The following is a 57,671-nucleotide window of genomic DNA, read 5'->3' as shown; positions in this document are numbered from 1 at the left end:
ATGATGGATTCGAGCTCGCCCAGATCGATCTCCAACAGCGAAGGGAGGGTGATGTCCTCGGTTCGCTGCAGTCCGGCGGCAAGACGTCACTGCACTTCCTGTCGCTGCTCGACGATGCCGAGATCATCGCCGACGCGCGGGATCTCGCGCAGGACATCGTCGCTGCGGACCGGACACTGGCCGACCACCCTGCGATGGGTGCTCTGGTGGACGCGATCCTGGTACCGGACAAGATCGCATACCTGGAGAAGTCGTAGCGGCCGAGCCGTTCTCGGTCGGCTCGTCGCGCCCGCGGGGATCACCTGGCCGCTGCGGCGGTGGGTGCTTCTTCTCGCGGTGGTGGCCACGGCGGTAGCCGTCGCGGTGACCGTCCATCTCGACCGACAGGCGCCCGATGCGGCCCTGCACGCCGATGCCCGCCGCGCGCTGCAGTCGCTGAGCCGGATGACTGTGGTACCCCACCGACCCGATCGTGACGACTATCAACGGTCGGCGTTCGGTGTGGCATGGACCGACGCGGTCTCGGTCACCGGCGGACACAATGGTTGCGACACCCGAAACGACATCCTGATGCGTGACCTGTCGGATGTCACCGTCGGGTCGGTACGCAGTTGCCCGACGGCCGTGTTGACCGGAGAGTTCCGCAGCCCGTACACCGGTGCGACCGTCGTCTTCCGCCGGGACCGGTCCGCGATCGGCGTGCAGATCGATCACATTGTGCCGCTGTCACTGTCATGGGATCTGGGTGCGTGGTCGTGGCCGGCGCAGCGTCGCGTCGAGTTCGCCAATGACCCCGCCAATCTGGTTGCGGTCGATGCCGCGTCGAATCAGGCCAAGAGTGACGGCGAGCCGGCCGTGTGGATGCCGCCGCTGCGTGCGTTCCACTGCCGGTATTCAATTCAGTTTGTTGCGGTCGCCGACACCTACCGGCTGGCCATCGATGCGGCCAGCCGGCAGGTGCTCACCGACGTACTCGATTCCTGTTGAGAACCGATCCTGTTGGGAGTCAGCGGTTTCGATGCCGGGGCGGGGTCAGCTCGGGGGCATCAGCACCGAATCGACCAGGTAGACCGTCGCATTGGCGGTCTTGATGCCACCGCAGACGACCGAAGTGTTGTCGTTGACCTTGATGTCGTTGCCGGACCCGGTGACCGTCACCGTGGCACCCTCCAGCGACTTGTGCTGGCCATCGATGTCGGCGGGCGGAATCTGGCCGGACACCACGTGATAGGTGAGGATCTTGGTCAGCATCGCCGAGTCGGTCTTGAGCTGGTCCACGGTCGCCGCGGGGAGCTTGGCGAAGGCGGCGTCGGTCGGCGCGAAGACGGTGTACTGCCCGTTGTTCAGCGTGTCCACCAGGTTGACCTGTGGATTGAGCTTGCCGGAGATGGCCTGCGTCAGTGTCTTGAGTTCGGGGTTGGCTGCCGCTGCGGTGGCCACCGGTGCCATGGCCATCCCGTTCACCGAGGCCGGACCACTGGGGTTGGCCTGTGCGTATGCGGCGCAACCGCTTCCGACGAGATCCGCCGCCGGGGCGGCGCTTTCGCTCATGCTGGTCATGCCGCTCATCCCGGACATGCTGCTCGTCGCGGTCGACGTCGACGAGCCGGAGTCGTCACTACTGGAACATCCGGTCACCAGGCCGGCTGCGAGTACGAAACCCGATGCGGCCAGGGTGATTCGGGTTGCTGCGGTGGTTCGCATGTTCTTCCTCACTGTGGACGGAATGAGCCAGCCCGAGTGGGCGTGCTCACACAGTCATTCGCTTCCCCCGGCGCCGCGGATGGGTCGCGCACCGAGAAACTTTCCGGTACGTCCCGCGGTGCGTGCGGCCCGGAGGGGTTGGAGATCCGTTGAGGCACGGACCCATCCGGTGGGTGACACCGTGCGAACCCTTGACGAGGCAGCCGGCTGATCGGTCGGCATGTCACCACGGCGAGAGGTCGGTCAATGCATCGAACCGCAGGACGCTACCTTCGGGCGATGACGGTGGGGGTGCTGTCGGTGGGGGTGGGTCTCGTCGCGGGAGAACTCATCGCGGCCCTGGCCGTTGCACCCGCATCGCCGGTGGGTGTGGTCGGTGCGCAACTGATCGACCACACGCCGTCGGCGATCCGTGAGTGGGCCATCGACACCTTCGGTACCTCCGACAAGACCGCGTTGCTGAGCGGTATCGCGGCGGCCGTCGTCGTACTCGCTGCGATCGCCGGAGTCCTGCAGGTCGCCAGACCCCCGATGGGAGCGGCGGTGATCGGCGCCTTCGGTGTCGTGGGCGTCGTGTGTGCGGTGACCCGACCGACCGGCACCGCGCTCTACGCGGTGCCGTCGTTGTGCGCAGGCGTGATCGGCATTGTCGTTCTCGTCGTCCTGAGTCGGCGTGCGATCGGCAGCCGTCACCGGCCCGAACCCGAGCCCCCCGAACCCGAGGACGCTCAGCCTGTCGCCACCGTCGGGTGGTCGCGCCGTCGTTTCGTCGCGGTCTCCGGCGGGATCGCCGTGCTGATCGCGGCATCGGGGTATGCCGCCCGCCGGATCGCCGCGACCGGCGGCGCCGTCGCCGAACGTATAGGACTTCGCCTGCCCGCGGTTCGTGACGCCGCCGCACCGATAACGCCGTCGATGGGCGTGCAGCTCCCCGGCGCCACCCCGTTCCTGACGTCCGCGGCCGACTTCTACCGCATCGACACCGCACTCGCGGTTCCGCAACTCACCACCCGACAGTGGCGATTGCGCATCCACGGCATGGTGGCCCGTGAGCTCACCCTCGACTGGGACGATCTGATGGCGATGCCCGCGCGGGAACGCGTGGTGACGCTGACGTGCGTGTCCAACGAGGTGGGCGGCGACCTCGCGGGCAACGCCCGATGGCTCGGCTACCCGATGGCCGAGATCCTCGCCCGGGTCGGTGCCGAGGCCGACGCGGACATGTTGTTGTCGACGAGCGTCGACGGGTGGACCTCGGGTACCCCGTTGTCGGCGATCACCGATGGCCGCGACGCGATGCTGGTGATCGGGATGAACGGGGCGCCCCTACCACTCGAGCACGGCTACCCGGTCCGCCAGGTGATCCCCGGACTGTACGGCTTCGTCTCGGCCTGCAAATGGGTGATCGACTGGGAGATCACGCGATTCGACCGCGCACAGTCGTACTGGACCAAGCGTGGTTGGGCCGAGAAGGCGCCGATCAAGACGGCGTCGCGCATCGACCGGCCCGCACCCTTCGCCTCGCTGCCGGTCGGACCGGTGGTGGTCGCGGGAACCGCCTGGGCCCAACATCGCGGCGTGCGGTCGGTGCAGGTCCGCGTCGACGACGGGCCGTGGCAGGAGGCGACACTCACGTCGGAGTACTCCATCGACACCTGGCGGCAATGGACCTGGACGTGGGACGCCCAACCAGGCCAGCACACGCTCTACTGCCGGGCCACCGACGCCACCGGTGCCACCCAGCCCGACACACGCGTGCCACCCATTCCCGACGGCGCGACGGGCTGGCACAGCCGGGTGATGACCGTGCAGCGCTGAGGCATCGTCGGCGGGTGGGCCCGACGTGGGGAGCCGTCGGTGGCCGCACGTACTCTGGTGGTCGGCCTCTGCTGGTCGTCATAGCCCACCAGGAGGCGTGCCGACCAGGAGACATCACCGAACACGCACCGCCGCACAGCACCGGGAGAATCCATGAGCGCACCCGCCGTCAGCCCCACCGACAGCGGTGTCGAGCAGACCGTCACCGATCTGGCCACGGCCGCCAAGAGCGCATCCCGCGCTCTGGGCCGGCTGACCACCGCCGCCAAGAACGAGGTGCTCATCGCAGCCGCCGAGCAGATCGAGGCCGCGACCGAGTCGATCATCGCCGCCAACGCCGAGGATCTCGCCCGCGCCGAGGAATCGGGGATCGAGGGCAGCCTGCTCGACCGGCTGAGGCTGACACCCGAGCGGGTGGCCGGAATCGCCGCAGGTCTGCGCCAGGTCGCCGCACTGCCCGATCCGATCGGGGAGATCGTCGCGGGCAAGACACTGCCCAATGGACTGCGACTGCGTCAGGAACGTGTCCCGCTCGGGGTGGTCGGCATCGTCTACGAGGCGCGGCCCAACGTCACCGTCGATGCCTTCGGAATCGCCTTCAAATCCGGCAACGCCGTGCTGTTGCGCGGCTCGTCGTCGGCGGCGGCGTCGAACGCCGAATTGGTACGGGTCCTGCGGGACACCCTGCGCGCCAACGGGGTCACCGCGGATGCGGTCGCGTTGCTGCCCAGTGAGGACCGCGCCAGCGTGACGGCCCTCATCCGGGCGCGGGGACTGGTCGACGTGGTCATCCCGCGCGGCGGAGCGGGGTTGATCAACGCCGTCGTCGCCAACGCCACCGTGCCGACCATCGAGACCGGCACCGGCAACTGCCATGTCTACGTGCACGCACTCGCCGACGTCGACGTCGCCACCCGCATCGTCCTCAACGCCAAGACGCGGCGGCCCAGCGTGTGCAACGCCGCCGAGACGGTGCTCATCGACAAGGCGATCGCCGCCGAGGCGATGCCGAAGATCAGCCAGGCCCTCCGGTCGCAGGGAGTCGTCATCCACGGCGACGAGGCCGATATGGAACCCGCCAGTGACGCCGACTGGGCCGACGAGTACCTCTCACTCGACATCGCGATGAAGATCGTCGACGATCTCGACGCCGCCGTCGCCCACATCGACACCTACGGCACCGGACACACCGAGGCCATCATCACCACCGATCTGGCCGCGGCCCAGGAGTTCACCGACCGCGTCGACGCCGCCGCGGTGATGGTCAACGCCTCCACCGCATTCACCGACGGTGAGCAGTTCGGATTCGGTGCCGAGATCGGCATCTCGACGCAGAAATTGCATGCGCGCGGTCCGATGGGTCTGCCCGAGCTGACCTCCACCAAGTGGGTCGTCTGGGGCGACGGCCACATCCGCCAGGCGTGAGAGGGGTCCCTGTGAGCACAACACCCACCGACACCAACTCGACGGTGCACCCGTCCTTCACCGACGTTCCCGACGTGGCCGCCCGTCTGCGCGGCACCGGCTACCTCCCCGACGACGCCACCGCGACCGCCACCTTCCTGGCCGACCGGCTCGGCAAACCGCTGCTCGTCGAGGGTCCCGCCGGGGTCGGCAAGACCGAATTGGCCCGGGCCATCGCCGCCGCCACCGACGCCGAACTCGTGCGGCTGCAATGCTACGAAGGCATCGACGAGGCGCGGGCGCTCTACGAGTGGAACCACGCCAAGCAGATCCTGCACATCCAGGCGACCGGAACCCGGGACTGGGCGGAGGCCAAGACCGACATCTTCTCCGAGGAGTTCCTGCTGCCGCGGCCACTGTTGACCGCGATCTCGCGGCCCGGTGCCACCGTGCTGCTCATCGACGAGATCGACAAGGCCGACGTCGACATGGAGGGTCTCCTGCTGGAGGTGCTCAGCGACTTCGCCGTCACCATCCCCGAGATGGGCACCGTCGTCGCCGCCCGGCGCCCGATCGTGCTGTTGACCTCCAACGCCACCCGCGAACTGTCCGAGGCACTCAAGCGGCGGTGCCTGTACCTGTACATCGATTTTCCGGACGCCAAGCGGGAGAAGGACATCCTCGCCTCCCGGGTGCCCGCGCTCACCGAGTCGCTGGCCGCCGAACTCGTCCGGGTGGTCGGCGTCCTGCGTACCCTCGACATCCGCAAGAAGCCGTCGGTGGCCGAGACCATCGACTGGGCGAACACCCTGCTCGCGCTCGGCGCCGGAGAACCCACCTCCGGGTCGTCGGCAAGTGGGCTCGACAACGGACTGATCGCGCGCACCCTCGGCGTCGTGCTCAAACATCGGCCGGATCTCACCACAGCCATCAAAGAACTCAAACTCGGCTGATGTCGGCCGTGCCGGAAACCACGCCGCTCGTCGCACACCTCACCGACTTCGTCGACGAGTTGCGCCGACGCGGAGTGGTGGTCGGGCCGTCGAACCTGATCGACGCCGCACGTGCCGTCGAGGTCCTCGACCTGCTCGACCGCAGCAGTCTGCGGGAGGGACTCGCGGCGACACTGCTCGACGACCACCTGCACCGGCCGGCCTTCGATCGACTCTTCGACCTGTGGTTCCCGGCCGCACCCGGAGCGCGCACCAGCACCGAGGAACTGCCGCGCACCGCCGACGGCGAGGTGGACATCGCCGCCACCCGCGACGCGCTGGCCACCCTGCTGGCCGACCCCGACTCGGAGTCCGACGGCCGTCTCGACGCGATGGTCGCCGAGATCGTCGAAATGCTCGGGCGGTACGAATCCGCCCGCGGCGAGGCGTATTCGGCGTATCAGGCGCTGTCCTCGATCGACCCGCAGACCCTGATCGCCCGGATCGCGGCGGCGATGGCCGGCGGATCGCCGTCGGATCTCGATCTGGGTACCGAACCGATGTTCCGCCGCGCCGCCGGTGATCGGGCCGCAGCGGTCCGTGCGGCGATCGAACGCGAAACCCAACGCCGGATGTCGGCGCGCAACGGCCGCGAACGCGTCGGCGAGTACGCGGTGCCCAACCTGCCGGAGAACATCAACTTCCTCACCGCGGGCGCCAGGGAACAGGCCGAACTGCGCCGCACCATCGACCCGCTGGCCCGATTGTTGGCCTCGCGGTTGGAGATCCGCCGCCGACGCGCCCACCGCGGGCCGGTCGACGTGCGGACCACCCTACGCGCATCGATGTCGACCGGCGGGGTGCCCATCGAACTCCGCCATCGCAAACCCCGGCCCGGACGGCCCGAACTGATCGTCATCTGTGACGTCTCCGGCTCGGTCGCCGGGTTCTCCCAATTCACCCTCAACCTCGTCTACGCACTGCGCCAGCAGTTCTCGAAGGTCCGGGTGTTCGCGTTCATCGACACCGTCGACGAGGTGACCGATCTGTTCGACCCGCGCAACGACGCCGACGCCGGCTTCGGCGGTGACGCCCGGGCGGCGATGCACCGGATGATCTCGACCGCCCGGCTCATCACCCGCGACGGGCACTCCGACTACGGCAACATGTTGCGCGGCTTCGTCGACGAGTACGCCGAGACGCTCACCCACCGCGGCGCCCTGCTGATCCTCGGCGACGCCCGGACCAACTTCGGCTTCCCCCGCACCGAACTGCTCGCCCAACTCGTCGAACGCGCGCGCCACGCCTACTGGCTCAACCCCGAGGCCGGCGCCGAATGGGGTACCGGTGACTCCGCCGCCGACGACTACGCGGAGGTCATCGACATGTTCGAGTGCCGCAACGCCCGTCAGCTCGCCACCGTCATCGCCGACCTGCTACCGGTGTGACGATGCGCCCGCCCGCCGTCGCGACCGGCTCGCCGGGTCCCACCGCGTAGACTCACCCTTCATGTCCACCGACCGCCCGCAGGCGCGCCGCCGCATCGGCGTGATGGGTGGCACGTTCGACCCGATCCACAACGGTCACCTGGTGGCGGCCAGTGAGGTCGCACACCGGTTCTCGCTACACGAGGTCATCTTCGTACCCACCGGCCGGCCCTGGCAGAAACTCGGCGAGGACGAAGGATCGGGGACCGACGGCGTTGATGAGCTCCACAGTGTCGATCAGCGCCGCAAGAACGACCAGCGCAGCAAAGAGGTCTCACCCGCCGAGGACCGCTATCTGATGACGGTGATCGCGACCGCATCCAACCCGCGCTTCTCGGTGAGCCGCGTCGACATCGACCGCGAGGGAAACACCTACACCGTCGACACGTTGCGTGATCTGCACGCGATCCTGCCCGACGCCGAACTGTTCTTCATCACCGGTGCCGACGCGCTCGAATCGATCCTGTCCTGGCAGAACTGGGAAGAGCTGTTCGAGCTGGCCAACTTCATCGGCGTCAGCCGGCCCGGTTACGAACTCAATGCGAGTCACCTCGCCCAGCATCTGCAGGATCTGCCGCCGGAAACACTGCAGATGCTCGAGATCCCGGCCCTGGCGATCTCCTCGACCGAATGCCGGGCGCGCGCCGCGCAGGGACGTCCGGTCTGGTACCTCGTTCCCGACGGCGTCGTGCAGTACATCGCCAAGCGGCGGCTCTATCGACCGCTGCGCAACAACTCCGCCCGGGTGTCGGCGCCGTGACCGACCCCGCCGTTCGACATCGCGCCCCGCTCGGGGCGGCCGCTGTAATGAAAGGACTTGTGTGACTGCATCAGCCGAGGCATTGGCGATGGCGCGGGTGGCTGCGCTGGCGGCCGAGGACAAACTCGGTCACGACGTCGCCGTCATCGACGTCTCCGAACAATTGGTGATCACCGACCTGTTCGTCATCGCATCCGCCGACAACGAGCGTCAGGTCAATGCGATCACCGACGAGGTCGAGGACAAGATGCGCGAGGCCGGATACAAGCCGGTGCGCCGAGAAGGTACTCGCGAAGGCCGTTGGGCGCTCCTGGATTACATCGACATCGTGATCCACATCCAGCATGCCGACGAGCGCGCCTTCTATGCGCTGGAGAGCTTGTGGAAGGACTGCCCGACCGTCGACGTCACCAGCGATCAGGAGTCCGAGTGAGCGGCGGTCCCGACAGCGGCGACACCTCCGTCGAACGCCTCACGCCGATCGTGCGCCGGTTGATCCTGTTGCGGCACGGACAGACCGGTTACAACGCGACCAGCCGGATGCAGGGACAGCTCGATACCGATCTCTCCGAACTCGGTGTGCAACAGGCGAAGTCGGCTGCAGCATCGCTGGCGGACAAGAATCCCATGATGATCCGGTCGTCGGATCTGCGTCGCGCCCGCGACACCGCGGAGGCGTTGGCGTTGGCGACCGGACTGTCGGTCGAGACCGATGAGCGGCTGCGCGAAACACACCTGGGGCAGTGGCAGGGCTTGACCCATCTGGAGGTCGACGCGCAGGCACCCGGTGCCCGGGTGATCTGGCGCGACGACGCCACCTGGGCGCCGCCGGGTGGCGAGAGCCGCACCGACGTGGCCGCTCGGGCGGTGCCGGTCGTCACCGAACTCGTTGCCACACTGGAGGACTGGGGGACAGGCGCATCCCCGGAGTCGCCGGTGGTGATGGTCGCGCACGGCGGGGTCATCGCCGCGATGACCGCCGCCCTGCTGGATCTGCCGGTGGCGCGGTGGCCGATTCTCGGTGGCCTGGCCAACACCAGCTGGGTGCAGTTGTCCGGGCATGCGGCTCCCGGTGAGAATCCGCGATGGCGCCTGGACGTGTGGAACGCCTCGGCCGAGGTGGCCGACGCGGCAATCCAGTGAGGGTGCCCGATCCCACGGGGCCTGATCCGACGGGCCCTGATCCCACACCGGCCGCGAGTCCCGACGGGTGCCTGCTCGTACTGTCGGATTCGCTCGCGTACTACGGTCCCGGCGGCGGACTGCCCGCCGACGATCCGCGGATCTGGCCGAACCTCCTCGGCGCACATGTGTCTCTGCCGACCCGGCTGTTCGGCCGGGTGGGGTGGACCAGCCGTGACGTCTGGTGGGCGCTGACCCAGGACCCCAACATCTGGTCGGCAGTCCCGTCGGCGCGCGCAGTCGTCCTCGCGATCGGCGGGATGGACAGCCTCCCTTCGCCCCTGCCGACGGCGCTGCGCGAACAGATCCGGTACCTGCGTCCGCCGCGGCTGCGACAGGCGGTGCGCACGGGATATCAGTGGTGGCAACCCCGCGCGTCGCGCCTCGGCTGGCCGGTGGCGCTCCCGCCGAAGGTGACCGTCGAGCATCTGGACAAGGTGGCTGACGCGCTCACCCGGCTACGTCCCGATCTACCGATCGTGGTGTGTCTGCCACCGACACACCGCAGTCCCTACTACGGGAACGTGCATTCCGGTCGTATCCCGACGACGGCGGCCATGCAACAGTGGGCGTCGTCGACGGGTCTGCCGACCGTCGAGTTCTACTCGATCACCCGGGCGCACTTCGCCGACCCCGCCGCCGAGATGAATCCGGACGGGATTCACTGGGGGTTCGACTGTCACCGGCAGATCGCCGATGCGGTCGCCGGGGTCCTTGACCCGATCCTGACCGACTGAGCGCGTGGCCGACACCACCCCGGAGTGACCCGCACCGGCGTGGGACACCCGGATGCAACGGCTAACGTAGAGCCGTGCCTGTCGTCGTCGTCACCGATTCCTCGGCCCGCCTCCCACCGGCGATCGCCGAGCACTATCGGATCTCGGTGGTCCCGTTGCACCTGGCCCTCGACGGTGTCGATTACCGCGAGGGCATCGACGACATCCCCGACGATCTGATCACCCGATCGGGTGTGACGACCTCGGGCGCCAATCCGCAGGAACTCGCCGCGGCATTCGATACCGCAGTCGCGGCCAGCGACGGTGCCGGCGTGGTCGCGGTGATGATGTCGAGGCGACTGTCCGGGACGTGGGGTGCGGCGCGACTGGCCGCCGAGAATCATCCCGGCCTGATCCGGGTCGTCGACAGCCGCTCGGTGGGGCTGGGCCTGGGCTTCGCGGCGATCGCCGCCGCGCAGGCCGCGGCCGCCGGAGCCGACCGCGACCGGGTCTACGAGTCGGCGATCCGGCAGGCCTCCACCGCCGAATCGCTGATCTGCGTGCAGAGTCTGGACAACCTGCGCAACAGCGGACGCATCAGTGCGGCGGGCAAACTGCTCGGGTCGGCGTTGTCGATCAAACCCATCCTCGCCATCGACGACGGCATCCTGACCCTGCGCGAGCGACAACGGACGTTCTCGCGGGCCGTGGCGAAGATGACCGACACCGCGGTCGACTTCGCCGACGGCCGGGCGGTGACCCTGGGCGTGCAGCACTGCCAGATCCCGGACGCCGCACACGATCTCGCCATCACGGTCCGCGAACGGCTGCGTGTGGTGACCTCAGCGCTGACCGTCGATCTCGGTCCCATCCTCGGCAGTCACATCGGACCGGGCGCACTCGGCCTGACCGTGACCACCCATCTGGATCCGATCGAGGGCGCCGACCAGATCGACTGACCCGCCGGCATTTCCCGATCCGCAGTCCACAGAACCGCGATACTGCACAGATCGCCGGTGACGACGGCGCAGGCGGCCGCACGGGTCTGTGCGTCGCCTTAGGCTCGCCGCCATGAGTGACACCTCACGAACACCGCGTCGGGCCGGCGCCGAGGACTCTCACGCCCGCTCCCGGCGCCGCTCGGCACTCGACCGACTCTCCGGGCTCGAGCGCGTCACCGACGGTGCGCTCGCACCCGTCGAACTCGATGATCCGGCGCCGCAGGACAATTCCGACGCACACCCCGGCGGCGACCCGTCGCCGATGCGGACCGCGGTCGACGACGGGTGGGGTGCGGTGGCACTGCCGGGTTGGCTCGATCCGGTCGCCACCGATCCCGCCCCGGTCCGCTCCAAGCCCGCCGGGACCGTTTCCGCCCGTGTGGGCAACCCTGGGGTGGGCGGCGACCCGCACTCCGACGATGACCCAGGTGCCCATCCCGACGACCCCCATCTCGACGACCACCATCTCGAAGACGACGTCGAGGACGGACTCGACGACCGGCCGCGCCGCCGTTTCGCCGTCGCCCCGCCGGCCGCGATCGTCATCATTCTCGTCGGCGTCGTGGCATGTGTGATCGCCGGATTCGGCCTGTTCGGCGATTCCGGAGAGGCACCCGCGGTGGACTTCGGCGCACCGGGCGGGCCGGCCACGTCGTCGAACCCCTCGGATGTCACGTCCGCACCGTCGCGCGCATCCGCCGCGGGTGCGGGGCAGCCACCTGCCGCCAATGCACAGGTGGTGGTCAGTGTCGTCGGACTGGTGCACCGGCCAGGTCTGGTCCGACTCCACAGCGACGCCCGGATCGCCGACGCACTCGCCGCCGCCGGCGGCACGCGTGAGGGCGCCGACACGGTCTCGTTGAACCTGGCGCAGCCCGTTCGCGACGGTGACCAGATCCTCGTGGGTTACGCGGCGCAGGAGGGCAGGCTCGCATTGCGCAGCGCGGTCGTGGCCTCGGGCGGCGCATCCGCCGCCGGAACCCCGGTCCCGTCGGGGACCGGTGCCCCCGGAGGGTCGGCCTCGGCAGGTGGGGGCTCGCCGGCCCCGGCCGCCGGCGCCGCCGGGAATCCGGGCGGTCTGGTCAATCTGAACACCGCATCGGAGTCCGAACTCGACGCGCTACCCGGCGTCGGTCCGGTCACCGCGCAGGCGATCATCGACTACCGCACGCGCAACGGCACTTTCAGCTCCGTCGATCAGCTCGGCGAGGTCGACGGGATCGGTCCGTCCCGGTTGGCCAAGCTGCGCGGCCTGGTGACGGTGTGAATGCGTGATCAGGATCTGCGCCTGCTGTCGCCGGCGGTGGTGGTGTGGATCATCACGGCGGTATGCCTCGGCGCCACGGTGCGCGTGGCGGTGATGATCGCGGTGTCCTCGACGGTGGTCGCGGTCGTCGTCGTGCTGATGTGGCGGACGCGTCGCCTGGGATGGAAGATCGCCGGCCCGGCAGTGGTGTGTGCGGTGCTCGCTGCCACGTGTGCGACGGCGATGGCGTTGCGGCTGGAAATCCGTGACCGTCATCCGGTGCACGAGATGCACGGCAAGGCGACGATGTGGCTGACGCTGCGTGAGGACCCGGTGGCGTTCGGTCCCGCCGCGGCGGGGATGGTGCGGGCCCGGGTCGAGATCGACGCCGTCGCACGGCGATCGGTGTCCACGGCAGGGGCCGAACTCGTTGGTCGGGCACAGTCATGGGCGGGTGTGCTTCCGGGGCAACGTGTGCGGGTCCTGGTGACCGTACGTCCGCCGCCGCCGGGAGAACTCGTCGTCGCGCGGGTGACGGAGTCGGGGGCACCGACGTTGCTGGGACGGCCCCCGCCGCACCAGCGGGTCGCCGGTCACATCCGGGAACGGTTGCAGCGCAGCGCCGTACGGGCGTTGTCGCCGGAGGCGTCGGGATTGTTCCCGGGTCTGGTCCTCGGCGACGAGAGCGCGCTGTCGTCGGAGGTTCGCGACGACTTCCGGGCTGCCGGTCTGCTCCATCTGACCGCGGTCTCCGGCGCCAACTTCGCGGTGGTGTGCGGCGCGGTGATCTTCGCGTTCCGGTTGGCCGGCGCGTCACCGAAGGTCGTGGCCGTCGCCGGTGCCCTGACGATCGTCGGCTTCGTCATCCTCGTGCGTCCGTCACCGAGCGTGCTGCGCGCGGCGATGATGGGTGGGGTGGGCCTGCTGGCATTGCTGAGTTCGCGGCGTTCGCAGGCGTTGCCCGCGCTCGGCGCGGCCGTCATCGGGGGCGTGTTGTGGTGGCCGGAGCTGGCCCGAGAACCGGGATTCGTGCTGTCGGTCGTTGCCACGGCGGGCCTCGTGATGGTCGCCCCGGGTATCCGGGATGCGCTGCGCGCGGTCCGGGTGCCCGCCGGGATCGCCGAGGTGACGGCGATGGCCGTTGCCGCCGCGGTGACCACCTCCCCGATGATCGCGTACCTGTCCGGCACCCTCAGTCTGGTCACCGTGCTGGCGAACGTGGCGGTTGCGCCCGTGGTGGCCGTCGTCGGGATCGTCGGCACCGCGGCAGCGCTGATCGGGGCGTTCGGAAGGGTGGACGGAATCCCGATGATGGTGTCGGAGTTGCTGATCCGCGCCATGGCACCGGAGGTGTGGTGGATGATCACGTGTGCCGATCGCCTCGGGTCGTGGCGGTGGGCGGTGATCGGGATACCGGAGGGCTGGCCCGGGGTGATGGTGTCGCTGATGTGCTCGGCCGTGATCGTCGCCGTCGCTGCGGCGGTCCGCCACATCGACGCCGACTCGGTGCGGATCGCGGTGCTGCGGTGTCGGCGGGGTCTGGCACGATGGGGCCCGTGACCGAACGTCTGCATCTGCTCCTCGGGGACGACGACTTCCTCACCGGCCGTGTCATCGACGATGTGGTGGCGCAGCGGTCGGCGGCAGCCGGGACCGACGTCCCGGTGACCAGGGTGCGTGCCGGTGACGTCACCGGCCCGGAACTCGCGGAATTGCTGAGCCCGTCGTTGTTCGCCGACGAGCGGGTGGTGGTCGTCGAGTCGGCTGCCGATGCCGGTAAGCAGCCGGCGGCGCTGATCTCCGAGACGGCACGGGCGCTGCCCGAGGGCATCACCCTGCTGGTGATCCACACGGGGGGAGGCCGCGCGAAGTCGCTTGCCACGGATCTTCGCAAGGCCGACGCCACGGTGCACGAGTGTGTGGCGCCGCGGTGGCCGTCGGAGCGTATGACGTTTGTCCGCAACGAGTTCCGGACCCTGGGAGTGCGGGTCTCCAACGATGTGGTGGAGGTGATCGTCGAATCCGTCGGCGCCCAGTTGCGTGAACTGGCGGCCGCGTGCAGCCAGCTCGTCGCCGATACCGGCGGCAAGGTCGACGAGGAGTCGGTGCGGCTGTACTACCAGGGCCGCCCGGAAGTGAGTGGCTTCGAGGTCGCCGACAAGGCGGTTGCCGGAGACCGCGCGGGTGCGCTCGAGTCACTGGCGTGGGCGTTGCACCACGGTGTCCCGCGGGTGCTGCTGGCCGATGCCTTGGCCGAGGCGGTGCATGCGATCGCGCGTGTGCGTGCCCTCGGGAACGTTGATGCCTCCGCGGCAGCCGAATTGGGCATGTCGCCGCGCCGGGTGAAGAACGCCCAGGCCCAGGGGCGGGCGTGGGATTCGGAGTCGATTGCCGCGGCGGTGGTGGTCGTCGCCGCACTCAACGGGGATGTCAAGGGACAGGCCGCGGACGCGGATTTCGCGTTGACCGATGCGGTGGTCCGGGTCGCGGGACTGCGACCCGCGGGTCGCCGACGCGCGGGGTAGGGGATGGGTGACGACCCACGCACTTCACCCCGGTGACCGCGTGGGGATCACCGGGGTGAAGTGCAGGAGAAGAAACGCCTCGAATCCCTCCGGGCCGCAGCAGCCGTTTCAGGCGCTCGCAGTCGGGAAGGCGTGCCGGCGAATCAGATCGCGCTGACCAGTCAGGGTTGCAGACGGTTCAGGGCTTGCTGACGGTTCAGAGCTTGTTGAGGGCGAGTGCCATTGCCGACTTCTTGTTGGCGGCCTGGTTGGCGTGGATGACGCCCTTGCTGGCGGCCTTGTCGAGCTTGCGGCTGGTGGTCACCAGCAGCTCGCCGGCCTTGTCCTTGTCGCCGGCGTCCACGGCCTCACGGAAACCGCGGATCGCGGTGCGCAGGGACGACTTGACCGACTGGTTGCGCTGCCGACGGATCTCGTTGGTGCGGTTGCGCTTGACCTGGGACTTGATGTTTGCCACGCGTATGTACCTCGTCTGTGTAGTTCGTGTGTCTGGTGTTCGTGCTTTTCGGTCGTGTCTCGTCGGGTTGCGATGAACCCGACGAACCCCGATCGGTGATCGACGGGCTCGGGCCGGATCTCCAGACGCTCCCGAGCAGGCCGGACCCGATTCCGATGGTCGGGGTCGGGCGACACTGCGACAGCGATCGAGTTTACCAGCCGGACACCTGCCCCCAAAATCGCGGCGGGCGATCGGTTGGCGTGGCCTCGTGGACAGCTCACCGGCGAGCCGAACCGGCAGCCGATACCCAGCATCGCTTCAGCGGCATCGGAGATATCGGGCACTATCCTGACGGTCATCATGTCCGTCGTCTACATCCACATCGGGTTGCCCAAGACCGGTACCACGCACCTACAGGATCGGCTCTGGCACAACCGTGACCTCGCCCTGCAGGAGTCGGGGCTGCTGTACCCGGGCAACGAGATCTCCGACCACTTCCACGCCGCCGCACATCTGCAGCCCGACCGCTACCTCGACTGGGTCGATCCGGCCCATGCGCGGACGTGGGCGTCGATGGTCGGGCAGATGCGACCGTGGCCCCAGACCTCGTTGGTCTCCCACGAACTGTTCGCCACCGCCACCGTCGATCAGGCGCGGCGCCTCGTCGCGGATCTGTCTTTCGCCGACGAGGTCCATGTCATCGCGACCGTCCGAGATCTGGCGCGTCAGTTGCCGTCGGTCTGGCAGGAGAACGTCAAGAACCAGCGTCGTGCCTCGTTCGACGAGTTCGTGACCTCGGTGCGGGCACATGCGGCGCCGCCGGACGGTCGGGGCGGGGGGCCCGGTGACGTGCCGGAGGAGGAGCCGTTCTGGGAGTTCCAGGATCATGTGCGCGTCCTGGCCCGCTGGTCGGAGGTGGTCGGCGCCGAGCGGGTGCACGTGGTGACCGTGCCACGCATCCGTGGTGACGGCGACGGTCTGTGGGAGCGATTCCTGTCGGTGCTCGGTGTCGACCCGGCACCGTTGACGGTTCCGGTCCCGAACCTCAACACGTCTCTGTCGGCGGCCCAGACCGAGATGCTGCGCCTGCTCAACACCCGGTTGCAGCCCGACGTCGTGGAGTGGCAGCGATACGAGCGGGTCCTCAAGGAGCAGGTCGTCGCCCACATCATGTCGGGCCGGTCCGACGGTGCTCCGCACGGCTTGTCAGCCGAACAGCGGGCATGGGCTGCGGATCGGTCCGCCGAGATGATCACCGGGCTGCGATCTGCGGGCTATCCGGTGGTCGGCTCGCTCGACGACCTGCAGGTGCCGCGCGAGCGCGACGACGCCGCGGCGGCACCGCAGGCCGAGGAGGTCCTCACCGCGGCACTCGACACATTGGCCGAGATGATCATCCGGGCGCCGATGCCGGTGACACGCCCGGCCGCGCAAACGCGTGCGATGAATCTGGTGCGGCGAGCGCGCCGACGGGTCCTGGCCCTACGGCGCACGATCGGCGGCTGAGTCGCGCGTCGGCCGATTGCTCGGGTCGGCGGGGGTGTCGGGGTCAGCGGACCACCATGCCGAATCGTTGAATCTGAGGCAACATGTCAGGTTATGAGCCCTGCACCGACGGACACGCCCGCGAAGAAGGCGCGTAAGACCTCTTCGGCGAAGACGGCCGCGAATCGGACGTCGACCGCGAAACCGGACGGCAAGCCGGCGTCGAATGGGCGGACGGGCCGGGCGAAGACCGCCACCACCTCCGTAAAGCCGACGGAAACAGGGATTTTCGCGGATTACGAGGCGGCGAAGTCCTTCGGTGTGGCCTACGACGAGATGTTCGATCACCAGGGTGAGGTCCGATCGGCCTACCGGGGGATCTTCAAGGTGATGGCCGAATCCGAGCGCGCCGACATCGAGGGCCGTATCGACGCGCTCGGTCGCGCCTTCATCGACCAGGGCATCACCTTCTCCCTCTCGGGCAAGGAGCGACCGTTCCCGTTGGACGTTGTGCCGCGGGTGATTTCGGCATCGGAGTGGTCCAAACTCGAGGCCGGTATCACCCAGCGCGTGCAGGCGCTCGAGTTGTTTCTCGACGACGTCTACGGCGAGCAGGAGATCCTGCGCGACGGGGTTCTACCCAAGCGGCTCGTGCATTCCTGTGAGCACTTCCACCGGCAGGCCGCAAACATCCGGCCGCCCAACGGCGTCCGGATCCACGTCGCCGGAATCGACCTGGTCCGTGACGCCAACGGCGATTTCCGGGTGCTCGAGGACAATCTGCGCTCACCGTCGGGTGTGTCCTATGTGATGGAGAACCGGCGCACCATGGCCCGGGTGTTCCCGGACCTGTTCTCCTCGCACAAGGTCCGCGCGGTCGCCGATTATCCGAGCCATCTGCTGCGCGCGCTACGGGCCTCGGCGGCCTTCAACGAGGCCGACCCGAACATCGTGGTCCTCACGCCGGGCGTGGCCAACTCGGCCTACTTCGAGCACTCACTGCTCGCTCGACTGATGGGCGTCGAACTCGTCGAGGGACGTGACCTGTTCTGCCGCGACAACGTCGTCTACATGCGCACCACCGAGGGCGAGCAGCGTGTCGACGTCATCTACCGGCGCATCGACGACGACTTCCTCGATCCGATGCAGTTCCGGCCGGATTCGATGCTCGGGGTCGCCGGCCTGCTCAATGCGGCGCGCGCGGGCAACGTGGTGATCTCCTCGGCGGTGGGCAACGGCGTCGGCGACGACAAGTTGATCTACACCTACGTGCCGGAGATCATCGACTACTACCTCGGCGAGAAACCGATCATCGCCAATGTCGACACGCTGCGGTGCTGGCTTCCCGAGGAATGCGAGGAGGTCCTCGATCGCATCGACGAGCTGGTGGTGAAACCCGTTGAGGGATCAGGCGGTTACGGGATCGTCTTCGGTCCCGACGCTACCCGGGCCGAACTCGACACGTTGGCCCGAAAGGTGCGTAACGATCCGCGCGGATGGATCGCACAGCCCGTGGTGCAACTGTCGACCGTGCCGACCAAGGCGGGCGACAACCTGAGCCCGCGTCACGTCGACCTGCGCCCGTTCGCGGTCAACGACGGTGAGTCGGTGTGGGTCCTGCCCGGCGGGCTGACCCGGGTGGCGTTGCCGGAGGGATCGCTGGTCGTCAACTCCAGTCAGGGCGGCGGGTCGAAGGACACCTGGGTGCTCGCGACCCGCAGCTCCGAGGGCGAACGAGAACTCGCCGGCGCCAAGGTCGTCACCAAGAGCGGTGTCGCCGCGGCCCGGCCCGCCGAGAGCGCGCCGGACCCGTTGGTGGCGCAAACCCAACAACAGCAACAACAGCAAGGTGCCGGCATGTGCTCGGCCACACAGACACAAACTCTGGGTTCGATGACCCAGACCCAGATGACCCAGACCCAGATGACCCAGACCCAGCCGTCACCAGTGGTGCCGACCCAGGACGGTGATGCCCGATGATGTTGGCCCGCAACGCCGAATCGCTCTACTGGATCGGGCGATACGTCGAGCGTGCCGACGACATGGCACGCCTGCTCGATGTCGCGATCCACCAATTGCTCGAGGACGCCACCGCCGACGTAGACTCGTCGGTGCGGCTGGTCATTCAGGTCCTGGGACTCGACGCGCCCGCCAGTGAAACCGATCTCGATGTCTGGTCGCTGACCGAGCGTGTCGCCTACGCCAAGGAGTCGACCGGATCGATCGTCGACCTGATCCGCTCGGCCCGCGAGAATGCCAGGGGCGCACGCGAAGTCACCTCGAGCGAGATGTGGGAGTGTCTCAACACCACCTATAACGGTCTGGCCGACGCCGAGCGCCGATCCCGCCGCCTGGGTCCCCATGAATTCTTGTCGTATGTGAAGAATCGCGCCGCGATGTTCGCCGGACTCGCCGACGCCACGCTCAGCCACGACGACGGCTACCGCTATCTGCTGCTGGGTCGGTCGGTGGAGCGGGTCGACATGACCATCCGCATGCTGCTCGCGCGCGCCGGGGATCGCGCCGGTTCGCCCGCGTGGGTCAACGTGCTGGTGTCCGCAGGTGCGCACGACACCTTCCTGCGCACCTACCGTGGCGTCATCAACGCCGAGAACATCGTCGAATTCATGTTGCTGGACCGGCTTTTCCCGCGGTCGGTGTTCCATGCACTCAGCGTCGCCGAACACAATCTGGCCGATCTGGAAAAGGGCCCGAGCCGCACCGGCGCCCAGGCCGAGGCGCTGCTCCTGCTCGGGCGGGCGCGCAGCTCGCTGGAGTTTCTGGAGCCGGGTGATCTGCTCGACGGATTGCAGGAGCGGCTGCTCGATCTGCAGGACACCTGTCGTGCGGTCAACGAGGCGGTCACCGCCCAGTACTTCCATGTGTCGCCGTACGTGTCGTGGGCCGATGCCCGCGTCAGCGACGGTGAGGAACATGTCATCGAGGAGAGTGAACTGTGAGCTGGCGACTGAGGGTCGTGCATTCGACGGGCTTCGCCTACCAGAGCCCGGTCACCTCGTCCTACAACGAGGCCCGGCTGACACCGCGCAGCGACAGCAGGCAGAACGTCATCGTCAACCGTGTGGAGACCGTCCCGGCGACCCGCTCGTACCGCTATACCGACTATTGGGGAACCGCGGTCACCGCCTTCGATCTGCATGCGCCGCACGAGGAACTCGAGGTTTCGGGGATGTCGGTGGTGGAGACCGAACCCGGCGAACGCCCGGAGGACGACCGCAAACGTGAGTGGGACGGTATCCGCAACGAGGAGGTCGAGGACCGCTATGACGAGGCGCTTTCGAACACGCCGTATGTGCCCCGCAACCGCAGTCTGGTGGCGACCGCCAAGCGGCTGACCAAGGGCCTCGATCCCGAGGAGGCCGTCGAGGCGGTGTGCCGCTACGTCTACGACGAGATGCAGTATGTCCCGGGTACCACCGGTGTGCACACCACCGCGGTCGACGCGTGGAACGAGCGCAAGGGCGTGTGCCAGGACTACGCCCACCTGACCCTGCTGATGTTGCGCGGTCTGGGTATTCCGTCCCGCTATGTCTCGGGGTACTTGCATCCGAAACCCAATGCGGCCGTGGACAAGACGGTCGAAGGTCAGAGCCATGCATGGATCGAGGCCTGGACCGGTGGGTGGTGGGGATTCGACCCGACCAACTTCACCGAGATCACCGAACAGCACGTGTCGGTGGGCGTGGGTCGCGACTACTCCGACGTCTCGCCGCTCAAGGGCATCTACACCGGGGGCCAGGCCACCGACCTCGACGTCGTCGTGGAGATCACACGACTGGCGTGATCACCGCCAGCCGAACCGATCGCGCAGTTGCGTTGCGACCCTGTCGAATCGGGCTCGGTCCAGGATCGCGCCCTCGCGTCGGATGCCATCGGCGTCGACGACGAGCACGCGGTCGAGGCGGATGAAGCTCTCGCGATGGTCGGAGTCCCAGCCGCCCGCGCCGATCGAGAGCCAGTTGTCGTCGTCGCGGTGATGATCCTTGCTGGACAGCATGAGCGCGAGGACGTGCTCCGCCGTGCCGCTGCCGGCGGGGCCGGCATCGGCTGTAGGGTTCTCGGCCGGGTCGCGGCCGACGACCAGTACCGGCCGATCCTTGCCCTGTGACGGATCTTCCTCGAATTCGACCCAGGTCCAGACGATCTCGCCGGGATCGGCATCTCCGTCGAGGTCGGGGGAGTAGCTGATGGAGCGGGCCACCTCGGCGGTGGGACGCACGGCGCGGCGGCTCATGCGCGGATCTCCCATCATGCGCTGATCTCCCGGAGCAGGAAGTGCTCGACCGCGTCGGCGGCGAGGGGAGCCGTCGGTTTCTTCGTCGGGTCGAGGCTGTGGCCCGCCTTGGCGATCTCCACCAGCCGGGTCGGGGCGGGGATCAGGTCGATCGCCGCACCGATCTCGTCGGTCGTGGCGAACGGATCGGTGCTGCCGTGCACGACGAGCGTCGGGACGGTGATCGACGGCAGATGCTCGGTGCGGGCCTTCTCGGGTTTTCCCGGCGGGTGCAACGGGTAGGAGCTCAACAACAGGCCGTCGGCCACCTGGGCGCCGTCCTCGGCGAGCACCATCGAGGCCTGCCGACCGCCGTAGGAATGGCCGCCGACGACCAGCGGGCCCGCCGACAACGACCGAAAGGCCGCGCAGGCGGCACGTATACCGTCGCGGTCGGCGGCCGCGGTCGAGGGGCTCGGCGGTCCCTTGGGGCGGCGCTGGCGGTAGGGCAGGTCGATCCGGGCCACCGCGAATCCGCGGCCGGCGAGTTCATTCGCGTAGGCCAGCAGTATCGCGGTGTCCCGGTTGCCCCCGGCGCCGTGTGCCAGGACGACGCTCGCCCGCGGCGTCTGCTCGGGATGATGGATGGTCGCCACGACCGAGCCCTCGTCGTAGGGTTCGATTCCGGTGTTCGCCGCCACAGCGACACGGTATCGCGCGGCACGCGCCGGGCGCTGTCGACGGTCAGAAGAGCGCTGTCGAGGGTGGAGCGGGCGCTGTCGGGGGTTCCGGGGTGATCGGGTCGGGTCCGCACCGAGGTCGTGTGGAACCGAGGTCATGAGAAACTGGTACGACGCAGCACCGTGTTACCACCGAGGAGTAGTCCGATTCCCACCTTCGCCGACACCACGTTCACCGATCCCGCGCAGATCAGGAACTTCTGCATCATCGCGCACATCGACCACGGGAAGTCCACCCTCGCCGATCGGATGTTGCAGCTCACCGGGGTGGTCTCGGATCGGGACATGCGGGCGCAGTACCTCGACCGGATGGACATCGAGCGCGAACGCGGCATCACCATCAAGGCACAGAACGTCCGGCTGCCGTGGACGGTGACCGGTGCCGACGGCACCGACGAGAACTTCGTGCTGCACCTCATCGACACCCCCGGCCACGTCGACTTCACCTACGAGGTGTCGCGCGCGCTCGAGGCCTGCGAGGGTGCTGTGTTGCTGGTCGATGCCGCACAGGGAATCGAGGCGCAGACCCTGGCCAATCTCTACCTCGCGATGGACAACGACCTGACCATCATCCCGGTGCTCAACAAGATCGACCTGCCCGCGGCCGATCCCGATCGCTACGCCGCCGAGATCGCCCACATCATCGGGTGCGAGGCCGACGAGGTGCTGCGGGTCTCGGGTAAGACCGGCGCGGGTGTGCCTGCGCTGCTCGACGAGGTGATCCGCCAGGTCCCGGCGCCGCAGGGCGACCCGGACGCACCGGCGCGCGCGATGATCTTCGACTCCGTCTACGACACCTATCGGGGCGTCGTCACCTATGTGCGTGTGGTCGACGGCGCGATCGTGCCGCGCGAGAAGATCGCGATGATGTCCACCGGCGCCACCCACGAACTGCTCGAGGTCGGCATCGTCTCCCCCGAGCCCAAGCCGTCCAAGGGGCTCGGCGTCGGTGAGGTCGGTTACCTGATCACCGGTGTGAAAGATGTGCGGCAGTCCAAGGTCGGCGACACCGTGACCACGGCCCGGCACGGTGCCGAAGAGCCGCTCACCGGATATCGCGAGCCTCGACCGATGGTCTACTCCGGCCTGTATCCGGTGGACGGATCCGACTACCCGGTGCTCCGCGATGCGCTGGACAAACTGCAGCTCAACGACGCTGCGCTCACCTATGACCCGGAGACCTCGGTCGCCCTCGGGTTCGGGTTCCGCTGCGGGTTCCTCGGCCTGCTGCACATGGAGATCACCCGTGAGCGACTCGAGCGCGAATTCGATCTCGACCTCATCTCGACGGCACCCAACGTGGTGTACCGGGTGGTCATGGAAGACGGCGCCGAGCACATCGTCACCAACCCGTCGGATTGGCCGGAAGGTAAGGCGCGCAACATCTTCGAGCCCATCGTCAAGACCACGATCATCGCGCCGAGTGAGTTCATCGGCGCCATCATGGAGTTGTGCCAGTCGCGGCGCGGCGAACTCGGCGGCATGGACTATCTCTCGGAGACCCGGGTGGAGATGCGCTACACCATGCCGATGGCCGAAATCATCTTCGACTTCTTCGATTCATTGAAATCCCGGACCCGCGGATACGCGAGTCTCGACTACGAGGAGGCCGGTGAGCAGGAGGCCGATCTGGTCAAGGTGGACATCTTGTTGCAGGGCGAGGCGGTCGACGCCTTCAGTGCGATCGTGCACCGCGATGCCGCCTACACCTACGGCAACAAGATGGCGATCAAACTCAAGGAGCTCATCCCGCGCCAGCAGTACGAGGTGCCGATCCAGGCCGCCATCGGGTCGAAGATCATTGCGCGCGAGAACATCCGAGCGATCCGCAAGGACGTGCTGGCCAAATGCTACGGCGGCGACATCAGCCGTAAACGCAAACTGCTCGAGAAGCAGAAGGAAGGCAAGAAGCGCATGAAGACCATCGGGCGGGTCGACGTGCCGCAGGAGGCTTTCGTGGCGGCGTTGTCCACCGATTCGCAGGGCGACAAGCCGAAGGGGAAATGATGACCGCCGGTGGACCGAGTATGAATCCCGTTCTCGCGGAAAGCGATTTACCGCACGGACTGCCAGACTTCGCATCGATCTCCGACGAGGACTTCCTGCCCGCCTTCACCGAGGCCATGGGCACCCACCTCGACGAGGTCGCCGCGATCGCCGACAACCAGCAACCGCCGACCTTCGCCAACACCGTTGAGGCGCTCGAGTTGTCGGGCCGCGATCTGGCCCGCGCCGCGGGTGTCTTCTTCAACCTCGTCGGCCCCGACACCAATCCGCGGCGCAACGAGATCTCCCAGGAGTTGTCCACGCGGCTGACCGATCACGCGAACACCATCGCGATGAACCCGGCGCTGTTCGCCCGGATCTCGGACCTGCACGGGCGCGCCGAGGAACTCGGACTGACCGAGCCGCAGCGCCGTCTCCTCGACAAGAGTTACCGCGATGCCGTACGCGCGGGTGCGGGTCTCGATGCGTCCGGGCAGACCCAGATGCGTGAGATCTCTTCGCGCCTGGCGTATCTGACGACCAAGTTCTCACAGAAGATCCTCGACGACACCAATGCCTCGGCGGTGCTCGTCGACGACGTCTCCCAGCTCGACGGGCTCGGCGCCGGCCAGATCGCCTCGGCGCGGCGTGCCGCGGCCGAGGCCGGTCACGGGTCCGGCTACCTGATCAGCCTGGAACTGCCCACGAGTCAGTCCGTGCTGACCGAACTGTCCGATCCGCGGACCCGGCAGCGGGTCTTCGACGCCTCGATCTCCCGATGCGCGCGCGACAACGAGTTCGACACGCGGGAGTTGCTGCGCGAGATCGTCGTGCTGCGTGCCCGGCGCGCACAACTACTCGGCTATCGCGATCACGCCGACTATGTGATCGCCGAGCAGACCGCGCCCGATGCGACGGCCGTGGAGCAGTTGCTGACCGAGTTGATCGGCTCGGCGAGCACCGCGGGGGAGCGGGAGATCGCCGCGCTGACCGAGTTTGCACGCGGCGTCGACCCGGACGTCCGGATCGGTGCCGCCGACCTCACCTATTGGCTTGCGCGGCAACGTCGTTCACGTTCCGAGGTGGATCTCGACGCATTCGCCGACTACTGCGAGCTCGACACCGTGATCACGCGCGGTGTGTTCTACGCGGCGGGTGTCCTCTACGGATTGAGCTTCACCGAGCGCCCGGATCTGCGCGCCTACCACCCCGATGTGCGCATCTGGGAGGTCTTCGACGAGTCCGGTGACAGCATCGGGCTGTTCCTGGGTGACTATTTCGCGCGGCCGTCCAAGCGGGGCGGGGCGTGGATGAACAACATCGTCGATCAGTCGTCTCTGCTGGCGACCCAACCCGTCATCGTCAACGTGTTGAACATCCCCAAACCCGATGCGGGACAACCTGCTCTGCTGAGCATCGATCAATTGACCACGCTGTTCCACGAATTCGGTCACGCACTACACGGCCTGCTCTCGGCCGTCGAGTATCCGTCGCAGTCGGGGACGTCGGTGCCGCGGGACTTCGTCGAATTCCCCTCGCAGGTCAACGAGATGTGGGCGTTGCACCCCGGTGTCCTCGCCCACTATGCGCGCCACCACGAGACGGGGGAGCCGATTCCCGCCGAACTCGCCGACGCCGCACGGGCCAACGCCGGTGCCGACACCGCCCACGGCACCATCGAGTATCTCGCCGCGTCGGCACTCGATCTGGCCTGGCACCGACTGTCGGTCGCCGACGCCGAGGCGGTCGACGACGTCGAGGCATTCGAGAGGCAAGCCCTGCGCGCCGCCGGCATCGGGACCGACCTGATCCCACCCCGCTACCGCAGCGCCTACTTCAATCACATCTTCGGCGGCGGTTACTCGGCCGGCTACTACTCCTACATCTGGTCGGAGGTGCTCGACGCCGAGACCGAACGGTGGTTCCTCGCCGAGGGCGGTTTGCGCCGGGAGAACGGTGCCCGCTTTGCCGCCTCGACGCTGTCCCGCGGCAACAGCGTGGATCCGCTTGTGTCGCATGAGGAGTTGATCGGACACAAGCCCGAAATCGGGCCGTTGATGCGACGGCGCGGGCTGGTCACCGAGGACGTGTGACCAGCAGCCGGTGAGCTGGTGATGGGCCGCTCACCAGAACGCTATCGCATGTTCGATCGGCATTCGCCTGCTCGACCCTCGGGGCGCCGACTCTGGGATACCCGGCGTCGAGAGGGTTTGCCATGGTCGAGAACGGTCACGCCTACAACAGTGTCTGGCAACTGCGCGGCGATCTGTGGTGCCGCCTCGACGAAGCGGCCGATCGTCTCAATCGCCCGGATACCGTCGGCGAGCGGCGTGAGCGATATCTGGAGATCTGTCGCAGTCTGATCACCGAACTGGCCACGCTCGAACCCTATTGGGCTTTTCCGGGTCCGTCGCGTTTCGCGCGACTGCAGCGCCGTTTCGGCTCCGGGGATCATCGTCACTTCGGCAAGATGGTGGCCGACATCAACAATGCGTTGACCACGGAGTCCTACCGTCACCGAGACGCAGACGCCATGGCCGACAAGGATGCGGGAATGTTCCCGACCGATCCTCGTGAGATCGAGCATCGACCGGTGAATGCGCAGGGCCAGTTGTACTTCGAGGTCCTGGTCGTCGAGTCGATGACCGAGGCGGCCGAACGTGCGTTGCGAGAAGAGGTCCGCAGCTGGCGCCGCCCCGACGATCAGTGTGCCTACGAGCTCGTCGTCGTCGGAAGCGGCGAGGAGGCGATGATCGCTGCTCGGCTCAACGCGAACCTGCAGGCGGTGGTGATCCGTCGCCGGTTCTCGCACGCGTCCGCCCGAGATCTCACCGGCCTCGACGACTTCGTCGATCGTGAGTTGTCCGAGTCGTTGGCGCAACATCTCTCACCCGAGGAACGCGCGCAGATCCTGGCCGGCGCACTGAGTGGTCTGCGACCCGAACTCGACCTCTACCTGATGACCGAGATCGAGGTCGAGGACATGGCGGGCAGGCTCGGCGCACACTTCCGCCGGGTATTCCATGCCCGCGAGGGCGTTCTGGAGTTGCACCTGAGTCTGTTGCATGGTGTTGCCGAGCGCTACCGGACGCCGTTCTTCAGCGCACTCAAGGAATACAGTCACCGACCCACGGGGGTTTTCCACGCCCTGCCCATTTCCCAGGGCAAGTCGATCGTGGGGTCGCATTGGATTCAGGACATGGTGAGTTTCTACGGGCTCAATGTGTTCATGGCCGAGACATCGGCGACGTGTGTTCATGGCCGAGACATCGGCGACGTGCGGGGGTCTCGATTCGCTCCTCGAACCGACCGGGCCGCTGCGCGACGCGCAGGAACTGGCCGGCAAGATCTACGGCAGTAGGCACACGTACTTCGTCACCAACGGCACATCGACCGCCAACAAGATCGTGACCCAGTCGCTCGTTGCGCCGGGCGACATCGTGCTGCTTGACCGCAACTGCCACCAGTCCCACCATTACGGGATGCTGCTCGCCGGCGCGCAGGTGACCTATCTCGAAGCCTATCCGCTGCCCGATTTCTCGATGTACGGTGCGGTACCGATGCAGGAGATCAAGGGCAAGCTCCTTGCGCTTCGTCGTGCCGGGAAACTGGATCGGGTCAAGCTGATCTCGCTCACCAACTGCACGTTCGACGGCATCGTCTACGATCCGATTCGCGTCATGGAGGAATGTCTCGCGATCAAGCCCGACCTCGTATTCCTTTGGGACGAAGCGTGGTTCGCGTTCGCCCGCTTCCATCCGGTCTACCGCAACCGGACCGCGATGCACAGTGCGGCCGAACTTCGTCGGCGTTTCGCCGATCCGGGGTACCGGGCGTCCTACGAGGACCACCTCTCCGCACACTCCGAGGTCACCGACGAAGAATTGCTGCGCACGAGGTTGCGGCCCGACCCAGCCCTCGCACGAGTCCGGGTGTACGCGACGCAATCCACCCACAAGACGTTGACGTCGTTGCGACAGGGTTCGATGATCCACGTCTTCGACCAGGACTTCGACCAGAAGGTTGCCGAGGCATTCCACGAGGCCTATATGGCACACACCTCGACCTCGCCGAATTACCAGACCCTCGCGTCATTGGATCTCGGTCGACGCCAGGTGGCGCTCGAAGGTGTCGAACTCGTCCAGCGGCAGATCGAGAACGCAATGCGCCTTCGCGATGCCATCGACAACCATCCGTTGCTGGCACGCTACGTCCGGTGTCTGCGCACGAGTGACCTCATCCCGGTGGCCCATCGGCCCTCACGCATCGATCAGCCGTTACGGTCGGGCCTACGGAACATGCAAACCGCATGGAGCCAAGACGAATTCGTCCTTGACCCGTCGCGGATCACTTTGTCCATCGGGCGCACCGGTTACGACGGTGACACCTTCAAGCGTGAACAACTGATGGATCGGTACGGGGTCCAGATCAACAAGACCTCGCGCAACACCGTGTTGTTCATGACCAACATCGGCACCACACGAAGCTCGGTGGCCTTCCTCGTCGAAGTGATGGTCAACATCGTCCGGGAGCTCGACGAGAACGTCGAGGAGATGGGGATCGATGAGCGCGCGCGATTCGAGCAGACGGTCCGCCGGCTGACCGAACGAGCGCCCGCAATGCCCGACTTCAGCGGATTCCACCCGGCTTTCCGCGACACCTCCGGCACCGAACAGACACCGGAAGGTGACGTGCGTACCGCGTTCTACCTCGCCTACGACGACGCCAATTGCGAATACCTCTCGGCCGACAAGATTCTCGAGCGGATCGCCTCGGGACGGGACGTGGTGTCGGCGACCTTCGTCACCCCCTACCCACCCGGGTTCCCCGTCCTCGTGCCCGGGCAGGTCTTCAGTGCGAACATCCTCGAATTCATCACCACGCTCGACACCCCCGAGATCCACGGCTACCGGCCAGACTTCGGCTATCGGGTCTACACCGAGAAGGCGATCGAGAATCTGCTGGCGACCCGTGGGGCGCCGGACCCGAGCGTCGTGAGCGGGTGAGCGCCTCGGTGCTCGTGGTCGGGGTACTCGTGGTCCAATGAATCCATGGCTTCCGGGTCCGTCGAGGCACGCCAGGATCTGACGCGCTACGCGCTGCTCAGTATCGTCACCGCGATCGTGGTGATCGTCATGAAGCTGCTCGCGTGGCGGATCAGCGGATCGGTCGGTCTGCTGTCCGATGCCCTCGAGTCACTGGTCAACCTGGCGGCGGCGATCGCAGCATTCCTCGCGCTGCGGGTCGTCGCGCGTCCCGCCGATGCCGAGCACAACTTCGGCCATTCCAAGGCCGAGTACTTCTCGGCGGTGTTCGAGGGGGTGCTCATCGTCGCGGCCGCCGTGGCGATCGTCGTCGCGGCCGCCGAGCGACTCGCCCACCCGGCCGAACTCGAGTCGGTGGGGCTGGGTCTGCTGATCTCGGTGGCCGCCACGGTCCTCAACGGTGCGGTCGCGGTGCTGTTGCTGCGAGCGGGCAAGCGGTATCGGTCGATGACACTGGAAGCCGATGGCAAACATCTGCTGACCGATGTGTGGACGACGGTCGGGGTGGTCGTCGGTGTGTTCCTGGTCCTGGTGACCGGATGGCAGCCGCTGGATTCGATCGTGGCGATCCTGGTTGCGATCAACATCTTGTTCGTCGGCGGGCGCCTGGTATGGCGATCCGGTGACGGACTGCTCGATGCGGCGCTGCCCGCCGCCGACCTGGTGAAGATCTCCGGCGTCCTCGACCGATTCCGTTCGGAGAAGGTCGATTTCCACGACGTCCGCACCCGCGAGGCCGGTCACGAGCGATTCGTCCAGTTGCACATGCTCGTGCCGGGCGAATGGACGATCGATCGCGGCCACGACCTCGCCGAGGCGGTGGAGGACGAACTGCACGCGACTCTCGACCACCTTCGGGTCACGATTCACACGGAGCCGATCGACGACCCACGCGCCTACGAACCCTGGCGGCTGGACGCACCGGACTGAGTCGACCGGGTCGGGGCCTATGATGGCGAACGGCCCGGGGCAGGCGCCGAGCGAGACCGGATCGCACGATCCACGAATTCGAATCACGCTGATCAAAACCCCGGGACGATCGGCGACAGATGAGGTGATCACTGGTGAAGGGGCTACTCGCCTGGTGGGACGGAGTGGAGGAATGGCTGACCGGCCTGGCCTTCGTCCCACAGCTCCTGGTCACCCTCGTGGTGTTGGTGCCGTGCGCGATCCTCGTGGCCATCGCACTGAACGCGCTGGTCGACGGCGTGATGTCGGTGATCGATCGTCGTCGGTTCGCCGATGACGACAGGAAGGGTTTGTAGTCGGTGATCCGTTCACGTGTGACCTGGGCGTTGCTGGCGCTCATCGTTCTGGTCCTGTTGGCCTGGCTCTTGACTCGATAGCATCGTCGCTCGACGGTGTAAAGGGGTGGTGGGTGATGCTCGGCCCACCCGTCTTGCGCGTTGCTAGCGTGAGTCGGTCCGCCGGACGGCACGGACCCACCGACGTGGTGGATGTCCGCCGCCCGGCGAGCGCGATTCATGCCCAGCCCGGTCATGCCCGTCATGGCCACCTCAGTCACGGAGGAACGTGTCAGTGAGTAACGTGCCTGGGGGTCACGTGCCCGGGAGCAACATGCCTGGGAGAAGCGTGCCCAGCAGTGCTGTCACCGTCACGCGACGCAGCACACCGGTGCTGGTGTGTCTGCTGGCCCTCGCGATGGTCCTGATCTCCGGGTGCGCCGGCGGTTCCACCGACGAACCCGACGGAGTCGACATCTCCAGCGGCAGCCGACACCTCGACCTGGTGGCGTATGCGACGCCCAAATCGGGATTCGACCACATCATCCCGGCGTTCCGGGCAACCCCCGCAGGCGCCGACATCGGCTTCTCGGCCTCCTATGGGGCCTCCGGGGACCAGTCCCGCAAGGTCGCGCGCCGCGTGCCCGCCGACGTCGTGAACCTCTCCGTCGAGCCCGACATCACCCGCCTGGTGAAAGCCGGTCTGGTGGACAAGGACTGGAAGACCCAATTCCCGTACAACAGCACGCCATTCGGTTCGGTCGTGGCGCTCGTGGTGCGCAAGGGCAACCCGAAGAACATCCACAACTGGAACGACCTGCTGAAGCCCGGGGTGCAGGTGGTGACCCCGAATCCCGGTAGCTCGGGTTCGGCCAAATGGAATCTACTCGCGCCGTACGCGGCGATGAGCGACGGCGGCCGCAACCCGCAGGCCGGTCTCGACTACGTCGCCCAGCTCGTCCGTGACCATGTGCGTGTGGTCCCCAAATCGGGTCGCGAGGCCACCACGGCCTTCGAGCAGGGGCAGGGCGATGTGCTGATCAGCTACGAGAACGAAGCCATCATGCTCGACCGGGCCAACGCCACCGCGAGTCCGCGAAACCAGGTCGAGTACCTCATTCCGCCGCAGACGTTCAAGATCGAGAATCCGGTCGCGATCGTCAACACGACCTCCGATCTCGCCGGCGCCCGCGCGTTTGTCGGCTTCCTGTTCACCGATGAGGCACAACGGATCTGGGCTCAGCAGGGCTTCCGGCCGGTCGTCCCCGCGATCGCCGAGCAGACCCGCGACCTGTTCCCGGGGGCCATCGAGAAGCTGTGGACGATCAAGGAGCTGGGCAAGGTTCTCGGTGCCGGGACCGCCGCGAAGAACGACGGGGTGGATCTCACCGGGTGGAAGGCCGTCGACTCGGCGCTCTTCGGCACCAGTGGGGCGATCACCAAGATCTACGACGCAGGGGGCAGACAGTGACCTCGAACGTCTCGACGACCGATCCCGGTACGGGCGCACCGCCGCCCGACGCCGCGCCGCCCGGCGGATTCCTGGGACGTGCACGCACGTTCACCGGGGTCAGCCCGGCCACCGTGGGGTTGGCCTGGCTGTGGCTCAGCGTCATCGTGCTGCTGCCGCTGGCCGCGATCACCGTGCAGTCCTTCGACGACGGCTGGAGTGGGTTCTGGGACGCCGTCACCGCGCCCGCCGCACTCGACGCCCTGTGGATCACCGTGCTCGTCTCGGTGTTCGCGGCGCTGATCAACGTCGTCTTCGGAACCATCATCGCCTGGGTGCTGGTCCGGGATGAATTCCCCGGCAAGGGATTCGTCAACGCGATCATCGATCTGCCGTTCGCCCTACCGACCATCGTGGCCAGCCTGGTGCTGCTGTCGCTCTACGGTCCCAACAGTCCGATCGACATCCAGCTCAACGCCACCAAACCGGCGCTGGTCATCGCCCTGACATTCGTCACACTGCCGTTCGTCGTGCGACAGGTGCAGCCGGTGCTGCTCGAACTCGACGTCGACGTCGAAGAGGCCGCCGCGGTTCTCGGCGCGCGCAACTGGACGACGTTCCGCAAGATCGTGCTGCCGGCGCTGCTGCCGTCGATCCTGACCGGGGCGGGGTTGGCCTTCACCCGCGCGATCGGGGAATTCGGTTCGGTGGTCCTCATCGGCGGCAACATTCCCGGCGACACCCAGGTCGCCTCGCAGTACATCCAGCAACAGATCGAGATCGATTCGCCGGTCAGCGCCGCGGCGATCTCGGTGGTGCTGTTGCTCATCGCCTTCGTGACCCTGCTGATCCTGCGCATCGCGGGCCGTCGGCAGTCCACCCGGGAGGACGCCGACCGATGAAAGTGTCGCCCCTGACCCGATACGGGCTGCGCGCGATCGCGCTGATCTATCTGTTCATCCTGTTGATCGTGCCGGTCGGCACCATCTTCTATCGCTCCTTCGAACACGGCATCGTGCAGTTCTGGGAATGGATCACCACACCGGCGGCGATCTCGGCGTTGCAGCTGAGCCTGCTGATCGTGGTGATCGTCGTGCCGCTGAACGTGGTCTTCGGTGTGCTGACCGCACTTGCGTTGGCGCGCGGACGATTCCCGGGCAAGGGCGTCCTGCAGGCCGTGGTGGATCTGCCGTTCGCGGTGTCCCCGGTCGTCGCCGGCGTCGCGCTGATCCTGCTGTGGGGGTACGGCGGATGGTTCGGCGGCGTCGAGAGCCTCGGCTTCCGGGTGATCTTCGGTTTCCCGGGATTGGTACTCGCCACCCTGTTCGTCACACTGCCGTTCGTCGCGCGCGAGGTCGAGCCGGTGCTGCGCGAGATCGGCACCGAACAGGAGGAGGCCGCGGCAACCCTGGGAGCCAATGCGTGGCAGGTGTTCTGGCGGATCACCCTGCCCGCCATCCGATGGGGCCTGACCTACGGTGTGGTGCTCACGGTGGCCCGCGCGCTCGGCGAGTACGGCGCCGTCACCATGGTGTCGTCGAACTATCCGGGTATCTCCCAGACGCTGACGCTGTTGGTCAACTCGCGCTACACCGACGACTACAACGAGTTCGGTGCGTACGCGGCGGCGACGCTGTTGATGTTCGTGGCGATCGTCGTGCTGGTGCTGATGTCGCTGATCGAGCGCCGCGCGAAATCCCGTGTCGCCGATGCCAGTGGCACCGGTGCCGACGGTCCGGCCTCGCCCGACACGGTAGTCGAGACCCAACTGACCGTGCCGCACGGTCCGGAGTCGATCGACGCCCATCAGGTGGTCACCGAGCATGTCCACCACGACGCCGCGCCACACGGTTCGGCCCCCCGAAATGCCTCTGCCCGTGAGAAAGGCGTGTGACATGTCCATCTCGGTGATCGGAGCGAACAAGCGCTACGGCGACTTCGCGGCTCTCGACGATGTCTCGATCGACATCCCCGACGGCCAATTGACCTCGCTGCTCGGTCCGTCGGGGTCGGGCAAATCGACACTGTTGCGGGCGATCGCGGGCCTGGACACCCTCGACTCGGGCACCGTGATCATCAACGGCAACGACGTGTCCAAGAAGTCACCGCAGAAGCGTGACATCGGATTCGTGTTCCAGCACTACGCGGCCTTCAAACACCTCACCGTGCGCGACAACATCGCCTTCGGGTTGAAGATCCGCAAGAAGCCCAAGGCCGAGGTGGACGCCAAGGTCGACGAGTTGCTCGAGGTCGTCGGGCTCACCGTGTTCCAGCGGCGGTTTCCCGCGCAGTTGTCCGGCGGCCAACGCCAGCGCATGGCACTGGCCCGCGCCCTGGCCGTCGATCCCAAGGTGCTGCTCCTCGACGAGCCCTTCGGCGCACTCGACGCCAAGGTGCGCGAGGACCTGCGAAAGTGGTTGCGCCGCCTGCACGAAGAGGTTCACGTGACCACGGTGCTGGTGACTCACGACCAGCAGGAGGCCCTCGACGTCTCCGACCGGATCGCCGTGCTCAACAAGGGCCGCATCGAACAGGTCGGTGCGCCCGACGATCTCTACGACCGACCGATCAACCCGTTCGTCGCATCGTTCCTCGGTTCCACGGTGCGACTCAACGGCGAACTGGTACGCCCGCACGACATCCGGATCGGGCGCACCCCGGAGATGGCGTGGCCGTCTGCGGACCCGACCCTGGACACCGGGGTCCTCAAGGCCACGGTGCAACGAGTGGTGAATCTGGGATTCGAAACCCGGGTGGAACTCGTGGCGGTGGCCTCGGGTGAGGAGTTCGCCGCGCAGATCACCCGCGGCGATCAGAACGCGCTGAATCTGGAGGCCGGCGAGACCGTCTACGCGCGGGCCACCAAGGTCGCGGCGCTCTCGGAGAGCTGAGCGGTCCCGGGGCCGAGCGGTTTCCGGGGCAGGGCCGTCATCGCGAGTGATCGGCGGTCAGACCGCCGAGAGGAGAGCCGGCCACCGCCGTCGTGTAGCGGTCGGCGATCGCCTCGATCACATCCGGATGGGCGCCGAGCGGACCGGCGACCAGGGCGCCCGGGGCGAGCCGGTCCAGTGCGGTTTCGACGCGCTCGGTCAACAGGCCTGCGGACAAGAAGTAGGGGCTGAGGGCGATGCGCCCGGCCCCGGCACCACGCAGGCGTCGGATCGCGGTGCGCAGGGCGGTCTCACCGGTACCGAGCCGGGTCGCGAAGACCACATCGACCGGGCGGTGCAGCCGGGTCGACAGCTCGACGGCGCGTCGCCGGACGACCAGCGCGGCAGCGGGATTCGTCGAACCGACGGCTGTGACGAGGAGGCCGTCGGAGTCGGCGAGCCCGGCCTGTTCGAGACGATCGGCCAACGCCGCCGACAACGAGGTCGTGCCGATCACACTGGTGATCACCACATCACCGGGCGCCCGTGTCGAGGCGACGATCTCGGGCAGATCGATGTCGCTGTGATAGCCGGGTGCCAGCAACAGCGGCACCACGACGACCCGCCCACGCATCTCCGCCAGCTCGTCGGCCACCAGCGGCTCATCGAGATCGAGGAACGACAGGCGCACATCGGTACCCGGGAGACGACGGGCGACGGCGTGCCGCACACGGCGAGCCGTGTCGGCGAACCGGGGGTCCCGGCTGCCGTGCGCGACGAGCAGGAGACTCGCGCTCACACCAACTCTTGGAGGTGCAGGGACGCCAGGGCGTCACCGACCAGCCCGGCAGCCAGCGTGTTGCCACCCTGCGGGTCGATCAGCAAGAAGCTGCCCGACTCCCGGTTCACCTGGTAGTCGTCGGCCGGAATCGGCTCGGCGGTCTGCACGGTGATACGGCCGATGTGGTTGAGCTCCAACGAGTCCGGTGCATCGGTCAACGCCAGGTTCTGCTCGTCGAACAACACGTCGAGGGTGCCGACGATGGCCTGGGTGGTCTTGGTGCCGTGCTTGAGCAACAGGCGGGCACCCGGGCGCAGAGGTTTGTCGGCCAGCCAGCACACCGTCGCGGAGAACTGCTGGATCGGCTCGGGGGCATCGACGGCCGAGGCGATGAGGTCACCACGGGAGATGTCGACGTCGTCGGCGAGCAGCAGGGTGACACTGCGACCGGTGTGCGCGGTCGCCAATTGACCGTCCGCGGTGTCGATCTGGGTGACGGTCGTGCGGACCCCGGACGGTGACACGACGACCTCGTCACCGACGGAGACCCGGCCCGCGGCGATCTGCCCGGCATACCCGCGATAGTCCGGGTATTCCGGTGTGCGCGGCCGGATCACGTACTGCACCGGGAACCGCAGACCCACCTCCGGCTGATCCGACGCTGCGCTCCCGTTCGGGACCGTCTCGAGATGCTCGATGAGCGTCGGGCCGTCGTAGAACGGCGTGTTCTGCGACCGGGTGGCGATGTTGTCGCCGTGCAGCGCCGACACCGGGATCGCGGTGACCTGCTCGTCGGACCAGCCCAGGGTGCGCGTCAGGGAGCGGAATTCGTCGGAGATCTCGGCGAACACGGTGGCCGCATCCTCGACGAGGTCGATCTTGTTGACCGCGAGCACCAGCTGCGGAACACCGAGCAAGGCCATCACCGCCGCGTGCCGACGGGTCTGGGAGACCACGCCGTTGCGGGCGTCGACGAGCAGCATCACCAGCTGCGCGGTGGAGGCACCCGACACGGTGTTGCGCGTGTACTGCACGTGGCCGGGGGTGTCGGCGAGCACGAACGAGCGTGCGGGCGTGGCGAAGTAGCGGTAGGCGACGTCGATGGTGATGCCCTGCTCGCGCTCGGCGCGCAGGCCGTCGACGAGCAGCGACAGGTCCGGCCCGGCCAGCCCACGGTCGACCGAGGCGCGGGTGACCGCGTCGATCTGGTCGGCGAGCACCGATTTCGTGTCATAGAGCAAGCGGCCGACCAGGGTCGACTTGCCGTCGTCGACGCTGCCGGCGGTCGCGATGCGCAGCAGGTCGGGGACGTGTCCGAGAGTGTTGTTGGCCATCAGAAGTATCCTTCGCGTTTACGGTCTTCCATGGCCGCCTCCGACACCCGGTCGTCACCGCGGGTCGCACCACGCTCGGTGAGTCGCGACGCCGCGACCTCGGCGAGGACGGCCTCGTTGTCGGCGGCCTCGGACAGCACCGCGCCGGTCGACGAACCGTCGCCGACGGTGCGGTAACGGACCGAAAGACGTTGGAGCTCTTCGCCATCGCGCGGACCGCCCCAGACGCCGGGGGTCATCCACATGCCGTCGCGCTCGAACACATCGCGCTCGTGGGCGTAGTAGATCGACGGCAACAGCACCTGCTCGCGGGCGATGTAGCGCCACACGTCGAGCTCGGTCCAGTTCGACAGGGGGAACACCCGGACGTGCTCGCCAGGGGCGTGGCGTCCGTTGTACAGGTTCCACAGCTCCGGGCGCTGACGCTTGGGATCCCACTGGCCGAAGGCGTTGCGCAGCGAGAAGATCCGCTCCTTGGCGCGTGAGCGTTCCTCGTCGCGGCGCCCGCCGCCGAACACCGCGTCGAAGCGGTTCTCGGTGATCGCGTCGAGCAGCGGGATCGTCTGCAGCGGGTTGCGCACCCCGTCGGGACGTTCGGTGAGCCGACCGTCGGCGAGGTAGTCCTCCACCTTGGCCACATGCAGTCGCAGGTCGTGGCGGGCCACCACCTGGTCGCGGAACTCGAGGACCTCGGGCAGGTTGTGCCCGGTGTCGACATGCAGCAGCGAGAACGGAAGCGGCGCAGGCCAGAACGCCTTGAGGGCCACATGCAGCAGAACGGTGGAGTCCTTGCCGCCGGAGAACAAGATCACCGGACGTTCGAATTCGCCTGCGACCTCACGGAAGATGTGGATCGCCTCGGACTCGAGGGCGTCGAGGGTGGTGAAGTCGTCGCTGCTGTCCACCTCGCGGTCGGCGCTGGCGACGGGATCGGTGATGGTCATGCGTGCAGCCCACATTCTGTCTTGGCGCGGCCGGCCCAACGGCCGCTGCGCGGATCGGATCCGGGTTCGGGTTTGGCCGTGCACGGAGCGCAGCCGATCGACGGATAGCCTTCGTCGACAAGAGGATTCACGAGTACACCGTGGGCGTCGATGTAGGACTGCATCTGCTCGTCGGACCATGCGGCGATCGGATTGATCTTCACCAGCCCGAAGCCCTCGTCGAACGAGATCAGCGGCGCATTGGCCCGGGTGGGGGCCTCCACCCGGCGGATGCCGGTCACCCAGGCGTCATAGGACTGCAGACCCGACTTGAGCGGCACCACCTTGCGCAGGCGGCAGCATTCGCCGGGATCGCGGGCGAACAGGTTGCGCCCCAACAGTTCGTCCTGCTCGGCGACGGTGTGTTCGGGGGTCAGGTTGATCATGTCGACGCCGTACACCTGCTCCACGGCGTCGCGGGTGCCGATCGTCTCGGCGAAGTGATAGCCGGTGTCGAGGAACAGGACCTTGACCGGAACCCCGCCGAGGAGGTCGCGATCGATGTGTGTGACGGCGAGATCGACCAGCGCCGCATCCTGCATGTTGGAGGCGACGACGAAGTTGTCGCCGAACGTCCGGGCGGTCCAGGCGAACAGCTCCTCGGGGGTGGCGTCGGGACCCAGGTCGGCGGCACCCTGCTCGGCGATCGCGCGCAGCTCGTCCTCGCTGAAGCGTCGCCCGGTGGTCGTTGCGGTGGAGATGGTCATCGGAGTGCCTCCTCGTCGGCACGAACGGCCCACTGCGCGAACCGTTCTCCGTCCTCGCGCTGATCGATGAAGTTGCGGACGACGCGGTCGATGTAGTCGCCGAGCTCGGTGGAGGTCACCTTGTGCTGGCGCAGCTTGCGACCGAATGCGGCGTCCTGGCCGAGGCTGCCACCGAGGTGGACCTGGAATCCCTCGGTCTGTCCGCCCTCGCCGTCCTCGACGAGCTGTCCCTTGAAGCCGATGTCGGCGATCTGCGACCGGGCGCAGGAGTTGGGGCAGCCGTTGATGTTCACGGTGATCGGGACGTCGAGTTGGGAGTTGATGTCGGCCAGACGCTCCTCGAGTTCGGGCACCAGCACCTGCGACCGCTTGCGGGTCTCGACGAACGACAGCTTGCAGAACTCGATCCCGCTGCACGCCATCAGGTTCCGACGCCAGTTCGACGCGCGGGCGATGAGCCCCTGCTTGGCGAGGTCGGCGATGAGCACCTCGACCTTGTCGTCGGGGACGTCGAGCACGATCAGTTTTTGGTACGGGGTGAACCGGATGCGGTCGGAGCCGACGCGTTCGGCGGCCTCGGCGACGGCGGTGAGCTTGGTGCCCGACACCCGGCCCGCGATGGCGGCGAAGCCCACCGAGTTCAGTCCGTTCTTGAGCTTCTGGACGCCCACGTGATCGCGCGGCTGGGTCAGCGGGGTGGGCGCCGGGCCGTCGATCAGCTTGCGGTGCAGGTATTCGTCCTCGAGGACCTGACGGAACTTCTCGATGCCCCAGTCCTTGATGAGGAACTTCAGGCGTGCCTTGGTGCGCAGTCGGCGATAGCCGTAGTCACGGAAGATCGATACGACGCCCTCCCAGACGTCGGGGACCTCGTCAAGCGGGATCCACGCTCCCACCCGCTGGGCGAGCATCGGGTTCGTCGACAGGCCGCCGCCGACCCAGAGATCAAGTCCCGGACCGTGTTCGGGATGCTCGACGCCGATGAAGGCGATGTCGTTGGTCTCGTGCGAGACGTCCTGCAGTCCGGAGATCGCGGTCTTGAACTTACGCGGCAGGTTCGAGTACTGCGGGTCGCCGATGTAGCGGCGCACGATCTCATCGATCGCCGGCGTCGGATCGAGTACCTCGTCGACGGCCTCTCCGGCCAACGGCGATCCAAGGATGATGCGCGGGCAGTCGCCACAGGCCTCGGTGGTCTTGAGCCCGACGCCCTCGATGCGCTCCCAGATGGTGGGGACGTCCTCGATGCGAATCCAGTGATACTGCACGTTCTCCCGGTCGGAGAGATCGGCGGTGTCGCGGGCGAATTCGGTCGAGATCTGACCGAGGGTGCGCAGTTGTTCGACGTTGAGGGCGCCGGCATCGCAACGGATGCGCATCATGAAGTGGCTGTCCTCGAGGATGTCGATGTTCTCGTCACCGGTCCAGGTGCCGTCGTAGCCCTCGGCGCGCTGGGTGTAGAGACCCCACCAGCGCATGCGGCCACGGAGATCCTGTTTGTCGATCGACTCGAAACCCTGCTTGGAGTAGATGTTCTCGATCCGCGCCCGCACATTGAGCGGGTTGTCGTCCTTCTTGACCTGCTCGTTGGGGTTCAGGGGCTCGCGGTAACCGAGCTTCCACTGTCCCTCGGCGCGCCGCTTGGTCGGGCGGGCCTTCTTGCGGGCCGGACGCTCGGCGGCACCGGTCTTTGCGGCACCGGTCTTTGCGGCGCCGGATGTCGCGGTGTCGGCGCGTGCCGAACGGGCGCGGGGGGCTGGGGAGGACTCCTCGGGGACGGGGGAGTTGCCCGCCTCGGTGAGGTCCGTCGTTGACGTCATGAACTCTCCTGTACCGGCGCACAGAGCACCGGCGATCGCACGGTCTGGGCTGTGACGTGGCGGCATACCCGCGTCAGATGCGGGGACTCTCCGGGGCCGGAACGTCGTCTAGAGACGACAGGTAGCGCTGCAGACGCGCTTGAGATCAACGTGGCGTCGCGCGGCGAGCCACACCCCGGGGAAATTCACGGGCTCCATAGTGCCACGACCATCCGTCTCGCGTCTACTTGGGAATACTTTGCACCACGGTGAGGCAAAGTGGCCTGCGGCGATGTCGGCATCGCTGCGAGACCGACGTCGCGAATGTGGTTGCGTACCGAGAGCAAGGCCGACGCGTTGGTGGGTATTCCCCGATTCGGGCTGGGCGATTCGGGGCTGGGCGGGGTGGGCGCGCATCATGGGGTGGTGACGTCCGTTTCCGCCGCCGCCGTGCCGGCCGAGGTCGGCGACGCCTGCGGGGCCGTCGATCCCGGTGTCGGCCTGGGGCTCTACCTGCACGTCCCGTTCTGCGCGTCGAGGTGCGGATACTGCGACTTCAACACCTACACCGCGGGCGAACTCGGGTCGTCGGCGTCCCCGGATTCGTGGTTCGAGGCGGTGGGCCGCGAACTCGACCATGCCGCGGCACTGATGACCCCTGCGCGCCCGGTGTCGACGATCTTCGTCGGCGGCGGCACGCCGTCGTTGCTCGGTGGTGACGGCCTCGCCGGTCTGCTCGACGCCGTACGCAGCCGGTTCGATCTCACCGACGACGCCGAGATCACCACCGAATCCAATCCGGAGTCGACCTCACCGGAGTTCTTCGCGCGGCTGCTCGAGGCGGGCTTCACGCGGATCTCGCTCGGGATGCAGTCCGCGGCCCCCCACGTGCTGACCACCCTCGACCGCACGCATACCCCCGGCCGCGCCGTCGCCGCGGCCCGCGAGGCGGCCGCCGCCGGTTTCGCCCACATCAACCTCGACCTCATCTACGGAACACCCGGCGAGACCGACGCCGACCTCGACGCGAGCCTCGATGCGGTACTGGCCACCCCCGTCGATCACGTGTCGGCGTACGCGCTGATCGTCGAGGACGGCACCGCGCTGGCACGGCGGATCCGCCGCGGTGAACTGCCCGCCCCCGACGACGACGTGCTCGCCTCCCGCTACCAGCGAATCGATGAACGTCTGGGCGACAACGGTTTCGAGTGGTACGAGGTGTCCAACTGGGCGCGCTCGGCTGCCGCGGAATGTCGTCACAATCTGTCCTACTGGTACAGCCACGACTGGTGGGGAATCGGGCCCGGTGCACACTCGCACGTGCACGGGGTGCGGTGGTCCAACGTCAAACATCCGGCGCGTTATGCGAGCACCCTGGCCGACGGCATGCTGCCGGTAGCCACCCATGAGGTGCTCACCACCGCGGACCGCCACGTCGAATCGGTGATGCTGACCGCGCGGTGCCGCAGCGGGTTACGCCGTGAGCTCCTCTCCCGGGCGGAGGTGTCGTGCGCCGAGGAACTCGTCGCGCGAGAACTGCTTCGTCCGACCGGCGATGCGTGGGTCCTCACCGACCGCGGTCGCCTGCTCGCCGACGCCGTGGTGCGCGACATCCTCATCGCGGGCGAGGACGGCTGAAGGCGCCGGGCGATCAGGTGCCGATCCGGCCGAGCGCCTCGATCAGACCGACGTAGCCGCGTGCGCCGAGTGCGTCGGCGACGTCGCTCTCGACGGCTGCCTCGGCTTGTCGGACGGCGGCGATGCGACGCCGGCCACGGGCGCTCAGGTGGACGACGACCCGCCGCCGATCGACCGGATCGGCGCGCCGATAGGCCAGGCCCAGGGTAACGAGACGGTCGACCCCACGTGTGGTGCTCGCCGGCGGCAGGACGGCCAGCCGCGACAGCTCCGACATGGTCCGGCCGTCCTCGACGGCGAGCACCGAGAGCAGACGCCACTGCTCGGGTGACACCCCGAGTTCGGCGAGGTCGGCCGACATCTGTGACTCGACCCGGTGTGCGGCGCGCAGCAGCTGCAGCAGCAGTGGGTCGGTGGCGGCGCCGTGGTCGTCGCGCCGGGATCGGGTGTCGGGAGTAGCCTGGCGACTCACCGGACAACCCATCGCACGAGGTACCCATGACAGTCCGCCCCATTGCCGTTGGCACCGACTCCGCACGGCGCACCGTGCGGATCGCCTACGTCGTTCCGGTCCAGGGCATCGCGGGCATCTTCGGCCCGTCGTGCGAGGCGTGCGGGGAGCTCGCCCTCGCCGAATTGCACTCTGCCGACGGGATTCTCGGCCGGCCCGTGGAGCTGGTCGTCATCGACGGCGGCCGCGCACCCTCGCAGGTCGCCCAGGAGGTGGCGCAGCTGTGGCGGACGGGGCGAATCGACGCGATCGCCGGCTGGCACATCTCGGCGGTGCGCAAGGAGATCCTGCGCCTCGTCGGTGGTCAGCTGCCCTACGTGTACGCGGCTCTGCACGAAGGCGAGTTTCGCACACCGGGCCTGTTCATGATCGGGGAGTCGCCGTCGTCGCAGGTGATGCCCGCATTGGACTGGTTGCGGCGCAACCGCAGTGCCGAACGCTGGTGTGTGGTCGGCAATGACTACATCTGGCCGCGTCAGCTCGCGAGCCACGCCGTCGCGCATCTGGCCGGGACCCGGATGATCCACTGCGGTTCGACTTTCCTCCCGCTGGGAACGCGGGACTTCGAACCGACCCTGCGATGGCTCGAGACGACCGCGTGTGACGCCGTGCTGGTTCTGTTGATCGGCGACGACGCGGTGCGGTTCGGTCGCGTGTTCTCTCGACGTGGACTCGACACCACGATGGTGCGCTTCAGCCCGATCCTCGAAGAGAACCAGGTGCTGGGCATGGGTGCGGCGGCCACGGCGAACATGTATGCAGCCGCAGGCTATTTCGACTCGCTGGTCACCGCGGCGACCGCCGATTTCGCCGGCCGGTACCACCGTGTCCTCGGGGACACCGCACCGGTGCTCAACAGCATCGGCCAGTCCTGTTATGAGGCGATCACGCTTCTCGCGGCCCTTGCCGACCGGGCGGGTTCGCTGGCGGTGTCCCCGATACAGGCCGCCGCCGATGGGCTCGTCATGGATGCCACCCGCGGAACCCTGCGCCTGACCGACAACCGCGTCGACCAGGACATCTACCTGGCCAGCGCCGGTGCTCTCGATCTCGACGTCGTCGACCGGATTCATCGCGCCTGACCGTTCACCGGGGTCGGGTTCGTCGCCCCGCTGAGGGGTTCGGCGCTGGGGTGTTCGGTGCTGAGGGGTTCAGTGCTGACGGGTTCGATTGCGACGCTGATCTTTCCGGAGTCCACCGACGTGCGCATGCGGAGTGCGGTTCCGGTCTCGCGGTCCCAGCTGACGATCGCCTCGGCGAGTGGTGCATGCAGGTGCATCCGGAGAGTGCGCGCCAGATCGCGCGCCCCGTAGACCGGGTCGAAGCCGATCCGGGCGAGGTGGCTGCGCAGCGGGTCGTCGGGTTCCCACCGAATCTGCCGGGCGGCCAATTGTGCTGTCAGTCTGCGCAACTCGACGTCGACGATCGCCGCGGCGACCTGCGGGCCGATTGGATCGAACCGCACGATCTCGTCGAAGCGGTTGTACAGCTCGGGATCGAAGAACTCCTCGACGGCTCGGTCCACGGCGTCGGAGCCTGCGTCGCGCCGTCGGGAGCCCGGCATCGGCAGCAACGTGCGCCATCCGCGTGACCGGGCCCGGTGATGGGCGGCGATCTCGGCCGAGCCGAGGTTGGAGGTGAGCAGGACGATGGCGTTGCGGAAGTCGATCGTCGAGTTGCCTGCCGCCAGGCGCAGGGTTCCCGAATCGAGGATCTGCAGCAACGAGCGCAGCACCGTCGTGTGCGCCTTCTCCACCTCGTCGAACAGGACGATGCCCGGTCGAGAGGCGTTGCCCTCCACCAGTTCCCGGTCGAAGAGGGTGAACTGTTCCTTCGCGCCCGAATAGCCCGGGGGTGCCCCGGACAGGGATGCGGCATAGTGCTCCTGGGCCAGGGTGTTCATGTCGATCCGGCACAGTTTGTCGGCGTCGCCGGTGATCTCCGCGGCGAGCCGGCGGGCCAGCTCGGTCTTGCCGACACCGGTCGGACCGACGAACAACAACGACGCGATCGGCCGGCGCGGGTCACCGATGCCGGCGGCCGCGATGGTCAGGGCGCGGACCACCGAATCGATGGCCTCGTCCTGCCCGATGATCGCGGATCTCAGCGCCGATGAAAGCTGTGCGGGCGAGGACGCTCTGCCCATCCGGAAGGCCCGGTTCCGCGCGGGGGACAGTTGCTGACCCGAGTTGATGTCGTCGACCTTGCGTGCCAGGTAACCCGACATCGGTCCTCCTCGTGTGAACGTCGCGTAATGATTCCAAATGAAACCATAAATATCGGGAGTTAGCGGAGCGCGCAGACGGAAATCCGTGGTATCACTTCCATACGGAAGCAATAATCCGGTCGGGCAACGTGGCTGCCCGGCCACTCTCAGGAGGCGTTTCATGCGACATGGCGACATCTCATCGAGCCCCGACACCGTCGGGGTGGCAGTGGTCAACTACAAGATGCCCAGGCTGCACACCAAGGCCGAGGTCCTCGACAACGCCCGCCGGATCGCCGAGATGGTGGTGGGGATGAAGGCGGGTTTGCCGGGTATGGATCTGGTTGTGTTCCCGGAGTATTCGACGATGGGCATCATGTACGACAACGCGGAGATGTTCGAGACGGCGGCGGTGATCCCCGGGGAGGAAACCGATATCTTCGCCGCCGCGTGCCGACAGGCCCGGACGTGGGGCGTGTTCTCGCTGACCGGGGAGCGGCACGAGGATCATCCGAACAAGCCGCCCTACAACACGCTCGTGCTCATCAACGACGCGGGGGAGATCGTGCAGAAGTACCGCAAGATCCTGCCCTGGACTCCGATCGAGGGCTGGTATCCGGGGGAGCAGACGTATGTGACCGACGGGCCGAAAGGCCTCAAGGTGTCGTTGATCATCTGCGACGACGGCAACTATCCGGAGATCTGGCGTGATTGCGCGATGAAGGGGGCCGAACTGATCGTGCGGCCGCAGGGCTACATGTATCCGGCCAAGGATCAGCAGGTGCTGATGGCCAAGGCGATGGCCTGGGCCAACAACTGTTATGTCGCGGTGGCGAATGCGACCGGATTCGACGGTGTGTACTCGTATTTCGGGCACAGCGCGATCATCGGCTTCGACGGCCGCACCCTCGGCGAGTGCGGCGAGGAGGATTACGGGGTGCAGTACGCGCAGTTGTCGTTGTCGACGATCCGGGATGCGCGCGCCAACGACCAGTCGCAGAATCACCTGTTCAAACTGCTGCACCGGGGTTATACCGGGGTGTATGCCGGCGGGGACGGTGACAAGGGAATCGCGGAGTGCCCGTTCGATTTCTATCGCAACTGGGTCACCGACGCCGAGGCCACCCAGAAGGCGGTGGAGGCGATCACCCGCGAGACGATCGGTGTGGCCGAGTGTCCGGTCTACGACCTGCCGAGCGAGAAGACCATGGACGCCTGAGGGTGCGACTCGGCCGGCGTCGGGTTCACCAGCGCTGCGGTGGCGGGGTCCAGCCGGTACTGCGGGCCGCGCGTCGGTGCACCCCGCCGGCCGGGGACTCCCCGGGTGGCGGCGCGGCCCCGACGGCGGGGAGCTCGTCGGTCTCGGTGCCGAGTTGCTCGTCGAGCGGCGGCGCCCCCGGTCGCAGATCGAGCGCGTCGAGGTCGAGCATCCGTGCGTGGATGACCGTGCGGTTACGCAGCGCCGATCGGACCGCCCGGTGTAGACCGTCCTCGAGGTACAGGTTTCCGTCGTAGCGCACCACGTGGGAGAACAGATCCCCATAGAACGTGGAATCCTCGCTGAGCAGCTTGTCCAGGGCGAGCACCGTCGTCACCGTAATCAGCTCGTCGAGGCGGAACTGTCGAGGCGGGATCTTGGCCCATCCGCGATGGGTCAACGCGTGGTCGGGATACGGTTTGCCCTCCCGGACGCCTTTGAAGATCATCGCGACCTTCCTGTCGTGGGCGGCGTTCGCCGGGGCGGCGGAGATCGTCGGCGCCTCGCCGGTCGAACACGTGCACCCGTACTTCGTGGCGGTGTTTCGTAGAATGAACCCACCCACTGTAGGGCAGAGGGCGGGTTCGAGAGGAGGTCTGGCCTGTGTCGACCACCGATGATCGGCGGTTCGAGATTCTTCGTGCCATCGTCACCGACTTCGTTGCCACGCAGGAACCGATCGGTTCGAAGGCACTCGTCGAACGCCATCAGCTCGGCGTCTCCAGTGCCACGGTTCGCAATGACATGGCGGTACTCGAGGCCGAGGGCTACATCGCGCAACCACACACGAGTTCGGGACGGATACCCACCGACAAGGGGTACCGGATGTTCGTCGACCGCATCAGCGAGGTCAAACCGCTGTCGGCGGCCGAGCGTCGCGCGATCCTGTCAGTGCTCGATTCCGGGGTCGATCTCGACGACGTGCTGCGCCGGTCGGTGCGACTGCTGGCCCAGCTCACCCGCCAGGTCGCGGTCATCCAGTATCCGGTGCTGTCCACCGCGACGGTGCGTCACCTCGAGGTGATCACCGTGTCGCCGTCGCGGCTGCTGCTGATCGTGATCACCGACACCGGTCGCGTCGAACAGCGCATGGTCGCGCTCTCCCAAGACCTCGACGAGGACGAGATCGTCCGGCTGCGGGACATGTTCTCCGCCGCGCTGCACGGCAAGCGACTCGAGGAGGCCTCGGCGTCGGTGGCCGAATTGGCCAACAACGCACCGGCCGATCTGCGGGACGCGACGGTGAACGTCGCGACCGTGTTGGTCGAGACCCTCGTCGAACGGGGCGAGGACCGGGTGGTGGTGACCGGCACGTCGAATCTCGCACGTGCGGCCGCCGATTTCGCCCCCGTCAACGGCGGGATGGATTCGGTCCTCGAAGCTCTCGAGGAGCAGGTCGTCGTCCTGAAGCTGCTGGCGACGAGTCAGCGGATGGGCCGGGTGACGGTGCATATCGGGGAGGAGACGCAGACCGAGAACCTGCGTGGCACCTCGGTCGTGTCGACGGGGTACGGTGCTTCGGGCACCGTGTTCGGCGGGGTCGGGGTCGTCGGGCCCACCCGCATGGACTACCCGGGAACCATCGCGTCGGTGGCAGCCGTTGCCAAGTATGTGGGCGAGGTGCTCGCCGAGCGCTGACCTGAAGGCGGCGCAGAGCCGGTCGAGAGGAAATGGACGCGGCCGGCGTCGCGTCTGGTGAGGTAACCGATGCACCGGCTCCGTGAGGGTATCCCCGGAGCCATACGTGAGCTGTGAGAACGAAGGACCGAGACAACCGTGGCAACTGACTACTACGGAATCCTGGGCGTCGCCAAGGGCGCGACCGACCAGGAGATCAAGCGGGCCTACCGCCAGATGGCCCGCAAACTGCATCCCGACGTCAACCCGGGAGAAGAGGAGCGCTTCAAGGAGGTCACGACCGCCTACGAGGTGCTCAGCGACCCGGAGAAGCGACGGATCGTCGACGCCGGCGGCGATCCGCTGGCCGGTCCGGGAGCAGGTGGATTCGGCGCAAATTTCGGCGGCGGCGGCCTCGGCGACGTGTTCGAGGCGTTCTTCGGCTCCGGCGGTGGGTTCGGCAGTACTTTCGGTGGTAGCCGCGGGCCGCGCTCGCGCGTGCAGCCCGGTGAGCCCGCGCTTGTCGCCGTCGAGCTCGATCTGGAGGAGTGCGCCTCCGGGGTGAACAAGGAGATCACCGTCGACACCGCGATCCTGTGCGATGTGTGTCACGGGTCGGGTACCAACGGGGATTCGAAGCCGATCAGCTGCGACACCTGTAAGGGTGCCGGCGAGATCCAGGCAGTGCAGCGTTCGCTGCTCGGTCAGGTCATGACGGTGCGCGAATGCCCGACCTGCCACGGCACCGGCGAGATCATCCCCGATCCGTGCCACAAGTGCGGCGGCCAGGGGAGGGTGCGTTCGCGCCGCACGATGACCGTGCGCATCCCGGCAGGAATCGAGAGCGGCATGCGGGTCCGGTTGGCCGGCCAAGGTGAGGTCGGTCCGGGCGGCGGACCGGCCGGGGATCTCTACGTCGAGGTCAGCGAGCGCCCGCACGAGGTGTTCATCCGCGACAAGGACGACCTGCATTGCACGTTGCGGGTGCCGATCGCCGACGCCGCGCTCGGTGGCAGCTTCGAGGTCCCGACGATCCTCGGCGATCTCGCGAGCGTCACCATCGAGCCGGGCACCCAGCCCGGACAGGTCGTCAAACTGCGTGGCCAGGGCATGCCGCATGTGAACACCGGTGCCCGCGGCACCCTCCACGTCCATCTCGACGTCGCGGTACCTGCCAAGCTGACCGCCGCGCAGACCGAGGCGCTGAAAGCCTTCCGCGAGGCCTCCGACGATTCCATCGACCTGGTCACGACCTCGGCGGCAGCAGCGCCGGGCGGTTTGTTCTCCCGGCTGCGCAACGCCTTCGCGGGACGCTGATCGGCCGGACGTGAGCCCGCCCCTGTTCTGGGTCGACGAGGTCCCGCCGGCCGGCACCACCACCCTGCTCTCCGGGCCGGAAGGCCGCCACGCGGTGACCGTCGCGCGGCTGCGGCCGGGGGAGCCCCTGCTGCTCGGTGACGGCGCCGGGTCGGTCGCCACCTGCGAGGTGACCGCGGTCGAAGGCAAGGATGCGCTGTCGGCGCTTGCCCACCGGTTCGTGTTCACCGACCGGCCGCGACCGTCGGTGTCCCTGGTGCAGGCGTTGCCGAAATCCGAGCGCTCGGAGCTGGCCGTCGACCTCGCCACCGAGGCCGGTGTCGACCGGATCGTGCCGTGGCAATCGGCACGATGCGTCGCCCGCTGGGCGGGCAAGGCCGACAAGGGTGTCGCCAAATGGCGGGCCGCGGCCTCCGCGGCCGCCAAACAGAGTCGGCGCCCGTGGATTCCGGAGGTCACCGACCTCGCCTCCACGATCGACGTGCGCGCCCACGCCGCCGAGGTGATCGCCGCCGGTGGTGTGGTCGCGGTACTGCACGAGGCCGCTGCGGTGTCGCTGCGGACCCTACCGTTGGCGCAGGCACGCGAGATCATGCTGGTGGTCGGGCCCGAGGGCGGTCTGGACGACAGCGAGATCGCCGACCTCACTGCGCTCGGCGCGCAGTCGGTGATCCTGGGGCCGGAGGTGTTGCGCACCTCGACGGCCGCGTCGGTCGCCCTCGGCGCGCTCGGCGTCCTCACCGATCGGTGGGCCCGATGAGACCCGATCGGCGGGACCGATGAGACGCTGCGCGGTGCACCGGACGGCGATCGCCTACGGCGAGGCGAACTCGCAGTTCGGGCACATCTATCACGCTGCCGAGGAGGCCGATCTCCCCGCCACGATGCGGCCGATCGTGCTGATCCACGGCGGCTACTGGACCACCGAGTTCTCGCTGACCATCGAGTCGGCGATCGCCCGGCAGTACGGCGAACGTGGCGCGTTGGTCTGGAACATCGAGTATCGGCGCGTGGGGGAGGACGGCGGCGGATGGCCGCACACCGGCCGTGACGTCGTCGCTGCGATCAACGCGCTCGACGGGCCGGTCCGGGAGGCTCTGCCCGCACCCGTCGCCGACCGCGTCGACTGGAATTCGGTTGCGGTCGTGGGACATTCGGCCGGTGGTCAGCTTGCGGTGTGGGCCACCGCGCAGCTGCGGGCACAGACCGCGAACACCCGCATCACCACCGTTGTCGCCCAGTCGGCGGCCCTGGATCTCGTGGCCGCGGGACAGGCCGGCCGGGAGTCGGTGCAGGCGTTGATCGGCCGTCCCTACGCACAGGCGGCCCAGCGCTATCGGGCCGCCTCTCCCATGGAGCAGGATCCATTCGACGCACATGTCGTGGTCGTCCACGGCGACCGCGACACCGCCATTCCGGTGGAGCTCAGCCGCCGCTACGTCAGCACGGTATGCGCGCGCGGTCAGTCCGCCGAACTGATCGTCGTGCCCGAGGAGGGGCACGACGCATTCGTCGATCCGCGCAGCGTGTGCAATCGGCAGACGATCCGGGCGCTGGGATTGTAGGTGGTAGCGGGCTGTGATCGGTGGTGATCAGGGCCGGGCAACCAGGACCCGGGCGCTCAGGGCCGGAACGGCCGGCCGGGTGAGGACACCGACCACACCTCGACGATCCGCCCGTTCTCGGCGCGCAGGATGTCGGTGCCACTGATCCGGCGTTCGGGTTCGGCGTCGGTCGCCGGGATCACGGCGAGGTAGGGCCGACACACGTGTCCCGTCCCGTCCGCGCCCATATCGGTGAGCACCGGGTCGTCCGGTGTGTAGTGGATACCCGCCCGCTGCGCGCGGAACTCACCGATGAAGTCGGTGAATGTGGCCGGATCGTCGATCTCGTTGATCGATTCGGCACCGGCCTGCGCGTAGCGCAGACGGAATCGAGGCGCCATCAGAGCATCGGCGGTGATCAGTCCGTTCCACAGATCCGCCCATCGCGTGTAGAGGTCGATTCCCGGGTCGGCGGTGGGTGCGGCAGCGGGGCCGAGGGTGTGGGTGGTGTCCGGATGCGTGCTCATCTGCGTTCTCCTGTATTGGTGAGGGACGGTGTGGACCGATGCGGCACTGCATCGAGGTGAGGATAGGCGGAGGGTCCGACAACTTCGGCGAACGGAATATTCGATCGCGGATCGCCCGTTGGGCAGGGATAGACTTGACCGCACATCGCCGCACGGCGCCCCCCGAACTCCAGGAGTGATCTGATACGTGAGTGACGACAACCCCGACGGCCGCGTGCCGGCGCGCGGCGCCGCAGGGGCCGGACCTGTGGTCACCTCCACCATCGATGTCCCTCCCGAGGTGGTGTTCGGGCTGCTCGGCACCAGCGATGTCAATCTGCGCACGCTCGAGCAACTCCTCCCGGCCGACATCCACGTCCGCGGCAACCAGATCACGCTGCGTGGCCGTGGCGCCGACGTCGCCGCCGCCGAGCGCGTCATGGGTGAACTCGTGGACCTCGTCGGTCGCGGCACCCCGCTGACCCCGGACCTCGTCCGCCACAGCGTGTCGATGCTGTCCGAGGGCGCCACCGAATCGCCCGCCGACGTCCTGTCCCTCGACATCCTCTCGCGGCGCGGAAAGACCATCCGGCCCAAGACGCTCAACCAGAAGCGCTACGTCGACGCCATCGACGCCAACACCATCGTGTTCGGTCTGGGCCCGGCCGGTACCGGCAAGACCTATCTGGCGATGGCCAAGGCGGTGCAGGCACTGCAATCCAAGAGCGTGAACCGCATCATTCTCACCAGGCCCGCGGTGGAAGCCGGTGAGCGACTGGGCTTTCTGCCCGGCACACTCAGCGAGAAAATCGACCCGTATCTGCGTCCGCTCTACGACGCACTGCACGACATGATGGACCCCGAGTCGATCCCCAAGCTCATGGCCGCCGGGGTGATCGAGGTGGCGCCACTGGCATATATGCGTGGCCGGGCGCAGCCGGTGTCGACCAGGGTCCTCACGCCACAGGGCTTTCGTCCGATCGGTGACATCGAGGTCGGCGACCACGTCATCGGCTCGAACGGCTCGCCGACCGAGGTCCTCGGCGTCTACCCGCAGGGGTTCAAGGACATCGTGCGGGTCACCACTCAGGACGGTGCGTCCACCCTCTGCTCCACCGATCACCTGTGGTCGGTGTACACGCGAGACGACCGTCGTCGCGGCACCGGCCCGCGGGTACTCGAGACGAAGGAGATGATCGGAAATCTCCGGGCGGCGCACTATCACCGGTTCGAGTTGCCGCTCTTGAGTGGCGCTGCCGAGTTTCCTCGCCAACCGGTGCCGCTCGACCCCTATGCGCTCGGTCTGATGCTGGGTGACGGCTGCATGGCGGGGATGGCCACGCCATCGTTCACGACAGCCGACCGAGAGCTGGTCGATGCGTTGGTCATGGCCGTGCCGGGTATTCGCGCACGGCAGCGATCCGACGTCGACTACGTCCTCAACCGGATCACCACTCCCGGTGAGCCGATCACGATCGAGAACCCGGTCACCCACGCCATGCGCGAACTCGGATTGTGGGGCACCAAGTCCCCTACGAAGTTCGTACCGAAGCAGTACCTTCTCAACTCGTCCGACGTCCGATTGGCAGTGCTGCAGGGACTTCTGGACACCGATGGCGGCCCGGTCACCCAGACCGGCCGGTCCTGCCGTGTGCAGTACGTGACAGTCTCGGACCAGCTGCGCGATGACGTGATGTTCCTGGTGCGATCGCTGGGCGGTGTCGTCTACGGACGAACCCGCGTCGCGCAGGGACGGCCCCCTGGTAAAGCACGGGGTCGAGAGGTGTTGTACCGACACGACGCCCACGTCCTCGACATTCGTCTCCCGGATGGGCTCGCTCCGTTCCGGATGACACGCAAGGCGCAGAAATACGGTGCGACCACGGCCAAGCCGCCCAAGCGCTACATCGAGAGCATCGAATCGGTGGGTACCGATGAAGCCGTCTGCATCCGGGTGGCGGCGGAGGATTCGCTTTATGTCACCGAGGACTTCCTGCTGACCCACAACACGCTCAATGACGCCTTCATCATCCTCGACGAGGCGCAGAACACCACCGGCGAGCAGATGAAGATGTTCCTGACCCGGCTGGGTTTCGGGTCGAAGGTGGTGGTCACCGGCGACACCACGCAGGTCGACCTGCCCGGCGGTGCGCAGAGCGGACTGATGGCCGCCACCCGCATCCTCGACGGCATCGACGACATCCACTTCGCCACCCTGACCAGTCAGGACGTGGTCCGGCACCGGCTCGTCGCCGACATCGTCGACGCCTACGGGCGGGCCGAGGAGGCGGCGCGGGACAACCCGCGACTGCGTGACTCGGATCGCATCGGTGGCCCCAATCGCGCCGCGCGGCGCTCGGCAAGTCAGGGACGACGCTCATGAGCATCGAATTCGCCAACGAGTCCGGCGTCGACGTCCCCGCCGAATTGGTGCTCGCCGCAGCACGATTCGCGACCGAGGCGATGGACGTCCATCCCGGGGCCGAACTCTCGGTGCTCTGTGTCGACGAGCCGACGATGGCCGACATGCACGTGCAATGGATGGATCTGCCCGGTCCCACCGACGTGATGAGCTTCCCGATGGACGAGTTGGTGCCCGGCGGGCGGCCCGACGCCGCCGAGCCGGGCCCCGCCATCCTCGGCGACATCGTGCTCTGCCCCGAATTCGCCGCCAAACAGGCCCGCGAGGCCCGGCGCTCACTCGAGCACGAGCTGGCGATGCTCACCATCCACGGCGTCCTGCATCTGCTCGGCTACGACCACGCCGAACCCGACGAGGAGAAGGAGATGTTCGGCCTGCAGAACCGTCTGCTCGAAGAGTTCTACGCACAGCGGCACCGCGAGGCCCAGCAGCAACGCCAGACCGATCGGGACACCCGTCTGCTGACCAACATCGGGTTCACCGACTCCCCGTTCCCCGAATTCCCGGGAGGTGACGAGGGCTCCGCGCAGCAGCGGCCCGCGGGCTCGACGGAGCAGTGACCGGGGCCGCCTATCTGTGGTTCGCGCTGTCCGCCGTCGTCCTCGTCGTCCTCAGCGGAGTGTTCGCCGCGGTGGACACCGCGGTGTCGACCGTGTCGATCGCCCGTGTCGAGGACATGGTCAAGGAACGGCGCGCGGGTGCGGTGCGGCTCATGCGGGTGCTCGCCGCCCGCGCGACCTATGTCGGTCTCGCGGTGTTGCTGCGGGTGGTGTGTGAAACCGCTGCCGTCGCGTTGGTCGCGGTGATCGCCGTGTCCGAACTGGGCATCGGGTGGGGACTGACCGTCGCCATCGCCGGGATGGCGGTGGTGTCATATGTGGCGGCCGGGGTCGGCCCGCGCACGCTCGGTCGTCAACACGCCTACACCATCGCGCTGGCCTCGGCCGCGGCGCTGCAGATCCTGGGCGTGATCCTCACCCCGCTGACCCGGTTGCTCATCCTCATCGGAAACGCGGTGACGCCGGGTAAGGGATACCGCAACGGGCCGTTCGCCACCGAGGTCGAGTTGCGTGAGGTCGTCGACCTCGCCGAGGCGAGCGGGGTGGTGGCCGCCGACGAACGCCGCATGATCCAGTCGGTCTTCGAACTCGGCGACACCAACGCCCGCGAGGTGATGGTGCCGCGACCGGAGATGATCTGGATCGAGAGTGACAAGAGCGCCGCGCAGGCAACGAGTCTGGCTGTGCGCAGCGGGCATTCGCGTATCCCGGTGATCGGGGAGAACCCCGACGACATCCTCGGGGTGGTGTATCTGAAGGATCTCGTGGAGCGCTCGATGCGCGGCGAGGACGCCCGCTCGGTGAGCGTTTCGGCGGTGATGCGCCCGGCGGAGTTCATCCCCGACTCCAAACCGCTGGACCGGGTTCTGGAGGACATGCGGCGCACCCACAACCACATGGCGTTGCTCGTCGACGAATACGGCGGCATCGCCGGGCTGGTCACCATCGAGGACGTCCTCGAGGAGATCGTCGGGGAGATCACCGACGAGTACGACACCGGTGAGGTCGCCCCCGTGGAAGACCTCGGCGACGGTCGGTACCGGGTCTCGGCGCGACTGCCGGTGGAGGATCTCGGCGAACTGTTCGACATCGACATCGACGACGACGAGGTCGAAACCGTCGGAGGGCTCGTCGGCCTCGAACTCGGCCGGGTGCCGCTGCCGGGGGCTCGTGTCGCCAGCCACGGCCTGCAACTGGTGGCCGAGGGCGGACCGAATCGGCAAGGCCGCCAGCGCATCACGACCGTGCTCGTCGAGCAGATCGAGGAGCCCGAGACCGAGCGGGATCCGCTCGATGCCCGAGAGGACGAGCGCAACGACACGCCGGGCAGGCGTGGCGGCTCGCGGGGCGGCGAACGCTCCCGACGCAACGGCGAATACGCTGAGCGCCGGGACGCCCAGCAGAAGGAGGCCATGTGAGCGAGCCATTGGGTGACGAAGACGCCAAGTTGGTGACTCTCGCCCGCGGCGCGCGTGGCCGGGCGCAGTCGCCGTCGGGCGCGGCGGTCCGCGAGGGAGACGGCCGAACCTATGCCGGTGCCGACGTGCGTACCGCCTCGTTGGAACTGTCGGCACTACAGGTCGCGGTGGTCACCGCACTGTCGAGTGGCGCCGAGTCCTTCGAGGCAGCGGTGATCGTCGGCGGTGGCGCCGACGACCCGGGCCGCGCGACGCTCGCCGAGATCAGCCCGGACGCACTGCTGGTGGTCACCGACGCCGCGGGCACCGTGCTCGACCGGGTCCGCGCCGGTGCCGGGGCGGACACGGCTTCATGACCGAATTCCGTTCGGGTTTCGTGTGTTTCGTCGGCCGGCCGAACACCGGCAAGTCGACTTTGACCAATGCGCTGGTGGGCGAGAAGATCGCGATCACCTCGAATCGGCCGCAGACCACCCGCCACACCATCCGCGGAATCGTGAATCGGCCCGACGCGCAGCTGATCCTCGTCGACACCCCGGGGCTGCACCGGCCGCGCACGCTGCTCGGTCAGCGGCTCAACGATCTGGTCCGCGACACCTACTCCGAGGTCGACGTGATCGGTGTCTGCATCCCGGCCGACGAGCGGATCGGTCCGGGGGACCGGTGGATCGTCTCGCAGGTCCGGCAGATGGCGCCGGGGACCACGGTGCTCGGCATCGTGACCAAGATCGATCGCGTCGGGCCCGAGCAGGTCGCCGCCCAGCTGCTCGCCCTCTCCGAATTGCTCGGACCCACATCGGAAGTGGTACCCGTCTCGGCGACCTCGGGTGAGCAGATCGACGTGTTGACCGACGTGCTGGTGTCGCTGATGGAGCCCGGCCCGGCGTTCTATCCCGACGGAGAACTCACCGACGAGCCCGAACAGGTCCTGATGGCCGAGTTCATCCGCGAGGCCGCACTCGAGGGAGTTCACGACGAGTTGCCGCACTCGCTGGCGGTGGTCATCGAGGAGATCATCCCGCGCGAGGATCGGGCACCGGAGCAGGCGCCGATGGTCGATGTCCACGCAATCCTCTACGTCGAGCGTGACAGCCAGAAGGGCATCATCATCGGCCACAAGGGTGCCCGTCTGAAGGCGGTGGGCACCACGGCGCGCCGTCAGATCGAGGCGCTGCTGGGTGTGAAGGTGTACCTTGACCTGCACGTGAAGGTGGCCAAGGACTGGCAGCGCGACCCAAAGCAGTTGCGCCGCATGGGCTTCTAGGACACCGCAGGCTGGTGCGGGCGAGGTGGGCCCGCATCGCGGACCGGAGGGGTAGCGATGGGCAGGCACGAGGAGACCGGGCACGTCCCCGAGGGTGAGGAACTGGCTCGGCCGGGCGAACACGAACGTCCACAGCGGGACGTCCGGGTCACCACCACGATCTCCGGGGTCCTGGGCTCGCCCCGGTTCTGGCTGCTCCCGCTGCTGTTGGTGGTGGTCGTGATGTCGTTCATGGCCGCCCTCTACATGGGCGCCATCGCCGATCCGGAGAAGAACCTGCACAACTTCCCGGTCGCGATCGTCGACGAGGACAGCGGCGGCAGTCTCGACAACGGCAATGGCACCTCCACTCAGGTCGATTACGGCAAGCAGGTCGCCGACGGCATCATCACCAACGCCGCCAAGAGCGGTATCGCCGTGCACCGCACCGACCGAGTCACCGCACTCAACGAGCTCAACGGCGGCAAGGTCTACGGCGTGGTGGCACTCGGCGCCAACTTCTCCGATTCCGTTCTCGCACTGGGCAAGGCCACCGTGCTGCAGGCGCGGCCGGAGCCGGTCACCATCGACGTCTACATCAACCGCGGGTCGGGGACCTTCGCCTCGGCGGTCACCACGACCTTCGCCGACCGGATCTCCGAGCAGGTCAACGCGCAGATGGGTCAACAACTCACCGACACCGTGCGCGCCCAGCTGGCCAAGGCGGACGTCGCCTTCTCCGGGGCGGCGCAATTGGCCCTGTGGCAGCCGGTCAAGGTCGACGTCATCGAGGCGACACCGCTGCCCGACGGCTCCGGAAATGGTTTGTCCGCCTTCTATTTCACGCTGTTGCTGATCCTGGCCGGGTTCACCGGCGCGATGATGGTGAGCATCGTGGTCGACGGCATGCTCGGCCAGACCCCGATCGAGTACGGCCCGTTCTACCAATTGCGGGTCCGGCTGGCGATCTCGCGGTGGGGCACCCTGGCCGCCAAATGGACGATCATGGCGCTGGTGGCCGTGATCCAGTCGGCCATGTACATCGGCGTGTGCACCGCGGTCGGGACCTCCCTGCCCAACGCGTTCACCCTGTGGATGGTCTCGGTGCTCGCGATCTTCGCGGTCGGGGTGTCGGCGAGTTCGATGATGGCGGTCTTCGGCAACGCCGGGCTCATCCTCAATCTGGTCTTCTTCGTCATCCTGGGACTGCCGTCCTCCGGTGGGACGGTGCCGCTGGAGGCGAGTCCGCGGCTGTTCTCCTGGATCGCCGCGGTGGAACCGATGCACCTGGTGTACCTGGGCGTGCGGGCGGTCCTGTACTTCGACGCCGACTGGGACGCCGGGCTGGGACGGTCGGTGATCCAGATGGTGATCGGGCTCGTCGTCGGTGTGCTGCTCGGCTGGCTGGGCACAACCTTCTACGACCGCAAGGGCTGGCATCGCTATCCCGGTGGGATGCGTCTGCCCGAGCGGCTGGCGAAGGCCATGGACAAGACCGGCACGCCCACCATCACCACACCGTCGCCGCACCACTCGCCGGTGGGAGTTGCCGATGACGG

At 67.5% G+C, this 57,671-nt stretch carries 54 protein-coding genes (2 of these 54 only partly in view); 41 read left to right on the top strand and 13 right to left on the bottom strand.

What is annotated here, in order from left to right; genetic code table 11:
• Together recG and P3L18_RS01805 are read left to right on the top strand one after the other, a co-directional pair.
• A protein-coding gene (recG, locus tag P3L18_RS01810) for an ATP-dependent DNA helicase RecG (protein ID WP_276113044.1) crosses the window boundary here: on the top strand, positions 1 to 257 show its final stretch. The gene continues 2,140 nt to the left of window position 1, outside the view; the window shows 257 of its 2,397 coding nt (coding positions 2,141–2,397); its start codon lies off the left edge, out of view; it ends in the stop codon at positions 255 to 257.
• 64 nt (positions 258 to 321) lie between these two features.
• Positions 322 to 987 carry an HNH endonuclease family protein gene (locus P3L18_RS01805; RefSeq protein WP_346348415.1) on the top strand — a complete coding sequence of 222 codons (666 nt, stop codon included), beginning with the start codon at positions 322 to 324 and terminating at the stop codon, positions 985 to 987.
• 45 nt (positions 988 to 1,032) lie between these two features.
• Here P3L18_RS01805 and P3L18_RS01800 read toward each other — a convergent pair whose 3' ends face one another.
• Complete coding sequence (locus P3L18_RS01800; protein WP_079930259.1) at positions 1,033 to 1,704, bottom strand: fasciclin domain-containing protein; 672 nt, start codon at positions 1,702 to 1,704, stop codon at positions 1,033 to 1,035.
• A 246-nt stretch (positions 1,705 to 1,950) separates the two neighbouring features.
• On the opposite strand from P3L18_RS01800, the gene P3L18_RS01795 reads away from it, so the two are divergent.
• The 12 genes from P3L18_RS01795 (at position 1,951) to holA (ending at position 14,775) form a co-directional block, all read left to right on the top strand.
• Complete coding sequence (locus P3L18_RS01795; protein ID WP_276113043.1) at positions 1,951 to 3,522, top strand: molybdopterin-dependent oxidoreductase; 1,572 nt, start codon at positions 1,951 to 1,953, stop codon at positions 3,520 to 3,522.
• A 153-nt stretch (positions 3,523 to 3,675) separates the two neighbouring features.
• Positions 3,676 to 4,947, top strand: coding sequence for a glutamate-5-semialdehyde dehydrogenase (locus P3L18_RS01790; protein WP_014360499.1), 1,272 nt, complete (start codon positions 3,676 to 3,678; stop codon positions 4,945 to 4,947).
• Positions 4,948 to 4,958: 11 nt separating this feature from the next.
• Positions 4,959 to 5,879, top strand: coding sequence for a MoxR family ATPase (locus P3L18_RS01785; RefSeq protein ID WP_276113042.1), 921 nt, complete (start codon positions 4,959 to 4,961; stop codon positions 5,877 to 5,879).
• Complete coding sequence (locus tag P3L18_RS01780; protein WP_276113041.1) at positions 5,879 to 7,306, top strand: VWA domain-containing protein; 1,428 nt, start codon at positions 5,879 to 5,881, stop codon at positions 7,304 to 7,306. Before P3L18_RS01785 ends, P3L18_RS01780 begins: the two co-directional genes overlap by 1 nt.
• 61 nt (positions 7,307 to 7,367) lie before the next feature.
• Positions 7,368 to 8,105 (top strand): nicotinate-nucleotide adenylyltransferase, encoded by a 738-nt coding sequence (nadD, locus tag P3L18_RS01775; protein WP_006370606.1) that lies wholly within the window; start codon positions 7,368 to 7,370, stop codon positions 8,103 to 8,105.
• A 61-nt stretch (positions 8,106 to 8,166) separates the two neighbouring features.
• Complete coding sequence (rsfS, locus tag P3L18_RS01770; protein ID WP_006370607.1) at positions 8,167 to 8,538, top strand: ribosome silencing factor; 372 nt, start codon at positions 8,167 to 8,169, stop codon at positions 8,536 to 8,538.
• On the top strand, positions 8,535 to 9,248 hold the full coding sequence (locus P3L18_RS01765) for a histidine phosphatase family protein (RefSeq protein ID WP_276113040.1): 714 nt from the start codon (positions 8,535 to 8,537) through the stop codon (positions 9,246 to 9,248). The genes rsfS and P3L18_RS01765 overlap by 4 nt, the downstream gene beginning before the upstream one ends.
• A 2-nt stretch (positions 9,249 to 9,250) precedes the next feature.
• A complete protein-coding gene (octT, locus tag P3L18_RS01760; protein WP_276113039.1) occupies positions 9,251 to 10,024 on the top strand; it encodes a diglucosylglycerate octanoyltransferase in 774 nt (257 codons plus the stop codon).
• 74 nt (positions 10,025 to 10,098) lie between these two features.
• Positions 10,099 to 10,962 carry a DegV family protein gene (locus tag P3L18_RS01755; RefSeq protein ID WP_006370610.1) on the top strand — a complete coding sequence of 288 codons (864 nt, stop codon included), beginning with the start codon at positions 10,099 to 10,101 and terminating at the stop codon, positions 10,960 to 10,962.
• 112 nt (positions 10,963 to 11,074) lie between these two features.
• Positions 11,075 to 12,271 carry a ComEA family DNA-binding protein gene (locus tag P3L18_RS01750; RefSeq protein ID WP_276113038.1) on the top strand — a complete coding sequence of 399 codons (1,197 nt, stop codon included), beginning with the start codon at positions 11,075 to 11,077 and terminating at the stop codon, positions 12,269 to 12,271.
• Positions 12,272 to 13,810, top strand: a complete 1,539-nt coding sequence (locus tag P3L18_RS01745; protein ID WP_006370612.1) for a ComEC/Rec2 family competence protein — start codon at positions 12,272 to 12,274, stop codon at positions 13,808 to 13,810.
• Positions 13,798 to 14,775 (top strand): DNA polymerase III subunit delta, encoded by a 978-nt coding sequence (holA, locus tag P3L18_RS01740; protein WP_026920020.1) that lies wholly within the window; start codon positions 13,798 to 13,800, stop codon positions 14,773 to 14,775. The genes P3L18_RS01745 and holA overlap by 13 nt, the downstream gene beginning before the upstream one ends.
• 196 nt (positions 14,776 to 14,971) lie before the next feature.
• Here holA and rpsT read toward each other — a convergent pair whose 3' ends face one another.
• A complete protein-coding gene (gene rpsT, locus P3L18_RS01735; protein WP_006370614.1) occupies positions 14,972 to 15,232 on the bottom strand; it encodes a 30S ribosomal protein S20 in 261 nt (86 codons plus the stop codon).
• Positions 15,233 to 15,574: 342 nt separating this feature from the next.
• On the opposite strand from rpsT, the gene P3L18_RS01730 reads away from it, so the two are divergent.
• From P3L18_RS01730 to P3L18_RS01715, 4 genes are all read left to right on the top strand, one after another.
• Positions 15,575 to 16,720, top strand: coding sequence for a sulfotransferase family protein (locus P3L18_RS01730; RefSeq protein ID WP_276113037.1), 1,146 nt, complete (start codon positions 15,575 to 15,577; stop codon positions 16,718 to 16,720).
• A 93-nt stretch (positions 16,721 to 16,813) separates the two neighbouring features.
• Entirely contained in the window at positions 16,814 to 18,679 is a 1,866-nt protein-coding gene (locus P3L18_RS01725) for a circularly permuted type 2 ATP-grasp protein (protein WP_170320214.1), read from the top strand.
• Positions 18,676 to 19,659, top strand: coding sequence for an alpha-E domain-containing protein (locus P3L18_RS01720; RefSeq protein ID WP_006370617.1), 984 nt, complete (start codon positions 18,676 to 18,678; stop codon positions 19,657 to 19,659). Before P3L18_RS01725 ends, P3L18_RS01720 begins: the two co-directional genes overlap by 4 nt.
• Positions 19,656 to 20,504 carry a transglutaminase family protein gene (locus tag P3L18_RS01715; protein ID WP_006370618.1) on the top strand — a complete coding sequence of 283 codons (849 nt, stop codon included), beginning with the start codon at positions 19,656 to 19,658 and terminating at the stop codon, positions 20,502 to 20,504. Before P3L18_RS01720 ends, P3L18_RS01715 begins: the two co-directional genes overlap by 4 nt.
• Here the strand turns inward: P3L18_RS01715 and P3L18_RS01710 are convergent, their stop codons facing one another.
• Together P3L18_RS01710 and P3L18_RS01705 are read right to left on the bottom strand one after the other, a co-directional pair.
• Entirely contained in the window at positions 20,505 to 20,954 is a 450-nt protein-coding gene (locus P3L18_RS01710) for a type II toxin-antitoxin system PemK/MazF family toxin (protein ID WP_026920022.1), read from the bottom strand. It abuts the gene before it with no gap.
• A gap of 14 nt (positions 20,955 to 20,968) precedes the next feature.
• A complete protein-coding gene (locus P3L18_RS01705; protein WP_276113036.1) occupies positions 20,969 to 21,634 on the bottom strand; it encodes an alpha/beta fold hydrolase in 666 nt (221 codons plus the stop codon).
• A gap of 162 nt (positions 21,635 to 21,796) precedes the next feature.
• Here P3L18_RS01705 and lepA point away from each other — a divergent pair, with 162 nt between their 5' ends.
• The 10 genes from lepA (at position 21,797) to P3L18_RS01655 (ending at position 34,289) form a co-directional block, all read left to right on the top strand.
• Positions 21,797 to 23,680 (top strand): translation elongation factor 4, encoded by a 1,884-nt coding sequence (lepA, locus tag P3L18_RS01700; protein ID WP_006370621.1) that lies wholly within the window; start codon positions 21,797 to 21,799, stop codon positions 23,678 to 23,680.
• Positions 23,680 to 25,752: a M3 family metallopeptidase gene (locus tag P3L18_RS01695; protein ID WP_276113035.1), complete on the top strand. Its 2,073-nt coding sequence runs from the start codon at positions 23,680 to 23,682 to the stop codon at positions 25,750 to 25,752. Before lepA ends, P3L18_RS01695 begins: the two co-directional genes overlap by 1 nt.
• A gap of 122 nt (positions 25,753 to 25,874) precedes the next feature.
• Entirely contained in the window at positions 25,875 to 27,020 is a 1,146-nt protein-coding gene (locus P3L18_RS01690; RefSeq protein WP_276113034.1) for a hypothetical protein, read from the top strand.
• Positions 26,917 to 28,665 (top strand): hypothetical protein, encoded by a 1,749-nt coding sequence (locus tag P3L18_RS01685; protein ID WP_276113033.1) that lies wholly within the window; start codon positions 26,917 to 26,919, stop codon positions 28,663 to 28,665. Before P3L18_RS01690 ends, P3L18_RS01685 begins: the two co-directional genes overlap by 104 nt.
• 45 nt (positions 28,666 to 28,710) lie before the next feature.
• On the top strand, positions 28,711 to 29,634 hold the full coding sequence (locus P3L18_RS01680) for a cation diffusion facilitator family transporter (RefSeq protein ID WP_276113032.1): 924 nt from the start codon (positions 28,711 to 28,713) through the stop codon (positions 29,632 to 29,634).
• 134 nt (positions 29,635 to 29,768) lie between these two features.
• Positions 29,769 to 29,969, top strand: coding sequence for a hypothetical protein (locus P3L18_RS01675; protein ID WP_006370625.1), 201 nt, complete (start codon positions 29,769 to 29,771; stop codon positions 29,967 to 29,969).
• 397 nt (positions 29,970 to 30,366) lie between these two features.
• Entirely contained in the window at positions 30,367 to 31,419 is a 1,053-nt protein-coding gene (locus tag P3L18_RS01670; protein ID WP_170320215.1) for a sulfate ABC transporter substrate-binding protein, read from the top strand.
• Positions 31,416 to 32,300, top strand: coding sequence for a sulfate ABC transporter permease subunit CysT (gene cysT / locus P3L18_RS01665; RefSeq protein ID WP_006370627.1), 885 nt, complete (start codon positions 31,416 to 31,418; stop codon positions 32,298 to 32,300). Before P3L18_RS01670 ends, cysT begins: the two co-directional genes overlap by 4 nt.
• Positions 32,297 to 33,292, top strand: coding sequence for a sulfate ABC transporter permease subunit CysW (gene cysW / locus P3L18_RS01660; protein ID WP_006370628.1), 996 nt, complete (start codon positions 32,297 to 32,299; stop codon positions 33,290 to 33,292). The genes cysT and cysW overlap by 4 nt, the downstream gene beginning before the upstream one ends.
• 1 nt (position 33,293) lies before the next feature.
• Complete coding sequence (locus P3L18_RS01655) at positions 33,294 to 34,289, top strand: TOBE-like domain-containing protein (protein ID WP_006370629.1); 996 nt, start codon at positions 33,294 to 33,296, stop codon at positions 34,287 to 34,289.
• A gap of 37 nt (positions 34,290 to 34,326) precedes the next feature.
• Here the strand turns inward: P3L18_RS01655 and P3L18_RS01650 are convergent, their stop codons facing one another.
• The 5 genes from P3L18_RS01650 to P3L18_RS01630 are packed head-to-tail and all read right to left on the bottom strand — an operon-like array spanning position 34,327 to position 39,893.
• Positions 34,327 to 35,067: a sirohydrochlorin chelatase gene (locus P3L18_RS01650; protein ID WP_006370630.1), complete on the bottom strand. Its 741-nt coding sequence runs from the start codon at positions 35,065 to 35,067 to the stop codon at positions 34,327 to 34,329.
• The gene (locus P3L18_RS01645; RefSeq protein WP_211544492.1) at positions 35,064 to 36,383 is read right to left on the bottom strand and encodes a GTP-binding protein; all 1,320 of its coding nucleotides are present in this window, start codon (positions 36,381 to 36,383) and stop codon (positions 35,064 to 35,066) included. The genes P3L18_RS01650 and P3L18_RS01645 overlap by 4 nt, the downstream gene beginning before the upstream one ends.
• Entirely contained in the window at positions 36,383 to 37,327 is a 945-nt protein-coding gene (gene cysD / locus P3L18_RS01640) for a sulfate adenylyltransferase subunit CysD (protein WP_244332168.1), read from the bottom strand. Before cysD ends, P3L18_RS01645 begins: the two co-directional genes overlap by 1 nt.
• Positions 37,324 to 38,073, bottom strand: coding sequence for a phosphoadenylyl-sulfate reductase (locus P3L18_RS01635; protein WP_276113031.1), 750 nt, complete (start codon positions 38,071 to 38,073; stop codon positions 37,324 to 37,326). The genes cysD and P3L18_RS01635 overlap by 4 nt, the downstream gene beginning before the upstream one ends.
• Positions 38,070 to 39,893: a nitrite/sulfite reductase gene (locus P3L18_RS01630; protein WP_276113030.1), complete on the bottom strand. Its 1,824-nt coding sequence runs from the start codon at positions 39,891 to 39,893 to the stop codon at positions 38,070 to 38,072. Before P3L18_RS01630 ends, P3L18_RS01635 begins: the two co-directional genes overlap by 4 nt.
• Before the next feature lie 303 nt (positions 39,894 to 40,196).
• Here P3L18_RS01630 and hemW point away from each other — a divergent pair, with 303 nt between their 5' ends.
• On the top strand, positions 40,197 to 41,510 hold the full coding sequence (hemW, locus tag P3L18_RS01625; protein WP_276113029.1) for a radical SAM family heme chaperone HemW: 1,314 nt from the start codon (positions 40,197 to 40,199) through the stop codon (positions 41,508 to 41,510).
• 13 nt (positions 41,511 to 41,523) lie between these two features.
• Here hemW and P3L18_RS01620 read toward each other — a convergent pair whose 3' ends face one another.
• On the bottom strand, positions 41,524 to 41,982 hold the full coding sequence (locus P3L18_RS01620) for a MarR family transcriptional regulator (RefSeq protein WP_231386646.1): 459 nt from the start codon (positions 41,980 to 41,982) through the stop codon (positions 41,524 to 41,526).
• A 26-nt stretch (positions 41,983 to 42,008) separates the two neighbouring features.
• On the opposite strand from P3L18_RS01620, the gene P3L18_RS01615 reads away from it, so the two are divergent.
• Complete coding sequence (locus tag P3L18_RS01615) at positions 42,009 to 43,103, top strand: substrate-binding domain-containing protein (protein WP_276113028.1); 1,095 nt, start codon at positions 42,009 to 42,011, stop codon at positions 43,101 to 43,103.
• Here P3L18_RS01615 and P3L18_RS01610 read toward each other — a convergent pair.
• Positions 43,091 to 44,248 (bottom strand): AAA family ATPase, encoded by a 1,158-nt coding sequence (locus P3L18_RS01610; protein ID WP_276113027.1) that lies wholly within the window; start codon positions 44,246 to 44,248, stop codon positions 43,091 to 43,093. The two genes, P3L18_RS01615 and P3L18_RS01610, sit on opposite strands and share 13 nt — an antisense overlap.
• A 160-nt stretch (positions 44,249 to 44,408) precedes the next feature.
• Between P3L18_RS01610 and P3L18_RS01605 the strand changes: the two genes are divergently transcribed.
• Positions 44,409 to 45,446: an aliphatic amidase gene (locus P3L18_RS01605; protein WP_276113026.1), complete on the top strand. Its 1,038-nt coding sequence runs from the start codon at positions 44,409 to 44,411 to the stop codon at positions 45,444 to 45,446.
• Between the two features lie 25 nt (positions 45,447 to 45,471).
• Here P3L18_RS01605 and P3L18_RS01600 read toward each other — a convergent pair whose 3' ends face one another.
• On the bottom strand, positions 45,472 to 45,933 hold the full coding sequence (locus P3L18_RS01600) for a type II toxin-antitoxin system VapB family antitoxin (RefSeq protein WP_276113025.1): 462 nt from the start codon (positions 45,931 to 45,933) through the stop codon (positions 45,472 to 45,474).
• A gap of 155 nt (positions 45,934 to 46,088) precedes the next feature.
• On the opposite strand from P3L18_RS01600, the gene hrcA reads away from it, so the two are divergent.
• The 4 genes from hrcA to P3L18_RS01580 all read left to right on the top strand — a co-directional run bounded on the left by hrcA (position 46,089) and on the right by P3L18_RS01580 (position 49,984).
• Entirely contained in the window at positions 46,089 to 47,123 is a 1,035-nt protein-coding gene (gene hrcA / locus P3L18_RS01595; RefSeq protein ID WP_276113024.1) for a heat-inducible transcriptional repressor HrcA, read from the top strand.
• 138 nt (positions 47,124 to 47,261) lie between these two features.
• On the top strand, positions 47,262 to 48,419 hold the full coding sequence (gene dnaJ / locus P3L18_RS01590; RefSeq protein WP_079930238.1) for a molecular chaperone DnaJ: 1,158 nt from the start codon (positions 47,262 to 47,264) through the stop codon (positions 48,417 to 48,419).
• Between the two features lie 10 nt (positions 48,420 to 48,429).
• On the top strand, positions 48,430 to 49,179 hold the full coding sequence (locus tag P3L18_RS01585) for a 16S rRNA (uracil(1498)-N(3))-methyltransferase (RefSeq protein ID WP_276113023.1): 750 nt from the start codon (positions 48,430 to 48,432) through the stop codon (positions 49,177 to 49,179).
• A 34-nt stretch (positions 49,180 to 49,213) separates the two neighbouring features.
• Positions 49,214 to 49,984 carry an alpha/beta hydrolase gene (locus P3L18_RS01580; protein ID WP_079930236.1) on the top strand — a complete coding sequence of 257 codons (771 nt, stop codon included), beginning with the start codon at positions 49,214 to 49,216 and terminating at the stop codon, positions 49,982 to 49,984.
• A 56-nt stretch (positions 49,985 to 50,040) separates the two neighbouring features.
• On the opposite strand, the gene P3L18_RS01575 is transcribed toward P3L18_RS01580, so the two are convergent.
• Positions 50,041 to 50,490: a hypothetical protein gene (locus P3L18_RS01575; RefSeq protein ID WP_079930235.1), complete on the bottom strand. Its 450-nt coding sequence runs from the start codon at positions 50,488 to 50,490 to the stop codon at positions 50,041 to 50,043.
• A gap of 214 nt (positions 50,491 to 50,704) precedes the next feature.
• On the opposite strand from P3L18_RS01575, the gene P3L18_RS01570 reads away from it, so the two are divergent.
• The 6 genes in view from P3L18_RS01570 to P3L18_RS01545 are tightly spaced (at most 57 nt apart) and all read left to right on the top strand, a layout consistent with a single transcriptional unit that may run on beyond the window.
• Positions 50,705 to 52,852 (top strand): PhoH family protein, encoded by a 2,148-nt coding sequence (locus P3L18_RS01570; RefSeq protein ID WP_043457177.1) that lies wholly within the window; start codon positions 50,705 to 50,707, stop codon positions 52,850 to 52,852.
• Positions 52,849 to 53,451, top strand: a complete 603-nt coding sequence (ybeY, locus tag P3L18_RS01565; protein WP_014360468.1) for an rRNA maturation RNase YbeY — start codon at positions 52,849 to 52,851, stop codon at positions 53,449 to 53,451. Before P3L18_RS01570 ends, ybeY begins: the two co-directional genes overlap by 4 nt.
• Entirely contained in the window at positions 53,448 to 54,869 is a 1,422-nt protein-coding gene (locus P3L18_RS01560; protein WP_014360467.1) for a hemolysin family protein, read from the top strand. The genes ybeY and P3L18_RS01560 overlap by 4 nt, the downstream gene beginning before the upstream one ends.
• On the top strand, positions 54,866 to 55,225 hold the full coding sequence (locus P3L18_RS01555) for a cytidine deaminase (protein WP_006371464.1): 360 nt from the start codon (positions 54,866 to 54,868) through the stop codon (positions 55,223 to 55,225). Before P3L18_RS01560 ends, P3L18_RS01555 begins: the two co-directional genes overlap by 4 nt.
• Positions 55,222 to 56,133, top strand: coding sequence for a GTPase Era (era, locus tag P3L18_RS01550; protein ID WP_014360465.1), 912 nt, complete (start codon positions 55,222 to 55,224; stop codon positions 56,131 to 56,133). The genes P3L18_RS01555 and era overlap by 4 nt, the downstream gene beginning before the upstream one ends.
• Positions 56,134 to 56,190: 57 nt before the next feature.
• Positions 56,191 to 57,671 carry the 5' portion of a DUF3533 domain-containing protein gene (locus tag P3L18_RS01545; RefSeq protein WP_079930233.1) on the top strand. Its footprint extends 34 nt past the window's final position, so the window shows 1,481 of its 1,515 coding nt (coding positions 1–1,481); the start codon lies at positions 56,191 to 56,193; the stop codon falls past the right edge of the window.

The organism is Gordonia sp. N1V (genome assembly GCF_029269935.1).
Lineage (GTDB): Bacteria > Actinomycetota > Actinomycetes > Mycobacteriales > Mycobacteriaceae > Gordonia > Gordonia polyisoprenivorans.
This window is presented reverse-complemented; position numbering and strand designations above follow the sequence as displayed.

Bases quoted from the DNA above. Each gene is read 5' to 3' on its own strand.
- P3L18_RS01800 (WP_079930259.1), bottom strand. From the start codon at position 1,704: ATGCGAACCACCGCAGCAACCCGAATCACCCTGGCCGCATCGGGTTTC.
- P3L18_RS01795 (WP_276113043.1), top strand. From the start codon at position 1,951: ATGCATCGAACCGCAGGACGCTACCTTCGGGCGATGACGGTGGGGGTG.
- P3L18_RS01790 (WP_014360499.1), top strand. From the start codon at position 3,676: ATGAGCGCACCCGCCGTCAGCCCCACCGACAGCGGTGTCGAGCAGACC.
- P3L18_RS01780 (WP_276113041.1), top strand. From the start codon at position 5,879: ATGTCGGCCGTGCCGGAAACCACGCCGCTCGTCGCACACCTCACCGAC.
- nadD (WP_006370606.1), top strand. From the start codon at position 7,368: ATGTCCACCGACCGCCCGCAGGCGCGCCGCCGCATCGGCGTGATGGGT.
- P3L18_RS01750 (WP_276113038.1), top strand. From the start codon at position 11,075: ATGAGTGACACCTCACGAACACCGCGTCGGGCCGGCGCCGAGGACTCT.
- P3L18_RS01745 (WP_006370612.1), top strand. From the start codon at position 12,272: ATGCGTGATCAGGATCTGCGCCTGCTGTCGCCGGCGGTGGTGGTGTGG.
- holA (WP_026920020.1), top strand. From the start codon at position 13,798: ATGGGGCCCGTGACCGAACGTCTGCATCTGCTCCTCGGGGACGACGAC.
- P3L18_RS01730 (WP_276113037.1), top strand. From the start codon at position 15,575: ATGTCCGTCGTCTACATCCACATCGGGTTGCCCAAGACCGGTACCACG.
- P3L18_RS01725 (WP_170320214.1), top strand. From the start codon at position 16,814: ATGAGCCCTGCACCGACGGACACGCCCGCGAAGAAGGCGCGTAAGACC.
- P3L18_RS01720 (WP_006370617.1), top strand. From the start codon at position 18,676: ATGATGTTGGCCCGCAACGCCGAATCGCTCTACTGGATCGGGCGATAC.
- P3L18_RS01710 (WP_026920022.1), bottom strand. From the start codon at position 20,954: ATGAGCCGCCGCGCCGTGCGTCCCACCGCCGAGGTGGCCCGCTCCATC.
- P3L18_RS01695 (WP_276113035.1), top strand. From the start codon at position 23,680: ATGACCGCCGGTGGACCGAGTATGAATCCCGTTCTCGCGGAAAGCGAT.
- P3L18_RS01690 (WP_276113034.1), top strand. From the start codon at position 25,875: ATGGTCGAGAACGGTCACGCCTACAACAGTGTCTGGCAACTGCGCGGC.
- P3L18_RS01685 (WP_276113033.1), top strand. From the start codon at position 26,917: ATGGCCGAGACATCGGCGACGTGCGGGGGTCTCGATTCGCTCCTCGAA.
- P3L18_RS01680 (WP_276113032.1), top strand. From the start codon at position 28,711: ATGGCTTCCGGGTCCGTCGAGGCACGCCAGGATCTGACGCGCTACGCG.
- P3L18_RS01670 (WP_170320215.1), top strand. From the start codon at position 30,367: ATGGTCCTGATCTCCGGGTGCGCCGGCGGTTCCACCGACGAACCCGAC.
- cysW (WP_006370628.1), top strand. From the start codon at position 32,297: ATGAAAGTGTCGCCCCTGACCCGATACGGGCTGCGCGCGATCGCGCTG.
- P3L18_RS01655 (WP_006370629.1), top strand. From the start codon at position 33,294: ATGTCCATCTCGGTGATCGGAGCGAACAAGCGCTACGGCGACTTCGCG.
- P3L18_RS01645 (WP_211544492.1), bottom strand. From the start codon at position 36,383: ATGGCCAACAACACTCTCGGACACGTCCCCGACCTGCTGCGCATCGCG.
- cysD (WP_244332168.1), bottom strand. From the start codon at position 37,327: ATGACCATCACCGATCCCGTCGCCAGCGCCGACCGCGAGGTGGACAGC.
- P3L18_RS01635 (WP_276113031.1), bottom strand. From the start codon at position 38,073: ATGACCATCTCCACCGCAACGACCACCGGGCGACGCTTCAGCGAGGAC.
- P3L18_RS01630 (WP_276113030.1), bottom strand. From the start codon at position 39,893: ATGACGTCAACGACGGACCTCACCGAGGCGGGCAACTCCCCCGTCCCC.
- hemW (WP_276113029.1), top strand. From the start codon at position 40,197: ATGTGGTTGCGTACCGAGAGCAAGGCCGACGCGTTGGTGGGTATTCCC.
- P3L18_RS01615 (WP_276113028.1), top strand. From the start codon at position 42,009: ATGACAGTCCGCCCCATTGCCGTTGGCACCGACTCCGCACGGCGCACC.
- P3L18_RS01610 (WP_276113027.1), bottom strand. From the start codon at position 44,248: ATGTCGGGTTACCTGGCACGCAAGGTCGACGACATCAACTCGGGTCAG.
- P3L18_RS01605 (WP_276113026.1), top strand. From the start codon at position 44,409: ATGCGACATGGCGACATCTCATCGAGCCCCGACACCGTCGGGGTGGCA.
- P3L18_RS01600 (WP_276113025.1), bottom strand. From the start codon at position 45,933: ATGATCTTCAAAGGCGTCCGGGAGGGCAAACCGTATCCCGACCACGCG.
- P3L18_RS01575 (WP_079930235.1), bottom strand. From the start codon at position 50,490: ATGAGCACGCATCCGGACACCACCCACACCCTCGGCCCCGCTGCCGCA.
- ybeY (WP_014360468.1), top strand. From the start codon at position 52,849: ATGAGCATCGAATTCGCCAACGAGTCCGGCGTCGACGTCCCCGCCGAA.
- era (WP_014360465.1), top strand. From the start codon at position 55,222: ATGACCGAATTCCGTTCGGGTTTCGTGTGTTTCGTCGGCCGGCCGAAC.